43 protein-coding genes, 9 tRNA genes and 1 riboswitch are annotated in these 57671 nt (G+C 71.9%); of the genes, 25 read left to right on the top strand and 27 right to left on the bottom strand.

The features are described from left to right. Window positions 1-194: 194 nt before the first annotated feature. A complete protein-coding gene (locus ACF1GV_RS15210) occupies window positions 195-749 on the bottom strand; it encodes a MarR family winged helix-turn-helix transcriptional regulator (RefSeq protein ID WP_391680414.1) in 555 nt (184 codons plus the stop codon). 134 nt (window positions 750-883) lie between these two features. Here ACF1GV_RS15210 and ACF1GV_RS15205 point away from each other — a divergent pair, with 134 nt between their 5' ends. Further along, on the top strand, window positions 884-2143 hold the full coding sequence (locus tag ACF1GV_RS15205) for an MFS transporter (RefSeq protein ID WP_391680413.1): 1260 nt from the start codon (window positions 884-886) through the stop codon (window positions 2141-2143). Window positions 2144-2170: 27 nt separating this feature from the next. Here the strand turns inward: ACF1GV_RS15205 and ACF1GV_RS15200 are convergent, their stop codons facing one another. Next, window positions 2171-3826 (bottom strand): SpoIIE family protein phosphatase, encoded by a 1656-nt coding sequence (locus ACF1GV_RS15200; protein WP_391680411.1) that lies wholly within the window; start codon window positions 3824-3826, stop codon window positions 2171-2173. 241 nt (window positions 3827-4067) lie between these two features. Beyond that, on the bottom strand, window positions 4068-5447 hold the full coding sequence (locus ACF1GV_RS15195) for an NAD(P)/FAD-dependent oxidoreductase (protein WP_391680409.1): 1380 nt from the start codon (window positions 5445-5447) through the stop codon (window positions 4068-4070). A gap of 382 nt (window positions 5448-5829) precedes the next feature. Between ACF1GV_RS15195 and ACF1GV_RS15190 the strand changes: the two genes are divergently transcribed. Continuing rightward, a complete protein-coding gene (locus tag ACF1GV_RS15190; RefSeq protein ID WP_391680407.1) occupies window positions 5830-6597 on the top strand; it encodes a TetR family transcriptional regulator in 768 nt (255 codons plus the stop codon). Window positions 6598-6823: 226 nt separating this feature from the next. Beyond that, a complete protein-coding gene (locus tag ACF1GV_RS15185) occupies window positions 6824-8746 on the top strand; it encodes a sigma-70 family RNA polymerase sigma factor (RefSeq protein ID WP_391680406.1) in 1923 nt (640 codons plus the stop codon). Here ACF1GV_RS15185 and ACF1GV_RS15180 read toward each other — a convergent pair. Beyond that, on the bottom strand, window positions 8733-12038 hold the full coding sequence (locus ACF1GV_RS15180) for an ATP-binding protein (protein ID WP_391680404.1): 3306 nt from the start codon (window positions 12036-12038) through the stop codon (window positions 8733-8735). The two genes, ACF1GV_RS15185 and ACF1GV_RS15180, sit on opposite strands and share 14 nt — an antisense overlap. Before the next feature lie 587 nt (window positions 12039-12625). Beyond that, window positions 12626-14725, bottom strand: a complete 2100-nt coding sequence (locus tag ACF1GV_RS15175) for an asparagine synthase-related protein (RefSeq protein ID WP_391680403.1) — start codon at window positions 14723-14725, stop codon at window positions 12626-12628. 712 nt (window positions 14726-15437) lie between these two features. Here ACF1GV_RS15175 and ACF1GV_RS15170 point away from each other — a divergent pair. From ACF1GV_RS15170 to ACF1GV_RS15155, 4 genes are all read left to right on the top strand, one after another. Continuing rightward, a complete protein-coding gene (locus ACF1GV_RS15170; protein ID WP_391680402.1) occupies window positions 15438-16859 on the top strand; it encodes an MFS transporter in 1422 nt (473 codons plus the stop codon). Between the two features lie 75 nt (window positions 16860-16934). Then, window positions 16935-18155 (top strand): L-2-hydroxyglutarate oxidase, encoded by a 1221-nt coding sequence (gene lhgO / locus ACF1GV_RS15165; protein WP_391680401.1) that lies wholly within the window; start codon window positions 16935-16937, stop codon window positions 18153-18155. Window positions 18156-18295: 140 nt separating this feature from the next. Beyond that, the gene (gene trmB / locus ACF1GV_RS15160; RefSeq protein ID WP_391680400.1) at window positions 18296-19138 is read left to right on the top strand and encodes a tRNA (guanosine(46)-N7)-methyltransferase TrmB; all 843 of its coding nucleotides are present in this window, start codon (window positions 18296-18298) and stop codon (window positions 19136-19138) included. A gap of 50 nt (window positions 19139-19188) precedes the next feature. Then, complete coding sequence (locus ACF1GV_RS15155) at window positions 19189-20562, top strand: PrsW family intramembrane metalloprotease (RefSeq protein ID WP_391680398.1); 1374 nt, start codon at window positions 19189-19191, stop codon at window positions 20560-20562. Window positions 20563-20613: 51 nt separating this feature from the next. Here ACF1GV_RS15155 and ACF1GV_RS15150 read toward each other — a convergent pair whose 3' ends face one another. The 6 genes from ACF1GV_RS15150 to ACF1GV_RS15125 all read right to left on the bottom strand — a co-directional run bounded on the left by ACF1GV_RS15150 (window position 20614) and on the right by ACF1GV_RS15125 (window position 26085). Continuing rightward, the gene (locus ACF1GV_RS15150; RefSeq protein ID WP_391680396.1) at window positions 20614-21558 is read right to left on the bottom strand and encodes an aldo/keto reductase; all 945 of its coding nucleotides are present in this window, start codon (window positions 21556-21558) and stop codon (window positions 20614-20616) included. 144 nt (window positions 21559-21702) lie between these two features. Further along, on the bottom strand, window positions 21703-22734 hold the full coding sequence (locus ACF1GV_RS15145) for a M23 family metallopeptidase (protein WP_391680395.1): 1032 nt from the start codon (window positions 22732-22734) through the stop codon (window positions 21703-21705). Between the two features lie 11 nt (window positions 22735-22745). Next, a riboswitch (cyclic di-AMP (ydaO/yuaA leader) is annotated at window positions 22746-22902 on the bottom strand. 241 nt (window positions 22903-23143) lie between these two features. Further along, complete coding sequence (locus tag ACF1GV_RS15140) at window positions 23144-24265, bottom strand: PP2C family protein-serine/threonine phosphatase (protein WP_391680394.1); 1122 nt, start codon at window positions 24263-24265, stop codon at window positions 23144-23146. Between the two features lie 380 nt (window positions 24266-24645). Then, window positions 24646-24719, bottom strand: a tRNA-Met gene (locus ACF1GV_RS15135). A 93-nt stretch (window positions 24720-24812) separates the two neighbouring features. Beyond that, window positions 24813-25457, bottom strand: a complete 645-nt coding sequence (ribA, locus tag ACF1GV_RS15130; protein ID WP_391680393.1) for a GTP cyclohydrolase II — start codon at window positions 25455-25457, stop codon at window positions 24813-24815. A gap of 124 nt (window positions 25458-25581) precedes the next feature. Continuing rightward, window positions 25582-26085 carry a MarR family winged helix-turn-helix transcriptional regulator gene (locus tag ACF1GV_RS15125; protein WP_391680392.1) on the bottom strand — a complete coding sequence of 168 codons (504 nt, stop codon included), beginning with the start codon at window positions 26083-26085 and terminating at the stop codon, window positions 25582-25584. A gap of 69 nt (window positions 26086-26154) precedes the next feature. Between ACF1GV_RS15125 and ACF1GV_RS15120 the strand changes: the two genes are divergently transcribed. Further along, complete coding sequence (locus ACF1GV_RS15120; RefSeq protein ID WP_391680390.1) at window positions 26155-27285, top strand: dihydrofolate reductase family protein; 1131 nt, start codon at window positions 26155-26157, stop codon at window positions 27283-27285. Window positions 27286-27364: 79 nt separating this feature from the next. Here the strand turns inward: ACF1GV_RS15120 and ACF1GV_RS15115 are convergent. From ACF1GV_RS15115 to ACF1GV_RS15100, 4 genes are all read right to left on the bottom strand, one after another. Then, window positions 27365-27437 (bottom strand) — tRNA-Lys (locus ACF1GV_RS15115). 227 nt (window positions 27438-27664) lie between these two features. Further along, window positions 27665-29830, bottom strand: a complete 2166-nt coding sequence (locus ACF1GV_RS15110) for a DEAD/DEAH box helicase (RefSeq protein WP_391680388.1) — start codon at window positions 29828-29830, stop codon at window positions 27665-27667. Between the two features lie 254 nt (window positions 29831-30084). Continuing rightward, complete coding sequence (locus ACF1GV_RS15105) at window positions 30085-30621, bottom strand: hypothetical protein (protein WP_391680386.1); 537 nt, start codon at window positions 30619-30621, stop codon at window positions 30085-30087. A 108-nt stretch (window positions 30622-30729) separates the two neighbouring features. After that, complete coding sequence (locus ACF1GV_RS15100) at window positions 30730-31080, bottom strand: metallopeptidase family protein (protein ID WP_363268238.1); 351 nt, start codon at window positions 31078-31080, stop codon at window positions 30730-30732. 83 nt (window positions 31081-31163) lie between these two features. Here ACF1GV_RS15100 and ACF1GV_RS15095 point away from each other — a divergent pair, with 83 nt between their 5' ends. From ACF1GV_RS15095 to ACF1GV_RS15080, 4 genes are all read left to right on the top strand, one after another. Next, on the top strand, window positions 31164-32705 hold the full coding sequence (locus ACF1GV_RS15095) for a metallophosphoesterase (protein WP_391680384.1): 1542 nt from the start codon (window positions 31164-31166) through the stop codon (window positions 32703-32705). Between the two features lie 81 nt (window positions 32706-32786). Continuing rightward, window positions 32787-32859, top strand: a tRNA-Glu gene (locus ACF1GV_RS15090). Window positions 32860-32919: 60 nt separating this feature from the next. Further along, window positions 32920-32994: transfer RNA gene (locus ACF1GV_RS15085), tRNA-Asp, on the top strand. A gap of 24 nt (window positions 32995-33018) precedes the next feature. Next, a tRNA-Phe gene (locus ACF1GV_RS15080) sits at window positions 33019-33092 on the top strand. Window positions 33093-33153: 61 nt separating this feature from the next. Here ACF1GV_RS15080 and ACF1GV_RS15075 read toward each other — a convergent pair. Beyond that, complete coding sequence (locus tag ACF1GV_RS15075) at window positions 33154-33528, bottom strand: hypothetical protein (protein WP_391680383.1); 375 nt, start codon at window positions 33526-33528, stop codon at window positions 33154-33156. 311 nt (window positions 33529-33839) lie between these two features. Here ACF1GV_RS15075 and hrpA point away from each other — a divergent pair, with 311 nt between their 5' ends. The 3 genes from hrpA to ACF1GV_RS15060 all read left to right on the top strand — a co-directional run bounded on the left by hrpA (window position 33840) and on the right by ACF1GV_RS15060 (window position 38582). After that, window positions 33840-37784, top strand: a complete 3945-nt coding sequence (gene hrpA / locus ACF1GV_RS15070; protein ID WP_391680381.1) for an ATP-dependent RNA helicase HrpA — start codon at window positions 33840-33842, stop codon at window positions 37782-37784. A 91-nt stretch (window positions 37785-37875) separates the two neighbouring features. Next, window positions 37876-37950 (top strand) — tRNA-Asp (locus ACF1GV_RS15065). 431 nt (window positions 37951-38381) lie between these two features. Further along, window positions 38382-38582, top strand: coding sequence for a DUF6274 family protein (locus ACF1GV_RS15060; protein WP_391680379.1), 201 nt, complete (start codon window positions 38382-38384; stop codon window positions 38580-38582). 439 nt (window positions 38583-39021) lie between these two features. Here the strand turns inward: ACF1GV_RS15060 and bldC are convergent, their stop codons facing one another. Together bldC and ACF1GV_RS15050 are read right to left on the bottom strand one after the other, a co-directional pair. After that, a complete protein-coding gene (bldC, locus tag ACF1GV_RS15055; RefSeq protein WP_003949541.1) occupies window positions 39022-39228 on the bottom strand; it encodes a developmental transcriptional regulator BldC in 207 nt (68 codons plus the stop codon). Between the two features lie 589 nt (window positions 39229-39817). Next, window positions 39818-40660 carry a hypothetical protein gene (locus ACF1GV_RS15050; RefSeq protein WP_391680377.1) on the bottom strand — a complete coding sequence of 281 codons (843 nt, stop codon included), beginning with the start codon at window positions 40658-40660 and terminating at the stop codon, window positions 39818-39820. A 244-nt stretch (window positions 40661-40904) separates the two neighbouring features. Between ACF1GV_RS15050 and ACF1GV_RS15045 the strand changes: the two genes are divergently transcribed. Both ACF1GV_RS15045 and ACF1GV_RS15040 read left to right on the top strand, forming a co-directional pair. Next, window positions 40905-42011 carry a Leu/Phe/Val dehydrogenase gene (locus ACF1GV_RS15045; protein WP_391680376.1) on the top strand — a complete coding sequence of 369 codons (1107 nt, stop codon included), beginning with the start codon at window positions 40905-40907 and terminating at the stop codon, window positions 42009-42011. A gap of 314 nt (window positions 42012-42325) precedes the next feature. After that, complete coding sequence (locus ACF1GV_RS15040) at window positions 42326-42580, top strand: DUF3073 domain-containing protein (RefSeq protein ID WP_363268245.1); 255 nt, start codon at window positions 42326-42328, stop codon at window positions 42578-42580. A 134-nt stretch (window positions 42581-42714) separates the two neighbouring features. Here ACF1GV_RS15040 and purM read toward each other — a convergent pair whose 3' ends face one another. The 7 genes from purM to purS form a co-directional block, all read right to left on the bottom strand. Continuing rightward, window positions 42715-43779 (bottom strand): phosphoribosylformylglycinamidine cyclo-ligase, encoded by a 1065-nt coding sequence (gene purM / locus ACF1GV_RS15035; RefSeq protein ID WP_391680374.1) that lies wholly within the window; start codon window positions 43777-43779, stop codon window positions 42715-42717. A 43-nt stretch (window positions 43780-43822) separates the two neighbouring features. Continuing rightward, on the bottom strand, window positions 43823-45352 hold the full coding sequence (gene purF, locus ACF1GV_RS15030) for an amidophosphoribosyltransferase (RefSeq protein WP_363268247.1): 1530 nt from the start codon (window positions 45350-45352) through the stop codon (window positions 43823-43825). A gap of 61 nt (window positions 45353-45413) precedes the next feature. Then, the gene (locus ACF1GV_RS15025; RefSeq protein ID WP_391680373.1) at window positions 45414-45875 is read right to left on the bottom strand and encodes an META domain-containing protein; all 462 of its coding nucleotides are present in this window, start codon (window positions 45873-45875) and stop codon (window positions 45414-45416) included. A 47-nt stretch (window positions 45876-45922) separates the two neighbouring features. After that, on the bottom strand, window positions 45923-46720 hold the full coding sequence (locus ACF1GV_RS15020) for a sterol carrier family protein (protein ID WP_391680371.1): 798 nt from the start codon (window positions 46718-46720) through the stop codon (window positions 45923-45925). 135 nt (window positions 46721-46855) lie between these two features. Continuing rightward, complete coding sequence (gene purL / locus ACF1GV_RS15015; protein ID WP_391680370.1) at window positions 46856-49114, bottom strand: phosphoribosylformylglycinamidine synthase subunit PurL; 2259 nt, start codon at window positions 49112-49114, stop codon at window positions 46856-46858. Further along, window positions 49111-49791, bottom strand: a complete 681-nt coding sequence (gene purQ, locus ACF1GV_RS15010; protein ID WP_363268251.1) for a phosphoribosylformylglycinamidine synthase subunit PurQ — start codon at window positions 49789-49791, stop codon at window positions 49111-49113. The genes purL and purQ overlap by 4 nt, the downstream gene beginning before the upstream one ends. Beyond that, window positions 49788-50051 (bottom strand): phosphoribosylformylglycinamidine synthase subunit PurS, encoded by a 264-nt coding sequence (gene purS / locus ACF1GV_RS15005; RefSeq protein WP_361665493.1) that lies wholly within the window; start codon window positions 50049-50051, stop codon window positions 49788-49790. Before purS ends, purQ begins: the two co-directional genes overlap by 4 nt. Before the next feature lie 309 nt (window positions 50052-50360). Here purS and ACF1GV_RS15000 point away from each other — a divergent pair, with 309 nt between their 5' ends. From ACF1GV_RS15000 to ACF1GV_RS14965, 8 genes are all read left to right on the top strand, one after another. Then, the gene (locus ACF1GV_RS15000) at window positions 50361-50678 is read left to right on the top strand and encodes an Lsr2 family protein (protein WP_361636330.1); all 318 of its coding nucleotides are present in this window, start codon (window positions 50361-50363) and stop codon (window positions 50676-50678) included. Between the two features lie 217 nt (window positions 50679-50895). Beyond that, window positions 50896-50967 (top strand) — tRNA-Gly (locus ACF1GV_RS14995). An 80-nt stretch (window positions 50968-51047) separates the two neighbouring features. Then, window positions 51048-51120 (top strand) — tRNA-Gly (locus ACF1GV_RS14990). 134 nt (window positions 51121-51254) lie between these two features. After that, a complete protein-coding gene (locus tag ACF1GV_RS14985; RefSeq protein ID WP_391680369.1) occupies window positions 51255-52205 on the top strand; it encodes an ABC transporter ATP-binding protein in 951 nt (316 codons plus the stop codon). Then, the gene (locus ACF1GV_RS14980) at window positions 52202-52981 is read left to right on the top strand and encodes an ABC transporter permease (protein WP_391680368.1); all 780 of its coding nucleotides are present in this window, start codon (window positions 52202-52204) and stop codon (window positions 52979-52981) included. Before ACF1GV_RS14985 ends, ACF1GV_RS14980 begins: the two co-directional genes overlap by 4 nt. Before the next feature lie 31 nt (window positions 52982-53012). After that, window positions 53013-54287: a sensor histidine kinase gene (locus ACF1GV_RS14975; protein WP_391680367.1), complete on the top strand. Its 1275-nt coding sequence runs from the start codon at window positions 53013-53015 to the stop codon at window positions 54285-54287. A 2-nt stretch (window positions 54288-54289) separates the two neighbouring features. Continuing rightward, the gene (locus tag ACF1GV_RS14970) at window positions 54290-54892 is read left to right on the top strand and encodes a response regulator (protein WP_391680449.1); all 603 of its coding nucleotides are present in this window, start codon (window positions 54290-54292) and stop codon (window positions 54890-54892) included. A 23-nt stretch (window positions 54893-54915) separates the two neighbouring features. After that, window positions 54916-54988, top strand: a tRNA-Gly gene (locus tag ACF1GV_RS14965). Window positions 54989-55098: 110 nt separating this feature from the next. Here the strand turns inward: ACF1GV_RS14965 and ACF1GV_RS14960 are convergent. Next, a complete protein-coding gene (locus ACF1GV_RS14960) occupies window positions 55099-55998 on the bottom strand; it encodes a phosphoribosylaminoimidazolesuccinocarboxamide synthase (RefSeq protein ID WP_391680366.1) in 900 nt (299 codons plus the stop codon). A gap of 105 nt (window positions 55999-56103) precedes the next feature. Next, window positions 56104-57606 (bottom strand): N,N-dimethylformamidase beta subunit family domain-containing protein, encoded by a 1503-nt coding sequence (locus ACF1GV_RS14955; RefSeq protein ID WP_391680364.1) that lies wholly within the window; start codon window positions 57604-57606, stop codon window positions 56104-56106. Window positions 57607-57671: the final 65 nt, after the last annotated feature.

Genomic DNA, 57671 nt, shown 5'->3' with positions numbered 1-57671 from the left:
ATCGGGCCGCCGAGTCCCTATTCGAATTGAATTCGGGCACGCCGAAATCAATCCCGTTGGGAGATCGTGCTGGTGATTTGAGGTGCCGCTCGAGGCGGCGGGAGGTGCCGTCGCAGAACCGTTACGGCCCCGCGGCAACCCGAAGAACTCTACGGATCGGGGAGGGGGTTGTCAAGCGCGCCCTGTCAACCTCTTTAGTCGAGGTCGGTGAGCCGGCCGCCGGCGTCCGGCTGGGCGTGCTCGACGCGGCGCAGCAGGCGGGTCAGCACCTCGTCGAGGACGGTCCGCTCGGCCGGAGTGAGGTCCTGGAGGAGCTCCTCCTCGAACACCGACGCGAGGCGCATCGCCTCCAGCCACTTCTCCCGGCCCTCTGGGGTGAGCTCCACGATCACGCGGACGCGGTTGGACTCGTCGCGCTCCCGGGTGACCAGCCCCTCGGCGACCATGCGGTCGATCCGATGGGTCATGGCGGCCGGTGTGAGGCCGAGTCGCTTGGCGAGCTCTCCGGGCCCCATGCGATAGGGGGCGCCGGACAGGACGAGGGCCTTGAGGACCTCCCACTCGGCGTTGCTGATGCCGAGCTCGGCGGTCTGCCTGCCGTAGGCGACGTTCATGCGGCGGTTGAGCCGGGAGAGCGCCGAGACGATCTTCTCGACCTGGGGGTCGAGGTCCTGGAACTCGCGCTGGTAGGCCGCGATCTGCTCTTCGATGGTCGGCTCGGCGCCGAGCGTGCCGGAGGTGTCGCCCATGGCCGCAGTATGGCACGACCGTCCTTTGCCTTGAAGTCCTTCGACATGTACTCTTTAGCTTCGAACTTTAACTTCGAAGTCTTCACTCCTAACTAGTGAGAGAGGTGAACGTGACCAGGGAGAAGGGTGCAGCGATGCGCCGGATCCACGTGGGCAACGCACTCAGCGCGTTCGGGCTCGGCTTCACGGTCCCTTACCTGTACGTCTATGTGGCGCAGGTGCGGGGCCTTGGTGCCCTGACGGCGGGGATGGTTCTCGCTGTGTTTGCCGTGGCCGCGCTGATCGTGCTGCCGTTCGCCGGTCGGGCGATCGTGCGGCGCGGCCCGCTGCCGGTTCTGCTCGCCGCCCTGGTCACCGCCGCGCTCGGAGCGCTGAGCCTGGGTCTGGCGAGCACGTCGGCCGCCGTACTGCTGTCGGCGGCGGCGCTGGGGGCCGGGCAGGCCGTCATGCAGCCGGCGCTGGCGACGGTGATCGTGGACTGCTCGACCACGGAGACGCGGTCGCGGGCGTTCGCGATGCAGTTCTTCCTGCAGAACCTGGGGCTCGGCGTCGGCGGGCTCATCGGCGGGCATCTGGTGGACACCTCGCGCGTGTCGTCGTTCACTCTGCTGTTCGCGATCGAGGCGGCGGTGTTCCTGCTGCTGGTCGTGGTGATGGCGACGGTGCGGATACCGCACGCGCCGAAGGTCGAGGACGCTCCCGCCTCGGCGAAGGGCGGCTGGAAGCGGCTGCTGGGCAATCGGGCCATGGTGCAGCTGTGTGTGCTGGGCTTTGTGCTGTTCTTCGCCTGCTACGGACAGTTCGAGTCCGGTCTGAGCGCCTACGGCGTCGAGGCCGCCGGGATATCGACGTCCGCGCTGGGGACGGCGCTGGCGGCGAACACCGCGATGATCGTGGTGGCGCAGTTCGCCGTGCTGAAGTTCGTCGAGCGTCGCCGGCGCTCCCGTGTGATCGCGGCCGTGGGACTGGTCTGGGCCGTGGCGTGGCTCGCGGCCGGGTACGCGGGGCTGGGGCACGGCAGCCAGGAGATGGCGACGGCTGCTTTCGTCTCGACGTACGCGCTGTTCGGGCTGGGCGAGGCGATGCTGTCGCCGACGGTGGCGCCGCTGGTCGCCGATCTGGCGCCGAGCGGGCTGGCCGGGCAGTACAACTCCGCGTTCGCCCTGGTCAAGCAGCTCGCTCTGGCCGTCGGTCCGGCGGTGGGCGGTCCCATGGGGGCCGCGCTGCACGCGCCGTACATCGTGACCTTCCTGCTGTTCTCGCTGGCGATCAGCGTGCTGGCGATACGGCTGGGGAGCCGGCTCACCGAGGTGCAGGACCAGCCGTGGCGGACCCGTAGCCGGGTCGTCCAGCGCGGTGGCGCGCAGGCGGACGCGGTGACCGCGGACGCGTGAGCGCGCGCGTCTGCCGCCAGGGCCCCTCTACGTCTTCGGCAGGGCGAACTCGCACCACACCGCCTTGCCTCCGCCGGGGGTGCGTCTGCACCCCCAGTTGGAGGCGATGGTCGCGACGATGGCGATGCCCCGGCCGGACTCGTCGGCCGGTTCGGCGCGGCGGCGCCGGGGCAGGTGGTCGTCGCCGTCGGTGACCTCGACGATCAGCCGGCGGTCGGTGCGGCGCAGGCGCAGCTTCATCGGCGGTGTGCCGTGCTGGAGGGAATTGGCGACGAGTTCGCTGGCGGCCAGCACGCCGAGGTCGTGGAGCTCGGGCGGGAAGCGCCAGCTGGTGAGGACGCCGGAGGCGAAGGCACGCGCGCGGGGGGCCGCCTCGATGCCGCCGAGCAGTTCCAGGGCGGCGTTGCGGAACAGTTCGCTGTCGGGTCCGGTGCGTGCGGGGTGCTGGAGGACCAGGACGGCGACGTCGTCGGCGTGGTCGGCGGTGACGCCGGCGGAGCGCACCAGGCGGTCGCAGACGACCTGGGGCGTGCCGGTGGCGCCGGCCAGGGCGCGCTCCAGGGCGGCGATGCCCTCGTCGAGGTCCTCGTCCCGGCGTTCGACGAGGCCGTCGGTGTAGAGGACGGCGGTGGAGCCGGGGGTGAGCGGGATGGAGCCGGAGGTGTGCATCCAGCCGCCGGTGCCGAGCGGCGGGCCGGTGGGTTCGTCGGCGCGGTGCACGGTGCCGCTCTCGTCGCGCACCAGGATCGGCAGATGCCCGGCGGAGGCGTACATCAGCCGGCCCTCGTTGGGGTCGTGCACGGCGTAGACGCAGGTGGCGATCTGGTTGGCGTCGATCTCGGTGGCCAGGCCGTCGAGGAGCTGGAGCACTTCGTGCGGGGGCAGGTCGAGGCGGGCGTAGGCGCGCACGGCGGTGCGCAGCTGGCCCATGACGGCGGCGGCGCGCACACCGCGGCCCATGACGTCGCCGATGACGAGGGCGGTGCGGCCGCCGCCGAGGGTGATCACGTCGTACCAGTCGCCGCCGACGGCGGCCTCGGTGCCGCCCGGGTGGTAGGTGGCGGCGACGCGCAGGTCGTCGGGTGCCTCGAGCTCCTGCGGGAGCAGGGAGCGCTGGAGGGTGACGGCGGTTTCGCGCTGGCGGCGTTCGCTGGCGCGCAGACGTTCGGCGGCCTCGGCGTGGTCGGTGACGTCGGTGGCGAAGACGAGCACTCCGGGGCCGCCTCCGTCACCTTCGGTGACGGGGGTGCAGGTGAAGGTGTAGGAGCGGCCGTCGGGGGCCTTGCGGGACTTCAGGGTGCGGGGCCGGCCGCTGCGCAGGACCTGGTCGAGCAGCGGGAGCAGGCCGAGTTCCTTCAGCTCGGGCAGGGCAGCGGCGGCGGGGGCGCCGGCGGGGCGGGGACCGAAGGCGGCGCTGTAGGCGTCGTTGACGTGGGCGAGGCGGTGGTCGGGGCCGTGGACGAGGGCGACCAGGGCCGGGACGCGGTCGAGGACCGCGCGCACGGACAGGTCGTCGACGGCCGGGACGCCGGGGGCCGGCGTCGTCCCGTCGGCGGGCCGCTCGGCTCGGGCCGCGGGGACGGAGCCGTCGCCCCGCCGGTCCGCGGTGGTCGTGGCGTCGGTCCGCGCGGCGGCGCGGCGCTGCGTTCCGGGGAGCCGGGCGCTCCAGCGCGTGAAGTTCACGAATCCTTGCCTCGTGTAGTCGTCGTCGGCCGGCTCCGGGGCCCGGCCTGGGCTCTCGGGGCCGGGCGGCGGTGGCCGCACATTGTTGCAGCACCCGGGACATGCAGCACTTGGGACAGCCTCGCATTGACTTCGCGGACGGGTGGCGGCCCGCCCGGGCTCGGTGATCAGTCTTGCAGGGTGGCCCTCCGGGCCGACATCCGTCAGACGCCGCGGTGGCCGGTGGAGTTCCTGGGTCCGGCTAGTTGGACCCCTTCGGGTCGTTCTTCGGATGGTCGGAAGGCTTTCCACCGGCGGCCAGTTCGAACTCCGCGCGGGGATGTTCGAATGATCCGAGGGAGACGATCTCCCGTTTGAACAGTCCCGACAGAGTCCATTCCGCCAGCACGCGCGCCTTGCGGTTGAAGGTGGGCACGCGGCTGAGGTGGTAGGCGCGGTGCATGAACCAGGCGGGATAGCCCTTGACTTTGCGCCCGTAGACGTGTGCGACCCCTTTGTGGAAGCCGAGGGAGGCGACCGAGCCGACGTACTTGTGGGCGTAGGTCTGGAGGGGCTGCCCGCGCAGGGAGCGCACGAGGTTGTCGGCGAGGACCGCGGCCTGGCGCACGGCGTGCTGGGCGTTGGGCGCGGTCTCGGTGCCGGCTTCCTTCGCGGTGACGTCGGGGACGGCGGCGGCGTCGCCGGCGCTCCACGCGTGCGGGGCGCCGTCGACGGTCAGTTCGGCGGTGCACTTGAGCCGGCCGCGCCCGGTCAGCGGCAGGTCGGTGGCGGCGAGCACCGGGTGGGGTTTGACGCCGGCCGTCCACACGACCGTCCGGGTGGGGAAGCGGGCGCCGTCGCTGAGCACGGCGACGCGGTCCGCGCAGGACTCGAGACGGGTGTTCAGACGGACGTCGATGTTGCGGCGGCGCAGCTCGGTGACGGCATAGCGGCCCATCTCGGCGCCGACCTCGGGCAGGATCCGGTCGGAGGCCTCGACCAGGATCCACTTCATGTCCTCGGCGCGGACGTTGTGGTAGTAGCGCGCGGCGTAGCGGGCCATGTCCTCGAGTTCGCCGAGCGCCTCCACGCCGGCGAAGCCGCCGCCGACGAAGACGAAGGTGAGGGCGGCGTCGCGGATCGCGGGGTCGCGGGTGGAGGAGGCGATGTCCATCTGCTCGATGACGTGGTTGCGCAGGCCGATGGCCTCCTCGACGGTCTTGAAGCCGATGCCGTGCTCGGCGAGGCCCGGTACGGGCAGCGTGCGCGAGACGGAGCCGGGGGCGAGGACGAGTTCGTCGTACGGCAGACGCTCCGGGGGTGTGTCCTTCTCCTCGGTGGCGAGGGTGGCGACCGTGGCGGTGCGCGCGGCGTGGTCGACGGCGGTGACCTCGCCGATGACGATGCGGCAGTCGGGCAGGAAGCGGCGCAGCGGCACGACGACGTGACGCGGGGAGATCGCTCCGGCCGCGGCCTCGGGCAGGAACGGCTGATACGTCATGTACGGATTCGGCGTGACGATCGTGATCTCGACCGCGCCTTGCCGCAGCTCCCCTCTGAGCTGCTTCTGCAGGCGCAGGGCCGTGTACATCCCGACGTAGCCGCCGCCGACAACGAGAATGCGCGCACGTTCCTTCACCATCCCATGACGCACCCGGCGCTGCCGTTTGTCCACAGGCCCGGCGATTTGTGTGACCGGGAGCCGGGGATGCCCAGACATGGCCGAAACGTCGGAGTCTGGGGCAGCTGTGCAGGTCAGCCAGTGTGCGCCGGGGTACGCCGGGGGGTGTTTTCGGGACGTATGCGGCCCGTACTCCGATCGGGGGGCGCTCCGTGCGGAACCTGCCCCTTCTGAATTGACTCCCTCTCAACTATGTTCGTATACACGACGGGGTGTCTGGGGGAGACGCTCATCGGGCCCGAGAGATCGCACGGCCGGGCCCGGGCACGCGACGCTTGTCCGCGCGCCCCGGCGCGTTCTTAGGGGAGTCTCCGGGGGGAGACGTCATAACCGGGGGATCATCATGCACATTCAGGACTCTCACTGGTCGTCCGCATCCGCTCTGGCCGCCGGCGGGGCGGTGAGCGCGGCGGGGGGCCACGGGCGCGGGGACGCGGCGCGGACCACGCCGCTGCGGGTGGACGCCCAGCGCAATCTGGAGCACGTACTGCGAGCGGCGCGCGAGGTCTTCGGCGAGCTGGGGTACGGCGCGCCGATGGAGGACGTGGCGCGGCGGGCGCGGGTCGGTGTCGGCACGGTCTACCGGCGCTTTCCGAGCAAGGACGTGCTGGTGCGGCGGATCGCCGCGGAGGAGACGGCCCGGCTGACGGAGCAGGCGCGTACGGCGCTGGGTCAGGAGGACGAGCCGTGGTCGGCGCTGTCGCGTTTTCTGCGCACGTCGGTCGCCTCGGGCGCCGGGCGGCTGCTGCCGCCGCAGGTGCTGCGGGTCGGGGTGGCCGAGGAGCAGGCTCCCGCGGCGGGCGCCGGTGGCGTGCTCGACGAGGCGCGGGTGCCGCAGCAGCGGTCGCAGCCGGGCGCCGGTGAGCTGCGGTTGGTGCCGGACCACGGCGTGATGGACGACGCCGGTGCCTCGGCGCTGCTGGAGGTCGTGGGCCGGCTCGTGGAGCGGGCGCGCGCGGCGGGTGAGCTGCGGCCGGACGTGTCCGTGTCGGACGTCCTGCTGGTGATCGCCACGGCGGCGCCCTCGCTGCCGGACGCGGCGCAGCAGGCGGCGGCCTCGGCGCGGCTGCTGGACATCCTGCTGGAGGGGCTGCGCTCGCGTCCTGTGTGAGCCGTGCGGGTGGGCGCGCCGGGCCACCTGGCGCGCCCGCCCCGCACAACGCCGCTGTCAACGCGATCCGTTGAGTCTTCCCCGAAGGAGTGACGTTCAGTACGCCCGTGCGTCATGTCCGCCCGGACGAGTGGTTGCCGCGCACTGCGGGCCATGGTCGAAAGCCGGTATGGCACGCTGACCCGGTGTTCGGGACTGGTGGGGCAGGCGGCGGGGGCTTTCCGCGATGAGCGTTGACGGGCGGGACGAGTCACTCGACGACGAGGACGCACAAGCCGGCGGCCCGGCCTCACCCCAGGTACCGCCCCAGAGCAAGCGGAACCCGGTGCAGAACAGCGGTCCCGCGGGCCCGGCGGACGGTATTCCGGCCCAGCGGGAGTGGCGCGAGGACAGCGTGCTGCCGCCGCCTCGCCCGCTCCCCGCGTCCGACGCCGGCCTCATCGAGCGCATGCGCTCCGGCGACGACTCCGCCTACGAGGAGCTGTACCGCCGGCACGCCGGTGCCGTCCGCCGTTACGCCCGCACCTGCTGCCGCGACGCCCACACCGCCGACGACCTGACCGCCGAGGTCTTCGCCCGCATGCTGCAGGCCGTGCGCGGCGGCTCGGGCCCCGACCACGCCGTCCGCGCCTATCTGCTCACCTCCGTGCGCCGCGTCGCCGCGCGCTGGATCCAGTCGGCCAAGCGGGAACACCTCGTCGACGATTTCGCCGTCTTCGCCCAGCAGGCCGCCCGCTCCTCGGAGGTGGCCGACGACGACACGTTGGACCTCGGCGCCGATGTGCGCGCCATGCACGAGGCCGAACAGTCCATGGCCATGCAGGCGTTCCGCTCGCTCCCCGAGCGCTGGCAGGCCGTGCTGTGGCACACGGAGATCGAGGACGAGTCGCCGAGCGAGGTCGCCGTCCTGTTCGGCCTGGACGCCAACGGCACGCGTGTGCTGGCCAGCCGCGCCCGGGAGGGCCTGAAGCAGGCCTACCTCCAGGCCCATGTCTCCACCGCGCTGGCCGGCGACGAGGAGTGCGCCCGCTACGCCGACCAGCTCGGCAGTTACGCCCGGCGCAAGCTGCGCACCCGCGCCGAACGGGGGCTGCGCAAGCACCTCGAGGAGTGCGCCAAGTGCCGGCTGGCCGCCAGTCAGATCGAGGAGGTCGCCGGCAGCATTCCCGCCGTGGTGCCTCTCGCCGTCGTCGGCTGGTTCGGCGTCGCCGGGTACGCCAAGGCGCTCGGACTCGTCGCCGGAGGTGCCGGAGCGGGTGCGGCGGGCGCCGCGGGCGCGGCCGCGGCGGCGAGCGGCGGCTCCTCCGGCTCGGCGGGCGGCGCGGCGGCCTCGGAGGGGCTGGGCGCGCCGGTGAAGGCCGGTATCGCGGCGGGTGTGGTGGCCGTGGCCGCCGCGGCGGTGGCGCTCGCCCTCGTAGCCGACGACAGCCCCGCCAGGAAGCCCGCGGCGGCGCCGCCCCTGTCAGCGCCGGTCGTGCGGCCGCAGCCGCCCACCCCGGCACCGCCTCCCCCGCCCAGGCCCGCCCCGAAGCCGATGGTCGCAGAACCGGCCCCCACCCCGTCCCCGACGCCCACACCGACCCCCGCCCCGAGCCCGTCACCGAAGCCGAAACCCGAGCCCCGGCCCAGGCCGACACCGCCGCCCACACCCACCCCGGCACCGACACCCACCCCGGCACCGACACCTCCCCCGACACCGCCCCCGCCGCCGGCCCCGGCCGTCTACCAGTGGAGCGAACTGTCGTACGACATCGCCGGTGACGGCACCAAGCCGGAGATGCGGCTCGCCGGAAGCAGTTGGGTGTGGCAGCGCTACGGCCTGTCGATCGGCGGCAAGCAGTACGACCGCGGGGTGAGCGTGCACGGTGACTCCTCCGTCACCATCGACCTCAACCGCTCCTGCACCGCCTACGACGCCCTCGTCGGCGTCGACGACATGACCCTGAAGCTCGGCAAGGTCTCCTTCTCCGTCTACGCCGACGGTGTGCGGCTGTGGCGGTCCGGCCGGATCAAGGGCGGCGACAGTGCCGTACCCGTCCATGTGGACCTGACCGGCCGCAGGACCGTCACGCTCGTCGTCACACCACACAGCCACTTCGACACCCTGGCGGTCGCGGACTGGGCGGAGTCGAAGTTCACCTGCGGCTAGACCCGGAGCCCACCGGATGGTCGCCCACGGCGGCCTCCAACTCCCCCAGGGCGTCACCGACGGCGAGCGCCGCGCCACGCGCCCGCTCGGCGGCATACGCGGCGGCGGACAGCTCCGCGCGGGCCGCGGAGTCGACCCGGTCGGCCGTCGAGCGTTCCGGTTGCGGGCGCGGCCGGCCGTCGCGCCAGCCGTCGGAGGCCGCCAGCAGCCGCAGCGCACGCGGCAGATCGCCCAGGCGCGCCAGCAGATCGGCGGCCATGTCGGCCAGCGAGGAGGTGACCACCTCCGAACAGCGCGTCGCCACGGCCTCCCGCAGCGCCTCGGTGAGCAGCGGCAGCCCGTGCTCGGGGCCGGACTCGGCGGCCGTGACCAGGGCGCCGACCGCCTGCAGCAGGGCCAGGAACTGCGGGGGCGGAGTGCCGTTGCCGATCTCCGTGCCCGCCGCCTGCCACAGCTCGCGCGCGGCGCGGAGGTCCCCGTCGTCCAGGGCGAGTTGTGCTCGCAGCAGCAGGATGAACGACCGGGAGTCCACCACCGCGTACCGGTCCGCCGCCTCGCTCGCCTCGTCCAGTGCGCGCCGGGTCGCGGCCCGGTCGCCGGAGCGGTAGGCGATCTCGGCGAGCCGCGCCAGCAGGAACGGCGATTCGGCGAGGGCCCCGACCTCGCGGGCCAGCCGCAGCGCCTCCTCGTACTCCGCCCTGGCCTCGGCGAACCGGCCACGCGCCATGGCCGCCTCACCGACCGCACTGCACACCTGGGCCCGCATCCAGCGGTCGCCTGCGCGCCGGCTGAGCGTCCGCAACTCGGCGAGGTCCTCGTCCAGACCGGCCAGGCCACCGGACGAGTCGACGACGGTGTGGGCGCGGAACATCAGGGCCACGCCGAGCTCCCAGTCACCGCCGTGCGACCGGCAGTTGGCGACCGCCGCGTCCAGGGCGGGCCGCACGTCGTCGCGGCTGTGCAGATGGAACAGGGTGATCGGCCAGACCAGGCCCGGCAGCCGGGCGGCGCAGGGGCCACCGTCCTCGAACACGGCCCGCACGCGCGTGAGGTAGCGCTCGAACCGCTCGTCCCGCAGCAGCTGCTGCCCCGCCTCGGACTCCACGGTGAGGAACAGGTGCAGCATCCGCAGCTCCATCCGCAGCGAGTGCAGCGGATGGCGCACCTCGCCGTCCGGCGCCTCGAGAAAGGCACCCACCGGATCCACCCGAGCCGTCTCCACCCGCAGGTCGCCCCCGCTGCCCCGGACCCGCACGGAGAGGGAGTCGCGGGCGGCACCCAGGCGCAGGACACGCTCCGCCCAGCCGGTGGCCTCCTGACGGTAGTTGCGCAGCCACCAGAACCACCCCATGGCGAGGACGAGCGCCGCCGCCTCCGCTTCCTCCCCCTCGGCGAGGGCGCGGTCCAGCGCCGCCCGAATGTTGTCCAGCTCGCCCTCCAGGCGGGCGATCCACCGCAGCTGGTCCGCCGACCGCAGCCGCGGGTCGGCCTCCTCCACCAGCGCGCGCACCCAGGCGCGGTGCCGCCGCTCGGCCTCGGCGCACAGCCCGGGTACCTCGGCGGCGCGCTCCGCGGCGTACTCGTGGATGGTCTCGAGCATGCGGTAGCGCATACCGCCGGAGTTCTCCCGCTCGTCCGGGGTCGCGACGACGAGGGACTTGTCGACGAGCGCCCCGATCAGCTCCGTGGCCGGGCCGGAGCACACGGCCTCGGCCGCCGCGAGGTCCCAGCCGCCCGCGAACACGGACACCTCGCGCAGCACCGTCCGCTCCTGCTCGTCGAGCAGGTCCCAGGACCAGTCGACGACCGCGCGCAGGGTCTGCTGGCGGGGCAGGACCGTGCGGCTGCCGGAGGTCAGCAGGCGAAAGCGGTCGTCGAGCCGGTCGGCGATCTGCCGGGGGGTCAGCAGGCGCAGCCGGGCGGCCGCCAGCTCGATGGCGAGCGGCAGCCCGTCCAGGCGCCGGCAGATCTCCGCGACGGCCTCCGTGTCCGCCAGGGCGGCACCGGCGTCGGGACGGACGGCGGTGGCGCGCTCGGTGAACAGGTGGCGCGCCTGGTCGGGCAGCAGGGGCTCCACGGGGCGCACGGACTCGCCGGGGACACCCAGGGGTTCACGGCTGGTGGCGAGGATCGTGAGCCCCGGGCAGCGGGTCAGGAGCGTCTCGGCGAGGTCGGCGGCCGCGCCGATGACGTGTTCGCAGTTGTCAAGGATCAGCAGCTCGCTGCGCGGGGCACAGTGCTCGACGAGCAGGGCGACGGGGTCGTCCTGCCAGGGCGCCGACTCGTTGGTCATCAGCACGGTCTCGCGCAGACCGAGCGCACTGACCACCGCGTCCGGCACCGCCTCCCAACGGTCGAGCGGCGCCAGCTCGACCAGCCACGCCTGGGGGAGGCCGGCGGCGGTCTCCTCGGCGAGACGGGTCTTCCCGGAACCGCCGGGTCCGGTGAGCGTGACCAGACGGGCCCTGTGCAATTCGGAACGGATGGCGGCGAGCTCGGGTTCCCGTCCGACGAAACTCGTCAGCCGGGGCCGCAGATTGCCGGTACGGCGGGGCGACGGGACTGGGGGCACCGCAGCCGGAGCGAGCAATTCCCCATACAGGGCGCGCAGTTCCGCACCAGGGTCGGTGCCAAGGCCGTCGGCGAGGGTCCGACGGGCGGTTTCGTACGCGGCGAGGGCGTCGGCGGTGCGGCCCGTGTCGCGCAGGGCGCGGATGAGCAGGGCGTGCAGCGGCTCGTCGTACGGATGCGCGGTGGTGAGTTCCCTCAACTCGGGCACGGCGTCGGCGGCGCGGCCGATCAGCAACAAGGCCTCGGCCCTGGCCCGGATCGCCTCCCGGCGAAGGGCCTCGGGGCGGGCGGCGGCGGTGCGGTCGGGAAGGTCGGCGAGCGCGGGCCCGCGCCACAGCGCGAGGGCGTCGTCGAGCGTGCGGGCGGCGGTGCCGGCGTCACCGTCCGCCAGGGCTCGGGTGCCGTGGCCCACGAGCCGCTCGAAGACGTACAGATCGACGTCGTACTCCGCGGCGACGAGACGGTAGCCGCCGGGGCTCGATGCGACGGCGTCCTTGCCGAGGGCGCGGCGCAGGCGCCCGACGAGGGCCTGCAGGGCGGCGAGCGCATCCTGCGGCGGAGCGTCCGCCCAGACCTCGTCGATGAGGGCGCCGGGTGCGGTGACGCGGTCGGGCCGCAGGGCGAGCGCGGTGAGCAGCGCACGCAGACGGCTGCCGCCGGGGGTGACCGGCCGGCCGTCTTCGTCCACCACTTGGGCAACGCCAAGGATTCTGTACCGCACGGGGTCATTGTGTCGGGCCGGACGTCAACGGCACCGGGCACCGCGGTGGGCTGCGCGCCCGGCGTTTCTTTGTGCCCGGCGTTGGGCTACGCGCCCGGCGTTTCGTGGTGCCCGGTGCTGTGGCTGGCCGGGGTGGGTCGCGCAGCCCGGCGCTGTCGGGGCACCGCCCGCGCCCACCCGTGCCGCCCTGGGGGTCCCCCTGCTCGAAGAGCTTGGGGGGGCACGACTGCCCGCGGCTTGGCAGGACCGGACTGCCCGCCCGCAGCTGAGCGGGTCGAGGCGCGCCACGGCGTTGGTGCAGTCGCCGACGGCGGGAAGGGGACGGGGTGGGGGGCGCCCGCAGCGGCCGGCACCGGGCAGGGTGCCCTTCTGAGATGCGGGCGGCCGGACCGAGGACGGACACCCCCCATCCCGGCCCTGCCCCACAACGCACCGCAGGCGCTATCGCAACCGGCCACCGGACAGCAACGGGCCCCGCAGGCACAAAGGGGCGCGGGGCTGTATTCGACATGCGGCTCCGCCGCGTGGGCGCGACCAGCCACAACGCAACCCGCACCCGAAACACGACCAGCCGCCGGCAGGCCCCGTCAACCCCGCCCGCTCTCAATCCCCCGCACCGACTCCACCGCCCCCCGCGGCCTCACGATCCCCCCCGGCACCGCCCGCGCCCGCGCCGGCGTCCCCGTCCAGCAGGTGCCGCGTCGCGACAGCAGGCGCCGGAGCCACAGTTCGAGGGAGATCAGATCGGCCAGCCCGTCGAGCGGCAGAGGCTCACCCGCCACCGCGCCCCGCAGGGCCTGACGCACGACCCGCGCCTCGATCAGCCCCGCCTCCGCGAGCAGCGGAGAGTCGAACAGCTCCAGCAACGGCTCGGAGGCCACCCGCAGCCCCGTCCGCGCCGCCGCAGCGGTCGGCGCGTGGGACGGCGCCCCCCAGCCGGGCGGCAGATCGGTCACGCCCGCCCCCTTGAGCACCGTCCGCAGGATGTCCGCCCGTGCCCCCGGCCGCACCCGCAGCGTCTCCGGCAGTGCCCGGCACGCCCGGACGACCTGGTTGTCGAGGAACGGCGCGTGCAGCCGCTGGCTGCGGATCTCCGCCGCCTGCTCCAGCACCCGCAGATCCGCCGCGTGCCGGGCCAGCGCCGCACGCGCGCGATAGTCACCGGGCCGCTGACCGGGCCCCACCCCGGACCGGTGGGTCGCCCCTTGCAGGCGAACCGATACTTCAGCCAGCGCCTCCCCGGTCAGCCAGCGCGCGGCAGGCCCCGGCCTGGCCCAGGTGAGCGCCGCCAGGGACGCCCCCACGGCCCCCTGGGGTTCGTCGAGCCGCCGGTCCATCAGGCGCGCGGCGAGCACCTCGAGGCCCGTGCGGTAGGGCGTGCGGGCGAGCCGCCGCGCCGCGCCGTACACGCGCGCGGGAACCAGCACCGACCCGTCCGCCTTCGCCAGCGCGGCCACCGGCCGCACCAGATGGCGCCGCTTGCGGTCCATCAGCAGGTCGGCCAGCCGCGCGGGATGGGCGTCGAGCACCTGCCGGGCGCCGTATCCGATGAAGTGGTCCGCGCTGCCCGAGGCGAGCCGGGCGCGATGCCGGGCGGCCGCCACCAGGGAGGGCCCGGGCTCGTCCGTCAGCGGCCCGTCCAGAGCGGCGTACGGCAGGACCTCCTCCCCGCCCGTCACGACGACGTGGTGCAGGCGCGGGTTGGCCGCGAGTGCGCCGGCCCGTTCCAGTTCGGCCTCACGGCCGGGGACGGCGAGGTCGTTGAAGGTGACCGCCAGCAACCGCTCCCCGGCGCCGGTCCCGTGTCCGAGGAGCGTGCCCGGCATCCCGGGCAGCCCGGCGGCGAGCAGCGCGAGCGTGCTGGAGGCGGGGCCGCCGGAGAGGTCGGCGCCGATGCCGGGCACCGGCATCCCGCGGGCGGCGCGGCGTTCGGCGGGCCCCATCCCGGGCACCGGGCCCGGGTCGAGGTCGGGCACGTGCCGTGGCGCGGCCATACGCGCGCGTACCGCTTCGATCAGCGCCTCGCGCACACCGTCGACCGCGCAGTCAGGGTCGGCCGGGGGCGCGGCGACCGCGAGGGAGGCGACGGGCTCGTACCCGGCGATCTCGCGGGCCCCGGTGCGCAGGATCAGCGCGTGCCCGGGAGGGATGCGGTGCACGCCCGCGTACGGCGTCGAGTCGTGCAGCGCGGCGGGGACGTCGGGGGCGGCCAGCAGCGCGGCGAGGTGGCCGAAGTCGAGGTTGGCCTCGATGAGGTCGGCGAGCGGCAGCGCGGCGGTGGCGTAGGCGGTGCCGCCGGCCCAGGGAGTGTGGAACACCGGTCGTGCGCCCGCGAGGTCGCCGCAGACGGTGACGCGGCGGCCGACCTTGACGACGGCCGTGTAGCTGCCGGGCCAGGCGGTCAGGTGGCGCAGGGCGCCGCCGCGCGCGGCGAGCAGCCCGACGCGCAGCTGTTCGTCGCTCGCGCCGCACAGGCCGAGGACCGCCATCCGGGTCTGGTCGTCGGCCTTGACGAGGCGTACCTCGTCGGGGCGCCAGTCGCCGACGGCCCACAGGGGGTCGGGGTCGCCCCACAGGAGCTGGGATCCCACCGGGTGCACGGTCTCACCGTCGTACCCGGTGGCGCCGGCGGAGCCGGTCGCCGCGGCTCCCGCGGCGGTGCTGCTCCATCCCACCAACCACCGCATCGACGCCTCCACAGGCTGTGGACAACCAGTGCACCGTACGAACGGTTCACCATGCTGCCACGAAGGACACGCCGCAGAGGTGCGACAGATGCGCTCATGCTCCCCCGAGTGCGCCCCCGCCGACCCTGATCGCGCCCCGGTCACCCTGGCGCCGGCACCGTCGACTCCCGCGCACGGTACGGCATCTGCGGCGCGAATGCGCCCCCTGTGCGCTCCTCCGCAATACCCCGTGCGCCCTCAACTGCCGTGGTGGGAGCGGAAATCAAACGAGAGGCACGGGGGCGAGTTTCGGCCAATTCGGCGTCTCGGCACGGCCGTTGGATCACCGTTGTGCACGCTCCGTGCAGGTTCTGCGCACGACCGGCACGCGTGCGGTCCGGGAGGCTTGTGGCGCCTCCCGGACCGTTCCGCCGCCCGCGGGGATGAAGGCGGCGGCATCCCCCAGCCCACTGGATCCAGTACAGCGGGCCGACCCACGCAACGCCCATGGAACCGCTCCCGAGATGGCTGGAGAAGAGCGCACGTGCGGGCGCACGACCACACGTCGGGAGCGCGCCACGACACAGCGTGCACGGCCCGTACTCCCGTGCGGACCACAATCCCGCCAACCGGAACAAAGCCCCTTAACGCTTGGAAGCCAAGGAACTACGCTGGGTTTACGAATGCCGCGTGGTTATGCCAGAGCGGCAGCCGGCTTTGTCGAGGGGTGGCCATGTCCAGGGAGCAACGCGGGCCGAACGAAAAGCTCGGCGCCGTTCTCGCCCTCGCGGGAATCAGCAACGCAGGACTCGCCCGGCGCGTCAACGACCTTGGTGCGCAGCGCGGGTTGACTCTTCGCTACGACAAGACGTCGGTGGCGCGCTGGGTGTCGAAGGGCATGGTGCCGCAGGGTGCCGCGCCGCACCTCATCGCGGCCGCCATCGGCCAGAAGCTGGGCCGTCCGGTCCCGCTGCACGAGATCGGCCTCGCGGACGCCGACCCCGCGCCGGAGGTGGGTCTCGCCTTCCCGCGGGACGTCGGACAGGCGGTGCGCTCGGCGACGGAGCTGTACCGGCTGGACCTCGCCGGGCGCCGGGCCGGCTCCGGCGGCATCTGGCAGTCGCTGGCCGGATCCTTCGCGGTGAGCGCGTACGCGACGCCCGCCTCGCGGTGGCTGATAACCCCGGCCGACAGCTCGGTGGCGCGCGAGGCGGCCCCCGCGGAGGGGGTGGGCGCACCGATCAAAGTCGGCCACAGCGACGTGCAGAAGCTGCGGGAGGCCGCCGAGGACGCCCGGCGGTGGGACTCCAAGTACGGCGGGGGGGACTGGCGTTCGTCAATGGTGCCGGAGTGCTTAAGGGTCGAGGCGGCACCGCTGCTGCTCGGCTCCTACTCCGACGAGGTCGGCCGCGCCCTGTTCGGCGCGACCGCCGAGCTCACCCGGCTCGCCGGGTGGATGGCTTTCGACACGGGCCAGCAGGAGGCCGCGCAGCGGTATTACATCCAGGCGCTGCGCCTGGCGCGCGCGGCGGCGGACGTGCCGCTGGGGGGATACGTCCTGGCGTCGATGTCGCTGCAGGCGACGTACCGCGGCTTCGGCGACGAGGGCGTCGACCTCGCGCAGGCCGCTCTGGAACGCAACCGGGGGCTGGCCACGGCCCGCACCATGAGCTTCTTCCGCCTGGTCGAGGCACGCGCGCACGCACGCGCCGGTGACGCGCAGGCCGCCGGCACGGCGCTGAAGGCCGCGGAGAGCTGGCTGGAGCGCGCCCGGCCCGGCGACCACGACCCCTCCTGGCTGGGCTTCTACTCCTACGACCGGTTCGCCGCCGACGCCGCCGAGTGCTACCGCGACCTGAAGGCGCCGCGCCAGGTGCGCCGCTTCACCGAGCAGGCGCTGTCGCAGCCGACCGAGGAGTTCGTCCGCTCGCACGGACTGCGGCTCGTGGTCGCCGCGGTCGCCGAGCTGGAGTCGGGCAACCTCGACGCGGCCTGCGAGCAGGGCGTGCGGGCGGTGGAGGTCGCCGGACGGATCTCGTCGGCGCGCACCACGGAGTACGTGAAGGATCTGCTGCACCGGTTGGAGCCGTACGGCGACGAGCCGCGCGTGGTCGAGCTGCGCGAGCGGGCCAGGCCCCTGCTGACCACGGCCTGACCCGAGCCGGAGACCGGCGGCGCCGCACGCGTTTGAAGGCGTTGTCAGTGGCGCAGTGCACTATCGAAGCGGGAGGTGGTGCAGGTGCGGCAGAAGGTCGCGTACGACTGTGACGTGCTGGTGGTCGGCGGTGGCATCGTCGGGCTGTCCACCGCGTACGCGATCACGCGTGCCGCGCCGGGGACGCGGGTGACGGTGCTGGAGAAGGAGCCGGGCCCGGCCCGGCACCAGACGGGGCGCAACAGCGGCGTCATCCACAGCGGCATCTACTACAAGCCGGGTTCGCTCAAGGCGCGCTTCGCGGTGCGCGGCGCGGCGGAGATGGTCAAGTTCTGCGCGGAGTACGGCATCGCGCACGCCGTCACTGGCAAGCTGATCGTCGCCACGGACCGGGACGAGCTGCCCCGGCTGCACGCGCTGGTGCAGCGCGGCCGGGAGAACGGCATTGCGGTGCGCGAGCTGGGCGCGTCCCAGATCGCCGAGTACGAACCGGAGGTGCGCGGCCTCGCCGCGATCCATGTCGGCACGACCGGGATCTGCGACTTCGTCGCCGTCGCCCGGCAGCTCGCAGAGGCCTCCGGCGCGAAGATCCACTACGGCGCACAGGTCGTCCAGGTCGACCGGCGGCCCTCGCTCGGCGTCGCCGTGCGCACGGCGGACGGCGATGTCGTCCGCGCCCGCGTCCTGGTGAACTGCGCCGGGCTGTACTGCGACGAGGTGGCCCGGCTCACCGGCGACGACCCCGAGGTGCGGATCGTCCCGTTCCGTGGGGAGTACTACGAGCTGGCGCGCCCGGAGCTGGTGAAGGGCCTGGTCTACCCGGTACCGGACCCGGCGTTCCCCTTCCTCGGGGTCCATCTGACCCGGGGCATCGACGGCGGCGTCCACGTGGGCCCCAACGCGGTGCCGGCCCTGGCCCGCGAGGGGTACGGCTGGGGGGTCGTCCGGCCGCGGGAGCTGGCGGGGACCTTGGCCTGGCCCGGCTCGTGGCGGATAGCCCGCCGCCACTGGCGGTACGGCGCGGGTGAGCTCAGGCGGTCGGTGTCCAAGGGAGCGTTCGTGGACGCGGTACGACGGCTGCTGCCTGCGGTGGAGGAACGGGACCTGGTGCGCACGGATCCGGGGGTACGGGCGCAGGCGGTCCTACGGGACGGAACGCTGGTGGACGACTTCCTGATCCGTGAGGGAGCACGCACCGTGCACGTCCTGAACGCCCCGTCCCCGGCGGCCACGGCATCCCTGCCGATCGGAAGAGAGGTGGCGCGCAGAGCACTGAAGGCTCTCGCGGAGGCGTGACCGACGTGACTGCAGCCGACCCAGGCGCGGGGAACCGCGCGACCGGCCCTCACCCACCCGCACACGCCCGACGACCCGCACCCAACCCCACAAGCCGCGCCCCGCACACCGCCGCGCGCCTCCGTACAATCGATCCCACTGTGTCTGACTCCCTCAACGCTCCCGAAACCCACCGGCCCACCCCCGCAGCGGATCCCGGCGTCTCCGTGCGGCACACCCGGGCCACGGGTGAGCCGCGGTTCCCGGACGGGCCGAAGGCCGACCCCGCCGGGTCGCACTTCGAGCGTCGCATCCGCAGCTTCCAGCCGCGCCGCAGCCGGGTCACCGCCGGGCAGGCGGACGCCCTGCAGCGGCTGTGGCCCAAGTGGGGGCTGGACATCGACGGGCAGCGCACCCTCGACCTGACCGAGCTGTTCGGCAACGACAGCCCCGTCGTGCTGGAGATCGGCTTCGGCATGGGCGAGGCCACCGCGCAGATGGCCGCAGCCGACCCCGGCACCAACATCCTCGCCGTGGACGTGCACACCCCCGGCCAGGGCAATCTGCTGAACCTCGCCGACCACCACGGCCTGTCCAACATCCGCGTCGGCAACGGCGACGCGATCATCCTGCTGCGCGAGATGCTCACCCCCGACGCGCTGGACGGCCTGCGCGTCTTCTTCCCGGACCCGTGGCCCAAGAAGCGGCACCACAAGCGCCGGCTGATCCAGCCGGAGTTCCTCACCCTCGCCGCGACCCGGCTGAAGCCGGGGGCGATCCTGCACTGCGCCACGGACTGGGAGCCCTACGCCGAGCAGATGCTCGAGGTACTCACCGCGCACCCCGACTTCGAGAACACCCAGCCGGACGGCGGCTTCGCGCCGCGCCCCGCCTTCCGGCCGCTGACCCGTTTCGAGGGCCAGGGCCTGGACAAGGGCCACGTCGTGAACGACCTGCTCTTCCGCCGCGTACCGCATCCGCGGGACGACCAAGATCCGGACTGACGCCACCGTCAACGTCGCGAGCGACGCTCTCCCTCGTTAGGGTCAATGCCGTGGCCACGAGTCCCCCGTATCCGACATACCCCAGCGGCCCCGGCGACGGTGCGCTCCATCACCCGCACTGGTGGCAGCGCAGAGGGGTGCGGTACGGCGCGCTCATCACGCTGCTCGCCCTGTCCGGTCTGGTCATCCTCGCGCTGGTGCGCGAGCAGACCGGCACCGAGGGCTTCCTGGTCGGGCTGGGGCTCGCCGTCTTCCCCGTACCGCTGCTGCTGACCGCCTTCCGCTGGCTGGACCGGGTGGAGCCCGGCCCCTGGCGGAACCTGCTGTTCTCGTTCGCCTGGGGCGCCTGCGCGGCGGCCCTGATAGCGATCGTCGCCAACAGCTTCGCGACGAAGTGGATAGCGACGGCGACCGCGGACCCCTCGGGCGCGGACACCCTCGGCGCGACGGTGATAGCGCCGATCGTGGAGGAGTCGGCGAAGGCCGCCGCCGTCCTGCTCGTCTTCCTCTTCCGCAGACGCGACTTCACCGGGATCGTCGACGGCGTGGTGATAGCCGGCGTCACCGCGACCGGCTTCGCGTTCACCGAGAACATCCTCTACCTCGGCACCGCCTTCGGCACCGACCAGCTCACCGGCGGCCGGGGCATAGCCTCGGTCACCGCGGCGACCTTCTTCGTCCGCGTGATCATGTCGCCGTTCGCGCACCCGCTGTTCACCACCATGACCGGCATCGGCTTCGGCATCGCCGCGCTGTCCGGCGGCGGCCGGCGCCTGCGCCGCGTCCTGCTCCCGCTGGGCGGACTACTGCTCGCCATGGGCATGCACGCCCTGTGGAACGGCTCGGCGTCCTTCGGCCCGTTCGGCTTCTTCGCCGTGTACGGCGGTTTCATGATGCCCGCGTTCGGGCTGCTGACCTGGCTGGTGATCTGGACCCGGCAGCGTGAGCTGCGCACCGTGCGCGAGGAGCTGCCCGCCTACGTCGCCGCGGGCTGGCTCGCGCCCGCCGAGCCGTTCGCGCTGGGCTCGATGCGGGCGCGCCGCATGGCCCGCGAGTACGCCGCCCACCACCTGGGCAAGCCGGCCGCCAAGGAGGTCGCACGCTACGAGGCCTACGCGACGTCTCTGGCGTTCCTGCGGCACCGGGGCCGCCGCGGCCGCGCCGGCGCCGACTTCGTCGTACGGGAAAGGGAGCTGCTGAACGAGGTGTGGCGGCTGCGGGCGCTCGCCCGGCCGGCGCTGGAGTACGCGGCCCGGGCGGCCGCGCCCCCGGTACCTGTGATGCTGCCCTGGCCCGCGCAGCCGTGGCCCGGTCCCGGGGCGGCGCGGCCGTACCTGCCGTACGCCGGGCAGGCGGGGTACGCGGGGTACGCCGGGTACGGAGCCCATCCGGCGTACCCGGCGTACAACCCCTACCGGTCGTAGCAGCCGCAACGGCAACCGTCACCGAGCGCCGCGGACGCCGGAGAGCGTCGGTCAGGCCGACGCCCGCGTCAGCCGTGCCAGCTCCGCTTCCGTCAGGGTCAGCTCCGCCACGCTCAGCAGCGCCGGGAGCTGGTCCGTGGTGCGGGCCGAGGCGATGGGGGCGGCGACCGTCGGCTGCGCGGCGAGCCAGGCGAGGGCGACCGTGGCCACGGGGGCGTCATGGGCCTGGGCGACCTCGTCCAGGGCGGTGAGGACCGCGCGGCCGCGCTCGGAGTTCAGGTGCTGCGCGGCGCCGCCCGCCCGCGGGCTGTCCACGCTCGCCCCGGGCCGGTACTTGCCGGTGAGGAAGCCGGAGGCCAGCGCGTAGTACGGGACGGCGGCGAGGCCGGCGCCGGCGGCGACGTCCTGGAGGTCGCCCTCGTAGGTGTCGCGCGAGACGAGGTTGTAGTGCGGCTGGAGCGCCACGTACCGGGCGAGGCCCTCGCGGTCGGAGAACTCCAGGGAGGCCCGCAGGCGCTCGGCGGAGATGTTGGAGGCGGCGATATGGCGGACCTTGCCGGCCTTCACCAGCTCGTCCAGGGCGCCGATGATCTCCTCGACCGGCACCTCGGGCTGGTCGTAGTGGGTGTAGTAGAGGTCGATGTGGTCGGTGCCGAGGCGGCGCAGAGAGGCGTCGGCGGCGGCCTTGATGTTCGCCGCGCTCAGTCCCCGGTACTCGGGGTGCTGGCTGACCTTGGTGGCGATGACGACGTCGTCGCGGTTGCCCCGGGCCTTGATCCAGCTGCCGATGATCGTCTCGGACTCTCCGCCCTGGTTGCCCTCGGCCCAGGCGGAGTAGGCGTCGGCGGTGTCGATGAAGTTGCCGCCGGCGGCGCTGTAGGCGTCGAGGACGGCGAAGGAGGTCGTCTCGTCGGCGGTCCAGCCGAAGACGTTGCCGCCGAGGGCGAGCGGGAAGACCTCGAGGTCGGACGCACCGAGCTTGCGAAGAGCAGTCATGCCCCGTTTCAACGCCCCGGCGTCATCGGCCCATTCCGCACGGAAACCAACAGCGGGCAAACACTTGGGCGCACACGAACCGGCAGCCCTGACGTCGGGGGGTGTGCCGTCAGGACCGCCGGGGATCGGGAGCCGGACGAGGTGTCAGGGGTTGAGGCCCTTGTCCTGCAGCCACGCCATGGGGTCGATGCCGGAGGCCTGCCCGTCGGGGTGCACCTCCAGGTGCAGGTGCGGGCCGGTGACGTTGCCGGTGGCGCCCACGCGGCCGATGACGTCCCCGGTGGCGACCTTCTGCCCGACGCTGACGCTGATCGACGACTGGTGGCAGAACCACAGCTCGGTGCCGTCGTCGAGGGTGAGGATCGTGCGGTAGCCGTAGGAGCCGGCCCAGCCCGCCTCGGTGATGGTGCCGCTGTGAACGGCCTTGATCAGCGTGCCGGTGGGGGCGGCGAAGTCCAGGCCGGTGTGGTAGCCGGAGGCCCACATGGAGCCGGCCTGCCCGAAGCGGGAGGTGAGGGTGTACGAGGAGGTCGGCAGCACGTACTGCTTGGCGAGCTCGGCGAGGCGCTCGGCCTCGGCCTTCTTCTTCGCCTCCTCCTCCGCCTTCTCCTTCGCGGCGGCGGCCTTGGCGGCGGCCTCCTTCTCGGCCTGCGCGGCGGCCTCGGCGGCCTGCTTGACGACAGCGGCCTCGGCGGCGGTCTGCGCCTTGACGTCGACCTGGACCTGCTGCGACTCGGCCTGCGCCATGATCCGGTTGCGCAGCGTCTCACCGGCGCCGGCGGCCTGCTGCCCGTCGTCGGTGATGACGCCCATGTCGGTGAGCGGGGTGGCGGAGCCCTGGGGCCGGTCGTCCTCGTGGTCGGAGATCAGCGAGGCGACCGAGGGCAGGTCGGGCATGGAGATGGAGACCGGCGGCTTGCCGGTCTGCGCGCTGGCCATACCGCCCGCGCCGACGGCGGCGATAACGCCGACGCCGAGGACGGTGGAGCTGCGGGCGAGTCCGCCGCGCTGCTTGGCGACGCGGTGCCGGCCGCGGACGGGACGGACGGACTCCTCGGTGGGATTCCACTCCTCCCAAGGGCCCTCGTCGGTGCGGTGGCCGCCGTAGACCAAGGTCTCGGGGCCCTGCTGGTTCGGCACGGACGGGGCTGTCGGGGCAGGCCGGTTGGACGCCACGCGGGCGTACTCCTTTCCTTCCGTCTCGCCTACCGGGTTAGCTGACGGGTTCGGAGCAGGAAGGTCTCCTACGCGCGTATACCGGCCGTCGATCGACGGCGGCTGACGCGAGATTCACCCCAAAGTGGTGGTTCCCCGGTTCCCTACGGGATTCGGCGCGTGAGCGCGGAGCCGTCTCTTGTGACGGCTGGGACGACCGCGCTGCGTTATCGAACGTTAATAGACCGGGTAGCCGGATTCCAAGCCGTTCGTCTTGATCATTAACATTCTTGGCCTGGACTTTCACGCCACGACCGGCCCAAAAGGGGCGACTTGACCGCCCCTCAGGCGTCACGTCCAAAACCTTGTTTCGGTGATGGTGCATCAATTGTTATGCACAGGGCGCTCGTCCGCTCACACATGGTGACCTTCACGGTCGGCGTACGGCGAGCAGCGCCATGTCGTCCGCCATGCCGCCGCCGGAGTGCCGCCGGACATCCTTCGCGACGGCGGCGAGCAGGGCGCCGGGCTCGGTGACGACACGTCCGGTGAGTCGCGCCTCGACGTCGTAGAAGCGGCCGTGGCGGTCGCGGCTCTCGGAGAGGCCGTCGGTGTACAGCAACAGCGTGGCGCCGCCGGGAAGCGCGGCCTCCTCCGAGCGGTCGGGCCAGGGGGCCAGCTCGCCCATGCCGAGCGGCAGCGCGGGTTCGGCGGGCAGCAGCGTGCGCAGGGTGCCGTCGGCGTACAGCAGCACCGGCGGCGGATGGCCGCGGTTGAGGACGCGGACCACCCAGTCGCCGTGCGGGAGTTCGGCGAGGACGGCGGTGGTGAACCCCTCGAACGCGTCCAGCCCGTCGCGCCGGGCGCCCTCCCGGGCCAGCGCCTGCTCCAGCCGCTGGGCGACCGCCTCCAAGGTGGCCTCCTGCTCGGCGGCCTCCCGGAACGCCCCGATGACCACGGCCACGGCGGCGACCGCGCCCATCCCCTTGCCGCGCACGTCCCCGACGATCAGCCGGACACCGTACGGGCTGTCCTGAACGGCGTACAGATCGCCGCCGATGAAGGCGTCGGCGCGGGCGGCCTCGTAGCGGGCGGCGATCTGGAACACGCCGATCTGCTCGGCGGGTTCGGGCAGTACGGCGCGCTGGGCGGCCTCGGCGACCTCGCGCGCGGAGGCGAGCTGCTCGCTGCTGCGGCGCGCGAGGGCGTTGATCAGGACAGCCAGGACGGCGACCGTGGCGACCGTCACCAGCTCGGTGACGGCGTCCGTGTGCCAGACGATGCCGATCGTCAGGTGCAGGCCGAGCACGACGGCGACGGCGGCGAGCCCGGTGAGCACGGTGCCGCGGCGGCTGTAGAGCGGGGCCGCGACCAGGGGCGCGGCGGTGAAGAAGGGGGCCGCGGTGAAGTCGGACGGGGTGCAGTAGTCGTAGACCGCGCCGGCGGCGATCAGCAGCGCCGGCAGGATCCGGACGAAGGCCCGCGCGACGGAGATCCTCCGGCCCTCCTCGGGCCGCGGCTCCCCACCGCCCCAAGGGCCTGCGTCCGGCACAGGGTCACCTGGCAGCCGCACGGCGGCACCGGGGGCGCGTGCGCCGGGGCTGAGATCGAGGGCGGGGGCGCAGCCGCGGGCCCCGGGGTCGGTCCCGGCGTCGGGAACCCACCCGTCGGCCAGGGAGTCCCTCCCGGCCTCGGGAACGCGCCCAGCGGTTCGGGGGTACGGCCCGTCGTCCGTCGCGTCACCAGGCCGCACCGCTCGTCTCCCACCGTCCCTGTCGGTCGTCGTCCCGCCCGTCCAGGTTTGCCGGTGCGGGCGCGGACGGCGAGTGGTGAGGGCCGACCGGATGACGCCGGGCGGCAGGCCCGGAGGAGCCGGCCGACAGAAAAAACCGAGGGCCGGAAACCTTTCGGCTTCCGGCCCTCGGCCTTCAGTAGCGGGGACAGGATTTGAACCTGCGACCTCTGGGTTATGAGCCCAGCGAGCTACCGAGCTGCTCCACCCCGCGTCGTTGTGACTCCAGTGTACGCCATCCGCGGGGCACCCGACGACCACGTTCCTCCAGGGGGTCAACCCGGCGTCCCGCCGGAGTCCTCCGCGCTCAGCTCACGCCGCGGTCCGCCAGCTCGGCGAGGGGCAGCGTGTGCTGGGTCTGCAGGACCTTGGCGCGCAGGTAGCGCACGTTGTGCGGAGTGGAGAAGACACCGGTCGGCACCCGGTCGCGCACGTCGAGGCCGAGGGTGCGCAGCTGGCCGGCCTTGTCGGGGTTGTTGGACAGCAGATCCAGCGACCCGATCCCGAGGGCGGTGAGCATCTGTGCGGCGGCGGTGTAGTCGCGGGCGTCCTCGGGCAGGCCGAGGGCGGCGTTGGCGGCGTAGGTGTCCAGGCCCTGGTCCTGCAGGGCGTAGGCGTCGAGCTTGTTGTAGAGGCCGATGCCGCGTCCCTCCTGGCGCAGGTAGAGCAGGACGCCGCCGCGGTCGGCGACGCGTTCGACGGCCTCGCGCAGCTGGGGGCCGCAGTCGCATCGGGCGGAGCCGAAGACGTCGCCGGTCAGGCACTCGGAGTGCAGCCGGACGAGCGGGACCGCGCCCGGTTCGCCGAGGACGACGGCCACGTGTTCCCGGCCGTCGACGAGGCCGTGGAAGGTGACCAGTTCGGCGTCGGCGCGGTAGCCGTCGGCGAAGTGCAGCGGGACCCGGACGCGGGCGCGCGGGGTGGCGGCGGGGACAGCGGGGGCGTCGGCCATGCGGGTGCTCCGGGTTCCGTCCAGCTGCTTCAGATTTGAAGCAGAAGCTCAGAAAGGGGACCCTACCTCTGCTTGAAACTTGAAGCAATACGCGGCGCCGCAGAGCTGCCGGGTATGACGTGACTCACCCGCACGGCGGCGCGGACCGCCGACGCCAGGGGACGTCCTCCGCGTCCGCCCCCTGCAGCGCCCGTGTGATCCCCGCGCAGATCTCCTCCAACTGCCCGACCTGCTCCGCGCCGAGATGGTCGAACAGCGCGGCCCGGACCGTCTCCACATGGCCGGAGGCCGCGCGCTCGACGTGGGCCAGCCCCTCACCGGTCAGGACGGCGATGCTGCCCCGCTTGTCCGACGGGCAGCTCTCGCGCGCCACCAGCCCGTCCTTCTCCAGCCGGGTCACCGCGTACGTCAGCCGGCTGCGGGTGATCTTCAGCGCCTCGGCGAGGTCGGTCATCCGCAGCCGCCGCTCGGGCGCCTCGGACAGGGTGGCCAGGATGGAGTAGTACAGATGCGGCATGCCGGCGTCCTGCTGGAGCTGCCGGTCCAGCGCGTCCTCCAGAAGGTGCGTGGCCGCGAGGTAGGCGCGCCAGGCACGCTGCTCGTCGGGGGTGAGCCAGCGGGTCGTCATGCCGCCAGTGTAGTTTTGTTTCAAACTTGAACCAAGCCGTGTCCGTCACCTCACCCGCCGGGGAGCGCGATGCCCCACCCGTACGTCCTGCTGTCCGCGGCCGTCTCACTCGACGGCTACCTGGACGACACCGGCCCCGATCGTCTGCTGCTGTCCGGCCCGGCCGACTTCGACCGTGTCGACGAGGTCCGCGCGTCCGTCGACGCGATCCTCATCGGCGCCGGCACCCTGCGCGCCGACAACCCGCGGCTGCTGGTCAACTCGCCCGAGCGGCGGGCGGCCCGCGTGGCGGCCGGCCTCCCCGAGTACCCCCTGAAAGTCACCGTCTCCGCCTCCGGCGACCTGGACCCGGCGGCGAACTTCTGGCACACGGGAGGCGAGAAGGTCCTCTACACGACGCTGGAAGGCGCCGAGCGGGCGAGCCGGGCCGGCATCCGCGCGGACATCGTCCCCCTTGGCCACGACCTGGACTGGCCCCGCCTCCTCGACCATCTGCACGGCGCCCGGGGCGTGCGGCGCCTGATGGTCGAGGGCGGCGGCACGATCCACACCCAACTGCTCCAGCAGCAGCTGGCCGACGAACTCCAGCTGGTGCTGTCCCCCCTCCTCGTCGGCGACCCCGGCGCCCCCCGCCTCTTCGGCCCCGGCGCCTACCAGAGGGGCCGACTGCGCCTGCTGCAGACGCGGCAGATCGAGGACGTCGTCCTCATGCGTTACGCGCCCACCGCCCCCGGCACGGGCACCGGCGCCGCCCCCGCCGACCGCCACTGGCTGCGTCTGGCCTGCGAGCTGGCGGACCGGTGCCCGCCCTCGGACACGGCGTTCAGCGTCGGCGCGGTGATCGTCGCGGCCGACGGCACCGAAGTGGCCCGCGGCCACTCTCGCGAGGCCGGCGACCCCACGGTCCACGCCGAGGAAGCGGCCCTCGCCAAGATCCCGGCGGACGACCCCCGCCTGCCCACCGCCACGGTGTACACCAGCCTGGAACCCTGCACCCGCCGCGCCTCCCGCCCCCACCCCTGCGCCGAGCTGATCCTCCGGGCGGGCGTACGCCGGGTGGTGACGGCCTGGCGCGAGCCGGACACCTTCGTCCCCGGCGCCGACGGCAGCGGCGCGCTGACGGCCGCGGGCGTGGACGTGGTGGTACTGCCGGAGTTCGAAGCGGCGGCGCGCGAGCCGAACCGTCATCTGCTCGGCTGACGCGACAGCGCCCGGGCCGGTCGGACCGGTCCGGGCGCTGGGGGCGGGCGGGAGGGGATGAACCCCTCCCCCGCATGCGTAGGCCCTGTGGGACTCGAACCCACAACCAATGGATTAAAAGTCCACTGCTCTGCCAATTGAGCTAAGGGCCCGGGCGATGTTGCCTCCCCGAGCATAGCGGGACGAGCCCGCGTCGCCGATCGGGTATCGCTGACGCGGCCGCGTCGGACGGCCGGCCGGGGCCGGAAGTGTCGGCTGTGGACCGGTTCGCGACCCTCGGGCGGGATGCGGAAAGGCCCGCACGACCGAAGTCGTACGGGCCTTCACCTCAGTGCTGCGACACCGTCAGCCGGTGCGCCGGCGTCAGCCGTTGCATGCGTCAGCCGTTGCGCTTCCAGCGCGGCTTGTCGTCGCGGCGGCCGAAGGAGGAAGAGGGGGAGGAGGAGGAGGAGCCGCCACGGTGCTCGTCACGGCGGCCGTAGGGACGCTCGTGGCCGCCGGTGCGGAAGCCCGGGCGGTCGTCGCGGCGGTCGCGGTTGAACGGGCGGTCGTTGCCACGGTGGCCGCCACGCTCGTCGCGACGGAAGCCACCGCGGTCGTCACGGCGCTCGAAGGTACGGCCGCCACGGTCGCGGTCGAACGGACGACGCTCGTCACGGCGGAAGCCGCCACGCTCGTCGTCACGGCGGAAGCCGCCACGGTCACCGCGGTCACCACGGTCGCCACGGTCGTTGCGCTCACCGTCGCGGCGCTCGAAGGTACGGCCACCACGGTCGCGGTCGAACGGACGACGCTCGTCACGGCGGAAGCCGCCGCGGTCACCGCCACGGTCACCGCGCTCGCCGTCCCGGCGGTCGAAACCGCGCTCACGGTCCCGGCGGTCGAAGGAACGACGGTCGTCGCGGTCCTGCGGACGACGGTCGTCACGGTCGTACGAACGGCGGTCGTCGCGGCGGTCGTCCCGGCGGAAGCCACCGCGGTCACCGCCACGGTCGCCGTCCCGGCGCTCACGGCGCTCGTACGGCGCCGCCGCCGGACGCTCGGCGCGCTCGGCGCGGTCCACGTCCTCGGCACCCGGCTGCTCCGGCACCGACACCTCGGCCACGACCTGCGCCGCGGCGGCCTCGACGGCCGCGGCCGGGTCCTCGCCCCGCTCGCGCGCCACCCGGGCGACCAGCCGGTCGGCCTCCTCGCGCAGCTCCGTCGCACGCCGCTGGGCGCGCTCGAGCTCCTTGGTGAGCTGGGCGACCTCGCGCTCGGCCTGGGTCGCGGCGTTGCCCGCGGACTCGGCCTGGACCTCGGTCATCGAACGGGCGCCGGTGATCTCGGCGACCTCCGGGTCGAAGGCGCCGGCGCTCTGGATGATGTGGCGCGCGGCGTCCACGCCGGCGTCCTCCATCAGGCGGAAGATCTGGCGGCGCTGGTGCGGCAGGGAGAGGGAGACGACCGTGCCGGTACGGCCCGCACGCGCGGTACGGCCCGCACGGTGCAGGTAGTCCTTGTGGTCGCCGGCCGGGTCGACGTTGAGCACCAGGTCGATGCCGTCGACGTGGATGCCGCGCGCGGCGACGTCGGTGGCGACGAGGCAGTTGACGTACCCGTCCTTGAAGTCGGCCAGGGTCCGGGTACGGGCGCCCTGGGTCATGCCGCCGTGCAGCGCGTCGGCCTTCACTCCGGCGTCGCGCAGCTGCTCGGCGACGCGGTCGGCGCCCAGCTGGGTACGCACGAAGATGATGGTGCGGCCCTTGCGGGAGGCGATCGCGGCGGTCACCGGCGCCTTGTCCTTGGGCTTCACGATAAGGATGTGGTGCGACATGGTCGTCACCGCGCCCTGGGCCGCGTCCACCTCGTGCAGGACGGGCTCGCTCAGGTAGCGGTCGACGAGGGTCTTGATCTCGTTCTCCATGGTGGCGGAGAAGAGCATGCGCTGACCGCCGGACGGCACCTGGTCGAGCAGCTCGGTGACCTCGGGCAGGAAGCCCAGGTCGGACATCTGGTCGGCCTCGTCGAGGACGGTGATCTCCACGTCCTCCAGCGAGCAGGCGCCGCGGTTGATGATGTCGCGCAGACGGCCCGGGGTGGCGACCAGGATGTCGACGCCGCGCTCCAGGGCGTAGATCTGGTTGCCCATGGAGGTGCCGCCGCAGACGACCTTCATCTTCAGGCCGAGAACGTCGCCGTAGGGCTGGAGGGCGTCCGCGACCTGCATGGCCAGCTCACGGGTCGGGGTGAGGATGACCGCGCGGGGGCGCTTCTTCTCGGTGCGGCCGCCGGCCAGGCGGGCCAGGGTCGGCAGACCGAAGGAGAGGGTCTTGCCGGAGCCGGTGCGGCCCCGGCCGAGGATGTCCTTGCCGACCAGCGCGTCCGGGATGGTCGCGGCCTGGATCGGGAAGGGGGTGGTCACGCCGTTCTGCGCGAGCTTGCGCACGACGCCCTCGGGGAGACCGAGGTCGGCGAAGGTGAGCTCGGGGGTGGTGTCCTGAGGGGTGTCCTGGGAACCGTTGTCCTCGGACACGACGGCGTGATCAGTACTGGCGATGGACATGCGAATGCGAAACCTTCCGGAGTCTCGTCGGCACGCGCCCGTCAACTCCGTGATTCGCACACGACCGCCTCGATGCGGTCCGCCACGGCAAGGGAGAGTACGCGCCACACGGCGCGCTTCTGCGTTGGCGCCGGGCAAATGGGATCAAACGATCTACCACCATACGCACCTCGGGCCCCCCAAGGCAAACCGCGTGGATGAGCCGCTGCTCACACCGACGGCACGGGCGCCGGGCGCGGACCTCCGGCCCCGGCTCACACCGGAACCCCGACCCGCGGTGCCGGCTCGCGCTGCATCAGCTGCGGCCCGGTCCCCTCGTGCGCGGACGAGGAGGGCTGCGGGGCCGGCGGCTCGGAGGTGGCCGGCGGCTGGGACGGCTCCGGCGTGGGCTCCGGCGCGGGCGTGGTGTGCGTGGGGGTCGGCTGCGCCTCGGTCGGCGACGGCTCGGGCGGGCGCGGGAGCTGCGGCGCCGGCGAGGGCCGGCCGCCGACCGCCTGCGACGGCGTGCCCGTGGGTGCGGCCGACGCCGTGGCGGGGTCGCCGGACGCGCCCCCGCCGTCCTTGGCGTCACCGTGCCCGTGCCCGTGGGCGTCACGACCGGACCCGGCGCCACCGGCACCGCCCCCGGACACCGCCACGCCACCGTCGGGACCTTCACCGCCCCGCGACCCCGCCGAGTGCGACGGCCTGGCCTGGCTTCCGTCCTGGTCCCCCACGCTCATGCAGCCGGCGGCCGCGGCCACGGCGATGACCGTGGCGGCCAGGCGGACGGGTACGTACAAGGGGCGCACGGGCAGCCACCTCCGGGATGAGGGAGAGTCGACGTGCCCAACTCCCGCCGCCCGCAAGAGGACACGCCCGGGGCCCCGCCGTCCGGGCGCACGCGGGCGCCGTAAGACCTACCCGTAGCCCAGGCTGTGCAGCCGCGCGTCGTCGATCCCGAAGTGGTGCGCGATCTCGTGCACCACGGTGATCTCGACCTCCTTCACGACCTCCGCGCGGCTCTCGCAGAACCGCAGGGTCGGCCCCCGGTAGACGGTGATGCGGTCCGGCAGCACCCCGGCATACCACTCCCCGCGATCGGTCAGCGGGGTGCCCTCGTACAGCCCGAGCAGCTCGGGATCATCCGCCGGCGGTTCGTCCTCGACGAACACCGCCACGTTGTCCATCAGCCGCGTCAGCTCCGGCGGAATCCGGTCGAGCGCCTCGGCGACCAGTTCCTCGAACTCCTCGCGCGTCATCTCCAGCACACCGCCATTGTCCGGTACGACGCCCCCACCCGGCCGTCGTACGGCGCCGCATACCCGCACCCGGACTTGGGCATACGGCACCAATGGTCCGCGTCCTGCCCGCAGCCCGTCACCGCACGAAACGACCCCGCCCGGCCCCACTCACCCTCGACGACCAGCCCTCCCCCTGGCTCCGCGCCTGCGGCCTGATCGCGGTCGTACTGCTCGGCGCCTGGCTGGGCCTGCTGGTCGTCGGCGACGTCCGGGCGCCCGTCGGCCCCATGGACACGACCATGACGCTGCGTCCCTCCCTGACCGGCGGCACGAAGATCAACGTCTCGCCGCTCGGTGCGCTGCACCTGGACAGCCACATCGCCCCGGTACGGCTGGACGTGAACGTCGACCAGCTCGACCCCGACCGCGCCCAGGCCCTGGTCGACCACCCCGAACGCATCTCCGGGCTCCAGGACGAGGTCGCCCGGGACGTCGAGCACGGCACCCTCGACCTGGCCCTGCGCTCCTGCGTGGCCGTCGTCATCGGCGCGACGGCCCTGGGCCTGGCCGTCTACCGCCGCCCCCGCCGCGCCCTGGCCGCCGGCGGCCTCGCGCTCGCCCTCCTGACCGCCTGCGGAGTGACGGCGTACGCGACCTGGAACCCCAAGTCCGTCCTGGAACCGAAGTTCTCGGGCCTGCTCTCCTCGGCGCCCTCGCTGGTGGGCAACGCGCGCAACATCGTCACGGAATTCGACGTCTACCAGAAGGAACTGGCCCGCCTGGTGACCAACGTGACCAAGCTGTACGACGTCACCTCCACGCTCCCCGCCTATCAGCCCGACCCGACGACGATCCGCGTCCTGCACGTCTCCGACATCCACCTCAACCCGGCCAGCTGGAAGATCATCAGCTCGCTGGTGCAGCAGTACAAGGTCGATGTGATCGTCGACTCCGGCGACACCATGGACCACGGCACGGCGGCGGAGAACGGCTTCCTCGACCCGATCCGGGACCTCGGGGCGCCCTACGTCTGGGTCCGGGGCAACCACGACTCGACGACGACGCAGGACTACCTGGAGCACATGAAGAACGTCCACGTCCTGGACGACGGCCGGGCCGTGTCCGTCGCCGGCCTGCGCTTCGCCGGCACCGGCGATCCGCAGTACACCCCCGACCGCGCTGTCGAGCCGGGCGGCGACGCGGCGGAGGAGCTGGCCGGCGCCCGCCTCGCCACCGCCCTGCGCGACCAGAAGGCCAAGGGCACGCCGGTGGACATCGCGATCGCCCATGAACCGGTCGCGGCCCGCCAGACGGACGGCGAGGTGCCGCTGGTCCTGGCCGGCCACATCCACCACGAGGCGACCGAACTGCTGCCCTACGGCACGCGTCTGCGCGTCGAGGGCTCCACGGGCGGCAGTGGTCTGCGCGCGGTGGAGGGCAAGCATCCGGACCCGATCGAGGCGTCGATCCTCTACTTGGACCGTGGCACCCACCGCCTGCAGGCCTGGGACGAGATCGAACTGGGCGGGCTGGGCCTGACGACGGCCGAGGTCAGCCGCCACCTGCCGAAGGAGAACCAGCCCGGCGGCTCACCGTCCCCGTCGTCGCCGTCGGCCCCCGCCCCGTCATCACCGTCGCCCAGCCGCCCCTGAAACCGTTTTGGCGATACCCCCCGCCATCCCATATGCTTCTCACGTCCCCGACGCGCTGAGAAGCGCCCAGGCGGGCCGATAGCCCTCATCGTCTAGCGGCCTAGGACGCCGCCCTTTCAAGGCGGTAGCACGGGTTCGAATCCCGTTGGGGGCACGCAGTATCGTGTGCGACACTGTCCTAGGCGTCAGCCGAAGGCAAGCGCAGACACCACTTGGTCCTGTGGAGCAGTTTGGAGTGCTCGCCACCCTGTCAAGGTGGAGGCCGCGGGTTCAAATCCCGTCAGGACCGCTGAGGTTTCACGTGAAACCTCGTGGCTGGGTAGCTCAGTTGGTACGAGCGATCGCCTGAAAAGCGATAGGTCGCCGGTTCGACCCCGGCCCCAGCCACAAGAGCCCTATCGGGGCAAACACCCCCTCCGGGATTCCGGAGGGGGTGTTCTCGTGTGCGTTACCTGGTCTCGGTGTAGCCCGCGACCAGCGTGGAGCGCAGGGGGCAGGTGACCGAGGACTTCTCGCCCAGGGCGACCCACGGGCCGTGGACGGTGACCAGGCGGGAGTGGATGAAGGGGCCGGTGCCGTGGTCCTGGTCGCAGACCGCCTTGGCGCGGTGCTGGCTGGCCTTCTTCGTGCCGACGCTCGTGATGACGTAGCAGTGCGACGTCACCTTCTTGCGCGGGATGGACGTCGCCGTCTTGTCGCACTTGTAGAAGTGGGCGGTGGCGGCCTGGGCCTGGCCCGCGCTGACGCCCGTGAACGCGAGCGCGCCGACGGCCGGCAGCACGGCCAGGGCGGCAGCGCGCTTCCACTGGGTGAACGTGGTCATGGAAACTCCCCGATTCAGCCGCTCAGCCGACCTGCGCGGTGTCCGGGCAGGTGAGAGCGGTCCCCGTTGGGTGATGGATGGTCGAAGCCCCTGGGGGTGAGCGTGCGAGGGAGCCCTGCGCGGCCTGTGGCTTGCGTCGATGGCGGATCCCGCATCCCCCGTGGAGCGGTCGCGATCAACATAAAGGTCCGGTCACCGAATGATCAACTTCCGGCCACGTGACCCTGTCCACACCCGTCGGCGTCCCCCGCTCGGGGTCCGGAGCAAATCGTTCGCCAGTCTTTTGGGCGAGATGAGATCCTGGATCGCGTATGTCTACGCACCCTGCCCCCGCCCTCGGCGCTCTCGCGCCCCGACTGACCGAGCTGTCCCTGCGTGACGCGCACCGGCTCGGCCGCAGGCTCGAAGGCGCGCGCAAGATCCGCAAGCCGGAGGCCCGCGCCGCCGTCCTCGCCGAGATCGAGGCCGAGGTCGGCAAGGCCGAGGAGCGGATGAGCGCCCGCCGCGAGCGCCTGCCCGCGATCACCTATCCCGAGCAACTGCCCGTCAGCCAGAAGAAGGACGACATCGCGGCCGCCATCCGCGACCACCAGGTCGTCATCGTCGCCGGTGAGACGGGCTCCGGCAAGACCACGCAGATCCCGAAGATCTGCCTGGAGCTGGGCCGGGGCGTGCGCGGCATGATCGGGCACACCCAGCCGCGCCGGATCGCCGCCCGCACCGTCGCCGAGCGCGTCGCGGACGAGCTGAAGACCCCCCTCGGTGAGGCCGTCGGCTGGAAGGTCCGCTTCACCGACCAGGTGAACCCGGACGCCACCTTCATCAAGCTGATGACGGACGGCATCCTGCTCGCCGAGATCCAGACCGACCGCGAGCTGCGCGCCTACGACACAATCATCATCGACGAGGCCCACGAGCGGTCCCTGAACATCGACTTCCTGCTCGGCTACCTCGCCCAGCTCCTGCCGCAGCGTCCCGACCTCAAGGTCGTCATCACCTCGGCCACCATCGACCCCGAGCGTTTCTCGCGGCACTTCGGTGACGCCCCGATCATCGAGGTCAGCGGGCGGACGTACCCGGTGGAGGTGCGCTATCGGCCGCTGCTGGAGGAGGACGGGGACGACGCCGACCGCGACCAGATCACCGCGATCACGGACGCCGTCGAGGAGCTGATGGCGGAGGGCAAGGGGGACATCCTGGTCTTCCTCTCCGGTGAGCGCGAGATCCGGGACACGGCGGACGCGCTGACGAAGAAGCAGTACAGGTTCACGGAGATCCTCCCGCTGTACGCACGGCTCTCGCACGCCGAGCAGCACCGCGTCTTCCAGCCGCACACCGGGCGCAGGATCGTTCTGGCGACCAACGTCGCCGAGACCTCGCTGACCGTCCCCGGCATCAAGTACGTCATCGACCCCGGCTTCGCCCGGATCAGCCGTTACAGCCACCGCACCAAGGTGCAGCGGCTGCCGATCGAGCCGATCTCCCAGGCCAGCGCCAACCAGCGCAAGGGCCGTTGCGGCCGTACCTCCGACGGCATCTGCATCCGCCTGTACAGCGAGGAGGACTTCGAGGCCCGCCCGGAGTTCACGGACGCCGAGATCCTCCGTACGAACCTGGCCTCCGTCATCCTGCAGATGACCGCCGCCGGCCTCGGCGACATCGAGAAGTTCCCCTTCATCGACCCGCCGGACCACCGCAACATCCGCGACGGCGTCCAGCTGCTCCAGGAGCTGCACGCCCTGGACCCGGCGCAGAAGGACCCGCGCAAGCGCCTGACCGACACCGGCCGCAAGCTCGCCCAGCTGCCCGTCGACCCGCGTCTGGCCCGGATGGTCCTGGAGGCCGACAAGAACGGCTGCGTCCGCGAGGTCATGGTCATAGCGGCGGCCCTGTCCATCCAGGACCCGCGTGAGCGCCCTGCCGACAAGCAGGCCCAGGCCGACCAGCAGCACGCCCGCTTCAAGGACGAGACCAGCGACTTCCTCGCCTACCTCAACCTGTGGCGGTACATCCGCGAGCAGCAGAAGGAGCGCGGCTCCAGCTCCTTCCGCCGGATGTGCAAGCAGGAGTACCTCAACTTCCTGCGCATTCGCGAGTGGCAGGACATCTACACGCAGCTGCGCACGGTCGCCAAGCAGATGGGCATCCACGTCAACGAGGACGATGCCCCCGCCGACCGCGTCCACGTCTCGCTGCTGGCCGGTCTGCTGTCCCACGTCGGGATGAAGGACGTCAAGGACGGCAACAAGAACGAGTACCTGGGCGCCCGCAACGCCAAGTTCGCGATCTTCCCGGGCTCGGCCCTGTTCAAGAAGCAGCCGCGTTTCCTGATGTCCGCGGAGCTCGTCGAGACGTCCCGCCTGTGGGCGCGGGTCAACGCGAAGATCGAACCGGAGTGGGTGGAGCCGCTCGCCGGCCATCTGATCAAGCGGACGTACAGCGAACCGCACTGGGAGAAGGACCAGGCCGCGGTGATGGCGTACGAGAAGGTCACGCTGTACGGCGTGCCGATCGTCGCCCAGCGCAAGGTGAACTACGGCCGGATCGACCCCGAGGTCAGCCGCGAGCTGTTCATCCGCAACGCCCTGGTGGAGGGCGACTGGCGCACGCACCACAAGTTCTTCTCGGACAACCGCAGGCTCCTGAGCGAGGTCGAGGAGCTGGAGCACCGGGCCCGCCGCCGTGACATCGTCGTGGACGACGAGACGCTGTTCGACTTCTACGACCAGCGGGTGCCCGAACACGTCGTCTCCGGTGCGCACTTCGACTCCTGGTGGAAGCGCAAGCGGCAGGAACAGCCGGACTTCCTGGACTTCGAGCGGGAGATGCTCATCCGGGAGTCGGCGGAGGCGGTCACCAAGGCCGACTACCCCGACTCCTGGCGGCAGGGCGAGCTGAAGTTCCGGGTGACGTACCAGTTCGAGCCGGGCGCGGACGCGGACGGTGTGACGGTCCATATCCCGCTCCAGGTCCTCAACCAGGTCACCGACGAGGGCTTCGACTGGCAGATCCCGGGCCTCAGGGAGGAGCTGGTCACCGAGCTGATCCGCTCCCTGCCCAAGCCGATCCGCCGTCACTACGTGCCCGCGCCGAACTATGCGAAGGCGTTCCTCGAGAGGGCGACGCCGCTGCAGGAGTCGCTGACCACGACGATGGCCCGTGAGCTAAAGCGCATGGTCGGCGTTCCCTTCGAGGCGGAGGACTTCGACTGGGCGAGGGTCCCCGACCATTTGCAGATCACCTTCCGGATCGTCGACGAACGGCGCCGCAAGCTGGCCGAGGACAAGGACCTTCAGGCGCTGAAGCTCCAGCTGAAGCCGAAGGCCCGCAAGGCCCTCTCCCAGGCCGCGGCCGCGACCGCCTCCCGGCAGGGCGGGGAGTCGCTGGAGCGCAAGGGGCTGACGGACTGGACGATCGGCTCGCTCACCCGCGTCTTCGAGACCCGCCGAGCCGGTCAGCCGGTGAAGGCCTACCCGGCTCTGGTGGACGACGGTGACACGGTCTCCGTGCACCTCTTCGACACGGAGGCGGAGCAGGCGGAGGCGATGTGGAAGGGCATGCGCCGGCTGATCCTGCGCAACATTCCGGTCAACCCGGCGAAATTCGCGAGCGATCGTCTGACGAACGCCCAGAAGCTCGCGCTGTCGGCGAATCCGCACGGTTCGATCCAGGCGCTGTTCGACGACTGCGCGATGGCGGCGGCGGACAAGCTGATCGCGGACTTCGGCGGGCCGGTGTGGGACGAGGAGTCCTACCGCAAGCTGTACGACAAGGTGCGCGCGGAGATCGTGGACACGACCGTGCGCACGGTCGGCCAAGTCCAGCAGGTGCTGGCCGCCTGGCAGGCCTGCGAGCGCCGCCTGAAGGGCCTGCGCAGCCCGGCGCTGCTGGCGAACCTGCAGGACGTGCGCAAGCAGCTGGACGCCCTGGTGAAGCCGGGCTTCGTGACGGCGACCGGGCTGCGGCGGCTGCCGGACCTGATGCGGTATCTGATCGCGGCGGACCGGCGGCTGCAGCAGATGCCGACGAACGTGCAGCGGGACACCACGCGCATGGAGAAGGTCCACGAGATGCAGGACGAGTACGCGTGGCTGCTGGAGCAGATGCCGCAGGGGCGGCCGGTGCCGCAGGCGGTGCTGGACATCCGCTGGATGATCGAGGAGCTCCGGGTCAGCTACTTCGCCCACGCGCTGGGCACCGCCTACCCGGTCTCCGACAAGCGGATCGTGAAGGCGATCGACGCGGCCGTACCGTAGCCGGGTGCGTGCGGAGGGTGAGTTCGACCAGGGGCTCACCCTCCTGTAGAGTCCTTCTCGCAGCGCAGGAGCGACAAGCGCCGCAACACCTGGTCCTGTGGAGCAGTTTGGAGTGCTCGCCACCCTGTCAAGGTGGAGGCCGCGGGTTCAAATCCCGTCAGGACCGCAGTATGAGGGCCCGTCCATAGCGGACGGGCCCTCAGTCGTTCCGCCCCACAAGGGGAAGGCACCGCCCCGCCGCCCACCCGCTCGCCACCCTGTCGAGGTGGAGGCCGCGCCCGCGGCGCAGCCGCAATCCGGCAGAGCAGATACCGTCAGGACCGCAATACGAGGCCCGCCATTGGACCGGCCCTCAGTCGTTCCGCCGACACGGCGATGCCCGCCCCGCAAGGGGCGGGCCTTTTGCCTGCCTCCACACACCGCACCCGCCGATACAAACGACCGAGACCCACCCGGCCCCGGGTCGCGGTCGTGGAGCTTGTGGCTCCTCTCGTGTCCGGCGCGGCCCGGCAGGAACCCGTGGCCTTGACGGCGTCACATTCCGCCGGTACCCCAGAAGCACGGGCCCGTTCCCCGCGGGGCTGACGGAGGTGGCGTATGGCGACATCGGTGAAGCACGAGACGCGAGCGCTGCTCCGGGCGCATCTGTCGGCCGCGTCGTCGTACGGGCATCTGACCCGCCGCTGTCCGGTCTGCCATCGCCTGCAGCGGCTGGCGCTGGCCACGGCTCCGGCGAACCCGCAGCCGGCCGGCGAGACCCTGGAGACCGGAGAGGACGAATCTCCCGGCGAGGCGTGAGCGCACCCGGGCCCAACACCCGTGTCCGCATGGGACGCTGGAACCCGCGCCTCCACTAGCGCACGGCGGCGTCGGGCAACAAGGACAGTGGCATGTGACGGGAGTCACCGCACGAGTTTCCGGAGTGCCCGTTCTTACCCCGCTCCTACAACCCGTCAATTTAATATGTGCAATTGCACCCTCGTCAGGGCATCCCCGCAGAGTCCCACCAGAGTCCGACAAGGGCGCTCACAGACCCCCGCCGGGACGCGCACCGTGCGCACCACGCGCACAAAAAAGATCGCGCTGGACCCGGCGGAGTCCAGCGCGATCGACGACGCACCCGTTCGTTCCGTGTGGGCGTGGGGCCTGTTGGGGCAGTCCCCGCGTCGCTTGGAGCTGTGGTTCCGGGCGGTCCGGCAGGTTGGGGGACCTGGCGTTTCGCCCGTTATTCAGTTGTTCAGGCCTCGCTGCGCTGCTGCGGGATGCCCGCGAGCAGAGCGCGGACCTCGGCCTCGCGGTAGCGGCGGTGCCCGCCGAGCGTGCGGATCGACGTGAGCTTGCCGGCCTTCGCCCAGCGCGTGACCGTCTTCGGGTCGACGCGGAACATGGTGGCGACCTCAGCCGGGGTCAGCAGCGGCTCGGCATCAGGGGTGCGAGCGGTCATGAGCGGCCTCCTCGGGAGAACCGAACCTTCTCGGTTCTTTCCTCTAAATTCTGCACCTTGACCCGCGTTGCCCGAAATGGCGGACGCGAGTCGAGTCGGTTATAGGACGAACGGCTTGTCCTCGGCACTACAACTACACCATCTGTCCAGCCGCGTCGGCCAAACCGATGGAATTGCCCTCCCAGGTGTTCATCAGCGACGGAAGCCGATGGACCATGCCATAGCGGACAGTCACGCCACTGTGACGATCAGTCACAGTGGCGTCAGGAGATACCAGACCCCCCAAAGCGTGCAATGCTGAGATTCCGCCCACAGTGGAGCATAGTTGGGCGGCAGGAGTCCTCCCCGGACTCCTTGTCCTATTTTGGCACGAGGGCGGGTAACGGGCGCAAGGGGCGTGTACGTGCCGTCTGTCACGCTTGACGCAAACGCCCGGATCGGGGCCTACGTCCCGTCAACTCGCGTAGTGCGGAGTCCGTCCGGTGCGTAGACCGTACGCGGTGAGGTGCGTCACGGCCGTGACGCACCTCACTTCACTCGAACCTCTGTCGGATCCTCTGGATCCTCCGGCGCGCGGCCTGGCGGTACGTCAGTTCGCCGAGCGCAGGTCGCGCACCGCCCGCCAGCGCTCCACCAGCCGCCCGTAGGCCGCGCCGGCCGCCACCCCGTCCCCGCGCCGCAGCGCCGCGATCCCCTCGGCCACATCGGCGGCCGAGTGGTCGTCCTCCAGCGCCCCCGCGGGCAGCGCGTGGACCAGGCCGCCGTAGTCCAGCTCCACCAGGGAGCGCGGGTGGAACTCCTCCAGCCAGCGCCCCACGTCCATGACGCCCTCCACCAGCGGCCCCTCGTCCATGGTGTCCTTCAGCGTGCGCAGCGCCCGGGCGACCCGGCGCCGGGCCTGCACCATCGGAGTGCGGTAGCGCAGCACCGGGGCCAGGGCCGCGGAGCCCTTGTCGTACTCCCGCTCCTCATCGGAGACCAGTACGAACCAGTTCAGCGGCACCTGCCAGGTGGCGGTGCGGATCCACGGCCTCGCGTCGGGGTTGCGCTCCCGCCACCGCTCGTAGTCCTGGGCCGCCTGGCGGCGCACCACCTCGGGCAGGACGGCCTCCAGCACCGGCTTCGGCAGCTCCTCGCCCAGGCCGGCCAGCGCCTGCCAGCCGCGCAGCCGGGTCCGCCACGGGCACACGCACACCACGCCGTCCACCTCCAGCACGAAGGCGTCGTCGCTCTCGTGCACCGGCACCGCGACGGGCGGGATGGGCAGCAGGTCGGCCAGCGAGCGGCGGAGTTCCTCCTGGTAGGAGGGGCGCTCGGGGCGGCGGGCGTAGCGCGCCCAGTGGCCGCGCTCCGGCTCCGGGAAGGCGGCCAGCGGCTCGTACACCCGCAGATACGCCGCATACGGGACGATCACCGAGGACACCTTGGGCACGCCTGCTCCCTCCCCCGCGGGCCGCTGCGGAAACCTTCCGGGCCCGCAGCCACACCCTGCGGGAAATCCATGCAAATCGTCGCACGGTCGCGCACGCGCGTACGTGGCCGTACTCCCTGAGAAGGTGATCTGCGGCACTGCGCGGCGCATGGTCGGTGACAGGCTCTACCCTCATGCCACGGGGCCCCGTCCACCCCCACGGAGCTCCGCGTCACTCGCCGCAATTTACTCAGGAGTCACCACCGTGACCGATGTAACCGGCGCACCTGTTGGTGTACTGCGCACCCTGTTCCACTCGGACCAGGGCGGCCATGAGCAGGTCGTGCTCTGCCAGGACCGCGCGAGCGGCCTGAAAGCCGTCATCGCCCTTCACTCCACCGCGCTGGGCCCCGCACTCGGCGGCACGCGCTTCTACCCGTACGCCACCGAGGAGGAGGCCGTCGCCGACGCCCTCAACCTCGCGCGCGGCATGTCGTACAAGAACGCCATGGCCGGTCTCGACCACGGCGGTGGCAAGGCCGTGATCATCGGCGATCCGGAGCGGGACAAGACCGAGGAGCTGCTGCTCGCCTACGGTCGCATGGTCGCCTCGCTCGGCGGCCGGTACGTCACCGCGTGCGACGTCGGCACCTATGTCGCCGACATGGACGTCGTGGCCCGCGAGTGCCGCTGGACCACAGGCCGCTCCCCGGAGAACGGCGGCGCCGGCGACTCCTCCGTGCTCACCGCCTTCGGCGTCTACCAGGGCATGCGCGCCTCCGCGCAGCACCTGTGGGGCGACCCGTCGCTGCGCGGCCGCACGGTCGGCATCGCCGGTGTCGGCAAGGTCGGCCACCACCTGGTCGAGCACCTGCGTGCGGAGGGCGCCGAGGTCGTCGTCACCGATGTGCGCGAGGACGCCGTACGCCGCATCCTCGACCGGCACCCCGAGGGTGTCCGCGCCGTCGCCGACACCGAGGCGCTGATCCGGACCGAGGGCCTGGACATCTACGCCCCCTGCGCGCTCGGCGGCGCACTGAACGACGACACCGTGCCGGTGCTGACCGCGAAGGTCGTCTGCGGCGCGGCGAACAACCAGCTCGCCCACCCGGGGGTGGAGAAGGACGTCGCCGACCGCGGGATCCTCTACGCGCCGGACTACGTGGTGAACGCGGGCGGGGTCATCCAGGTCGCCGACGAGCTGCACGGCTTCGACTTCGACCGGTGCAAGGCGAAGGCCGCGAAGATCTTCGACACCACGCTGGCCATATTCGCACGTGCGAAGGAAGACGGCATTCCGCCGGCCGCGGCAGCCGACCGGATCGCCGAGCAGCGGATGGCCGAGGCCGCCGCCGCCAAGCGCGGACGCTGACGTTCCGTACCGCTCACCGTACGGCGAGCGCACGGGTTCGTGCGGTACCTGCCGGTGGGGACTTCGAGAGAACTCTCACTTCCACCGGCGGGTCGTCCTCGGATTAGTGGTTAAAATCGCCATTGACCAGCGAGGACGGGGCGCCTCGGTGGTCCTGTGCACACGCGCGTGCTGCGGGCGACGTACCGTATGGGCGCGGGCTCAGGTACCGTGGAAGCCCTACGGACCGGCCTCTCTGCGGAGAGTCCGTGCCGGAACATGAACGCGTGTCAGACTCTGGGGCCGTCGAGCCCCGTCGTTGAGGGGGTCGAGCCATGGGGCGCGGCCGGGCCAAGGCCAAGCAGACGAAGGTCGCCCGCCAGCTGAAGTACAACAGCGGTGGGACGGACCTCACACGCCTGGCCGAGGAGCTGGGCGCATCGACGTCGAACCAGTCGCCGAACGGCGACCGGTTCGAGGACGATGAGCACGACGACGACGACCTGTACTCCCGGTACGCCGACCTCTATGGGGACGACGACGAGGAGGACGAGGACGACCAGTCCTCGCAACACCGTCGCGGCGCGTAAGACTGCACGGCATCCGCCGTTTGACCCGGTCCGGGGTTCAGCTCCGGACCGGGTTTCGTGCTGCCGTGCCGCGGGCTCCGCCCCTGAGGGACCCCACGCTCTGCGCGAGCAGCGGGGCCCCGGGGGCCGGTACGTCACGCGTAGTCGCCGACCAGTTCCGCGCCGGTGGTGTGCTCGCCCCGGTCGGTGATCTCACCGGCGACCCAGGCCTCCACGTCGCGGTCGGCCAGCGTGGCCAGGGCCACGTCCACCGACTCCTGCGGGACGATCGCCATCATGCCGACGCCCATGTTCAGCGTCTTCTCCAGCTCCAGCCGCTCGACCTTGCCGGTGCGGCCGACGAGGTCGAAGATCGGGTCCGGTGTCCAGGTGGAGCGGTCGACCACGGCGTGCAGCGTGTCCGGGATCACCCGGGCGAGGTTCGCGGCGAGGCCGCCGCCGGTGATGTGGCTGTAGGCGTGCACCTCGGCCGTCCGGGTGAGCGCCAGGCAGTCCAGCGAGTAGATCTTGGTGGGCTCCAGCAGCTCCTCGCCGAGGGTGCGGCCGAGCTCCTCGATCCGGGCGTCCAGGGACAGCCCGGCCTGGTTCAGCAGGACGTGCCGCACCAGCGAGTACCCGTTCGAGTGAAGCCCGGAGGACGCCATGGCGATGACGGCGTCACCCGTGCGGATGCGATCCGGGCCGAGCAGCCGGTCGGCCTCCACGACGCCCGTACCGGCGCCCGCGACGTCGAAGTCGTCCGCGCCCAGCAGGCCCGGGTGTTCGGCCGTCTCGCCGCCCACCAGGGCGCAGCCGGCCAGCACGCAGCCCTCCGCGATGCCCTTGACGATCGCGGCGACCCGCTCGGGGTGGACCTTGCCGACGCAGATGTAGTCGGTCATGAACAGCGGCTCGGCGCCGCACACCACGATGTCGTCCATGACCATCGCGACCAGGTCGTGACCGATGGTGTCGTAGACACCCATCTGGCGGGCGATGTCGACCTTCGTGCCCACGCCGTCGGTGGCGGAAGCGAGCAGCGGCCGCTCGTAGCGCTTGAGGGCGGAGGCGTCGAAGAGGCCGGCAAAGCCGCCGAGGCCGCCGAGGACCTCGGGGCGCTGCGTCTTCTTCACCCACTCCTTCATCAGCTCGACGGCGCGGTCGCCCGCTTCGATGTCGACGCCGGCAGCCGCGTAGGAGGCACCAGTTGTCTCAGACATGGTGAGGAGAACTTTCGTGTCGTACGGCAGGTGATGCGGCGCCCTACGGGCGGCGAATGGCGTCGGCGGCGGCCGTGGCGGCGGGACCCGCGGCCAGCTCGGTCTCCAGCAGCTGCTTGCCGAGCAGCTCGGGGTCGGGCAGCTCCATCGGGTACTCGCCGTCGAAGCAGGCGCGGCACAGGTTCGGCTTGGCGATGGTGGTCGCCTCGATCATGCCGTCGATGGAGATGTACGCCAGCGAGTCGGCGCCCAGGCTGGTGCCGATCTCGTCGATGGTCATGCCGTTGGCGATGAGCTCCGCGCGCGTGGCGAAGTCGATGCCGAAGAAGCAGGGCCACTTCACGGGCGGCGAGGAGATCCGGATGTGGACCTCGGCGGCGCCCGCTTCGCGCAGCATGCGCACCAGGGCGCGCTGGGTGTTGCCGCGGACGATCGAGTCGTCGACGACGACCAGGCGCTTGCCCTTGATGACTTCCTTGAGCGGGTTCAGCTTCAGGCGGATGCCGAGCTGGCGGATGGTCTGCGAGGGCTGGATGAAGGTCCGGCCCACGTAGGCGTTCTTCACCAGGCCGGCGCCGAACGGGATGCCGGAGGCCTCCGCGTAGCCGATGGCGGCCGGGGTGCCGGACTCCGGCGTCGCTATCACCAGGTCGGCCTCGACGGGCGCCTCCTTGGCGAGGCGGCGGCCCATCTCCACGCGGGAGAGGTACACGTTCCGGCCGGCGATGTCGGTGTCCGGGCGGGCCAGGTACACGTACTCGAAGACACAGCCCTTGGGCTTTGCTTCCGCGAATCGGGAGGTGCGCAGGCCGTTTTCGTCGATGGCGACGAACTCGCCCGGCTCGATCTCGCGGACGTAGCTGGCGCCGCAGATGTCCAGGGCGGCGGACTCGGAGGCCACCACCCAGCCGCGCTCGAGGCGGCCCAGGACCAGCGGGCGGATGCCCTGCGGGTCACGGCCGGCGTAGAGGGTGTGCTCGTCCATGAAGACGAGCGAGAAGGCTCCACGCACCTTCGGGAGGACGACGTGCGCCGCCTCCTCGATGGTCAGCGGCTTGCCGTCCTCGTCGACCTGGGCGGCCAGCAGGGCCGTCAGCAGGTCGGTGTCGTTGGTGGCCGCCACCCGGGTGGAGCGGCTGTTGGTGTCGCTCGGCAGGTCGGCGACCATCTCCGCGAGCTGCGCGGTGTTGACCAGGTTGCCGTTGTGGCCGAGCGCGATCGAGCCGTGCGCGGTGGCACGGAACGTCGGCTGGGCGTTCTCCCACACGGAGGCGCCGGTGGTCGAGTAGCGGGCGTGTCCGACCGCGATGTGACCCTGGAGCGAACCGAGCGAGGTTTCGTCGAAGACCTGGGAAACCAGGCCCATGTCCTTGAAGACGAGGATCTGGGAGCCGTTGCTGACCGCGATTCCCGCGGATTCCTGACCCCGGTGCTGGAGGGCGTAGAGCCCGAAGTACGTGAGCTTTGCGACCTCTTCACCCGGAGCCCAGACACCGAAGACGCCGCAAGCGTCCTGGGGGCCTTTTTCGCCGGGAAGCAGATCGTGATTGAGTCGACCGTCACCACGTGGCACGTTCTCGAGTGTAGGCGAGATCGACCACTGGTCCGAATTGGGGATGTGCGGACCCTACGGATCACTTCCGTGCCACGGCTTGGATGATCGTTCCGTTTGCGCAGGTCAGCGTGAGGGTGCGGTGCTCGATGCGGTACCTGAGCGTGCTGTTGAAGACGCCGAGCAGGGTCCGCTCGGTGTGCATGAGTGAGGCGTCGCACATCATTCGGGTCGTGGTCGGGGACCCCAGGGTGATATGCCCGTCGCGCACGGTGGCGGTGGCGCTGAAATGGTTGCAGCCGAGGCGGCCGCCGGCCTTGCCGGTCTTCGCGTCGAGGCTGAGGTGCGCCGTGCTCTTGGGGTGATCGGTGCCCTCGTGCGTGGTGATGCTTTGGATCCGCCAGTCGGTGCCGGTCACGGACGGTTCGGGTCCGACGGTGCCACTGCCGGCCTGCCCCGCGTGTTCGCTGCCGCAGGCCGCCGTGGCCAGGGGGACGAGCAGGGCGGCGGCCATCAGGGTCATGCGCTGCGTGTGCCTGTCCATGCCGGTTGGACGGGGCCGTCGAGGGGCTGGTTCCGCACAGCGTGTCGTCAGGCCAGCAACGGCAGCAGCCCGCTCAGGTCAGCCCGCTCCCCGCTCGCGTCGACCTTGGCCGCATCGACGGCGTCCTTCCACTCCAGCCGCCCGGTGGCGAGCCGGATCCAGGTGAGCGGGTCGGTCTCGACCACGTTGGGCGGGGTGCCACGGGTGTGCCGGGGCCCCTCGACGCACTGCACGACGGCGTACGGCGGGATCCGCACCTCGGTGGCGCCGCCGGGCGCCTTGACGGCGAGGGCGTCGGCGAGCAGCCGGGTGCACGCGGCGAGCGCCTGCCGGTCGAAGGGCACGTCGAGGCCCGGTACGGCCGCGTTCAGGTCGTCGGTGTGGACGATCAGCTCGACGGTGCGGGTGACCAGGTAGTCGTCCACCGTCAGCGCGCCCCCGCTCGCGGCCAGCAGCCGGGTGCCGGGGTGGGCGGCGAGGTCGGCGGTGAAGCGCTCCTCGGCGGCGGCGAGGTAGGCGTCGAGGTCGGGATGCTCGTCGGCGAGTCTGCGGGCGTGCCCGGCGATGTCGGGCGCATCGGCGGCGATCGCGGAGGGCCAGTCGAGCAGTGCCCCGCCCGGCCGGGCGGGCTCGGGCAGGCTCACCAGCCGGGAGAACGCGCGCAGGGTCATGCCGAGGTGGGCGACCAGATCCCGCACGGTCCACTCGCCGAGCCGGGTGGGCAGCGCGAGTTGCTCGGGGGTGAGGGTGCGCACCGCCTCGCGCACGTGCCCGAACTGGGCGTGGACGGCGGTGCGGATCTTGGCCAGGTCGTAGGTCCGGGTGCGTTTCTTCGCCGGGGGCATGGCGGCGAGCCTATGCCTTGACGCCGTGTCGGCTCAGGCCGATTTGGCTCGGCTCGTCGCCGGTGGGCGGGAGAGCGAAGGCCCCGCCCGTGCGGAAACGGGCGAGGCCTTCGGTGTCGTACGACCGGCCGGTGGTTACGCCAGCAGCGCCGGGATCGTCTCCTCGTGGGCCGTGCGCAGGTCCTCCAGGGACAGCTCGAACTCGCCCTGGAGCTCGATGGTGTCGCCGTCCACGACGCCGACGCGGGTGGCGGGCAGGCCGCGGGCACCGCACATGTCGTTGAAGCGGACCTCCTCCGAACGCGGCACCGCGACGATCGCGCGGCCCGCCGACTCGGAGAAGAGGAAGGTGAACGCGTCCAGACCGTCCGGGACGATCAGTCGGGCGCCCTTCTCCCCGAGCAGCGCCGACTCGACCACGGCCTGGATCAGGCCGCCGTCGGACAGGTCGTGCGCGGAGTCGATCATGCCGTCGCGGGAGGCGGAGATCAGGATCTCGGCGAGCAGGCGCTCGCGCTCCAGGTCCAGCTTGGGGGGCAGGCCGCCCAGGTGGTCGTGGATCACCTGCGACCAGGCCGAACCGCCGAACTCCTCACGCGTGTCGCCGAGGAGGTACAGCAGCTGGCCCTCCTCCTGGAAGGCGACGGGCGTACGGCGGGCGACGTCGTCGATCACGCCGAGGACCGCCACGACCGGGGTCGGGTGGATGGCGGCCTCGCCGGTCTGGTTGTACAGCGAGACGTTGCCGCCGGTCACCGGGGTGCCGAGCTGCTGGCAGCCGTCCGCCAGACCGCGCACGGCCTCCGCGAACTGCCACATCACCGCCGGGTCCTCGGGCGAGCCGAAGTTCAGGCAGTCCGACACGGCGAGCGGCTTCGCGCCGGTCGTGGCGACGTTGCGGTAGGCCTCGGCGAGGGCCAGCTGCGCGCCCGTGTACGGGTCGAGCTTGGCGTACCGGCCGTTGCCGTCGGTGGCGATGGCCACGCCGAGGCCGGTCTCCTCGTCGATGCGGATCATGCCGGAGTCCTCGGGCTGGGCGAGGACGGTGTTGCCCTGCACGAAGTGGTCGTACTGGGACGTGATCCACTTCTTGGAGGCCTGGTTCGGGGAGGCGACCAGCTTCAGGACCTGCTCGCGCAGTTCCTGCGAAGTCGCCGGACGCGGCAGCTTGTTCGCGTCGTCGGCCTGCAGCTCGTCCTGCCAGGACGGGCGGGCGTACGGGCGCTCGTAGGTCGGGCCCTCGTGGGCGACCGTGCGCGGGTCGACGTCGACGATCTTCTCGCCGTGCCAGAAGATCTCCAGGCGGTCGCCGTCGGTCACCTCACCGATGACCGTGGCGATGACGTCCCACTTCTCGCAGATCTCGAGGAAGCGGTCGACCTTCTCCGGCTCGACGACCGCGCACATGCGCTCCTGCGACTCGCTCATGAGGATTTCCTCGGGCGAGAGCGTCGAGTCGCGCAGGGGTACGTCGTCGAGGGTGACGCGCATGCCGCCGGAGCCGTTGGACGCCAGCTCGGACGTGGCGCAGGACAGGCCTGCCGCGCCGAGGTCCTGGATGCCGACGACCAGCTTCTCCTTGAACGCCTCCAGGGTGCACTCGATGAGGAGCTTCTCCTGGAAGGGGTCGCCGACCTGCACCGCGGGACGCTTCGACGGCTTGGCGTCGTCGAAGGTCTCCGAGGCGAGGATCGACGCGCCGCCGATGCCGTCGCCGCCGGTGCGGGCGCCGTACAGGATGACCATGTTGCCCGCGCCGGACGCCTTCGCGAGGTGGATGTCCTCGTGCCGCATCACGCCGATGGCACCGGCGTTGACCAGCGGGTTGCCCTGGTAGCAGGCGTCGAAGACGACCTCGCCGCCGATATTGGGCAGGCCGAGGCAGTTGCCGTAGCCGCCGATGCCGGCGACCACACCGGGCAGGACGCGCTTGGTGTCGGGGTGGTCGGCCGCGCCGAAGCGCAGCGGGTCCACGACCGCGACCGGGCGGGCGCCCATCGCGATGATGTCGCGGACGATGCCGCCGACGCCGGTCGCGGCGCCCTGGTACGGCTCCACGTACGACGGGTGGTTGTGCGACTCGACCTTGAAGGTGACCGCGTAGCCCTGGCCGACGTCGACGACACCGGCGTTCTCACCGATGCCGACCAGCAGGGCGTCGTTCTCGGGGGCCTTCTCGCCGAACTGGCGGAGGTGGACCTTGGAGGACTTGTACGAGCAGTGCTCGGACCACATGACCGAGTACATGGCGAGCTCGGCTCCGGTGGGCCGGCGGCCGAGAATCTCGACCACGCGCTCGTACTCGTCCTTCTTCAGGCCGAGTTCGGCCCAGGGCAGCTCGACGTCGGGGGTCGCGGCCGCGTGCTCGACCGTGTCCAGAGGCGTCCGGCTCATGCGTTGACCAGCTTCTTGAGGATCGAGGTGAAGAACGGGAGACCGTCGGTGCGGCCGGTGCCGATCAGCGGCTCGACGGCGTGCTCCGGGTGCGGCATCAGACCGACGACGTTGCCGGCCTCGTTGGTGATGCCGGCGATGTCCCGCAGGGAGCCGTTGGGGTTGAAGTCCACGTAACGGAAGGCGACGCGGCCCTCCGCCTCCAGCTTGTCGAGCGTGTACTCGTCGGCGACGTACCGGCCGTCCATGTTCTTCAGCGGAATGTGGATCTCCTGACCGGCGCTGTAGTCGCTGGTCCAGGAGGTCTCCGCGTTCTCCACCCGCAGCTTCTGGTCGCGGCAGATGAAGTGGAGGTGGTCGTTGCCGAGCATCGCCCCCGGGAGGAGGTGGGCCTCGGTGAGGATCTGGAAGCCGTTGCAGATGCCGAGGACCGGCAGGCCGGCCTTCGCCTGCTCGATGACGGTGTCCATCACCGGCGAGAAGCGGGCGATGGCACCGGCGCGCAGGTAATCACCGTAGGAGAAACCACCGCACAGCACCACGGCGTCGACTTGGTGGAGGTCCTTGTCCTTGTGCCACAGGGCGACGGGTTCGGCGCCCGCGAGGCGGATCGCGCGCTGCGTGTCCCGGTCGTCGAGAGATCCCGGGAAAGTGACGACGCCGATACGAGCGGTCACTTCGCCGCCTCCGCGACTTCCTCGACCTTGACGGTGAAGTCCTCGATCACGGTGTTGGCGAGGAAGGACTCCGCAAGATCGTGAATGCGGGCGAGGGCGGCGTCGTCGACCGGGCCCTCAACTTCCAGTTCGAATCGCTTTCCCTGACGGACGTCCGAGATCCCTTCGAATCCCAGGCGCGGCAGCGCACGCTGGACCGCCTGGCCCTGGGGGTCGAGGATCTCCGGCTTGAGCATGACGTCGACTACGACGCGTGCCACTGGCACTCCCGGTGTGTGGTGCTGAGCAGGTTCCTTCAGACTACCCGCACAAAATTTCTACGCGAGTAGAGTTGTAGGAAACTACGTGACCGTCATCACGATCCGGCATCGGGCGGGTACGCTCGCGAAAAGTTCTGGGAAAGATCCCCGATGGACTCGCGATACCTATTGCACCGGGACACGCGGGGCGATTTAGTCGGGCTTCACTTTCCAATGGCACGCCCTGTACAAATGAAATGCCGATAACCGATACTCGGCACGTCATCGCAGATGAGCTGTAACAAGGTGCCGCAGAAGGGACCGATATTCGTGGCGCAGAAGGTCGTGGTCACGCTCTTTGACGACATGGACGGCTCGGAAGCGGCGGAAACGGTCGCCTTCGGACTCGACGGCAAGTCGTACGAGATCGACCTGAACGAAACCAACGCCAAGAAACTGCGCAAGGCGCTCGCGCCCTACGTGGAGGCCGGCCGCAAGCGCTCGCGGTCCGGCAAGGCGTACCAGCAGACCGAGGTCGCCCCCGACCCGGCGGCCGTGCGGGCCTGGGCCCAGGCCAACAAGATGGACGTCCCGGCCCGCGGCCGGATCCCCAAGAAGGTCTACGAGGCGTTCGCCGCGGCCCGCTGAGAGACCACCCGGCACCGGGCGGTGGGGCTTTCACCCCGCCCGGCGCCGAGCCGGTGGCGCGGGCCCGGCGAGGCGCGTGCCGCACCGCACCGCACCGGGTCCGACGCCCGGTCAGCCGCCCTCGCGGGAAGCCGACTTGCGCTGCACCCCTCCCGGTCGGCTAAAGTCTGAGCACGCCGCGGGGCGAAAGCCGAAAGGCCCAGCTCATACCGGTTGTGCGGGTGTAGTTCAGTAGTAGAACATCCCTCTTCCAGGGGGAAGACGCAGTGTGCGATTCCTGTCACCCGCTCTGTACCGCCGTCACGACCACACATGTGGATCGGGTAGGCTGGTGCACGCACCGATCGGTGGGAGCCGGTCGGCCGCAATGCGGACGTAGCTCAGTTGGTAGAGCGCAACCTTGCCAAGGTTGAGGTCGCGAGTTCGAGCCTCGTCGTCCGCTCGGGAATGAGACCCCGGTCCTCTTGGGACCGGGGTCTTCTTCGTGTTTCCCGCCCTTTCCGATCTGACATTTGTCATGAGCAGTGATGACAGCGCGCACTGCCGGGCGCTTCGGTGTGCCGGGACGCTGAAGTCATGGACACGAACGAACACGTGATTGAGGTCACCGACCTCCGGCGTGTGTACGGGGGCGGCTTCGAGGCGGTGCGCGGCATCACGTTTCACGTGAAACGCGGGGAGGTCTTCGCGCTGCTCGGCACCAACGGCGCCGGTAAGACGTCCACCGTCGAACTGCTGGAGGGGCTCGCCCGGCCCTCCGGCGGCCGGGTGCGCATCCTCGGCCACGATCCGTACAGCGAGCGCGCCGCCGTACGGCCGCGCACCGGCGTGATGCTTCAGGAGGGCGGCTTCCCCTCCGAGCTGACCGTCGCCGAGACGGCACGGATGTGGGCGGGATGTGTGAGCGGGGCCCGGGCCGTGGACGAGGCGCTGACCCTGGTCGGGCTGACCGGCCGGGCCGGGGTGCGGGTGAAGCAGCTCTCCGGTGGCGAGCGGCGCCGGCTCGATCTGGCGCTCGCGCTTCTCGGCAGTCCCGAGGTGCTGTTCCTCGACGAGCCGACGACCGGTCTGGACGCCGAGGGCCGGCGGGAGACCTGGGACCTGGTCCGGGCGCTGCGCGACACCGGTACGACGGTTCTGCTGACCACGCATTACCTGGAGGAGGCCGAAGATCTGGCCGACCGGCTGGCGATCCTGCACGAGGGGCGCATCGCGGCCGCCGGCACCCCGGCCGAGGTGACCGCGGCCGAGCCGTCGCGGATCACCTTCGAACTGCCCGAGGGACACGTCCTCGGCGATCTGCCGGCGCTGCCCGATCTCGGGGTGTGCGGGCACGAGGTGGACGGCCGGATCGTCCGGCTGCGCACGCGCGAACTGCAGCGCACGGCCACCGAACTGCTGGTGTGGGCCCAGCGGGTGGGGATGGAACTGCGCCGGCTGGATGTGCGGTCGGCGTCGCTGGAAGAGGCGTTCCTGGGGATCGCACGGGAGGCAGCCGGATCGAGGACCGAGGAGTACGCGGCATGAGCAGCACGACGACGACTTCCGCCGCGGGCCGGATGGCGGCACTGGCGCGGGCCGAGCTGACACTCCTCGGCCGGAGCAAGGGCGTGATCGTCACGGCCGTGTTCGTGCCGCTGGTGATGCCGGTCACCGTCCGGTCGACGGTCAAGGACATGGACCTCGCCGGCGCCGGCCTGAACGTCGGACTCGCGGTGCTGCCCGCCGCGATCGGCTTCTCGTTGCTGTTCGCCGTCTACGCCGGGCTGGTCGGCGTCTTCGCCTCCCGGCGCGAGGAACTGGTGCTCAAGCGGCTGCGCACCGGTGAGCTGCGGGACGCGGAGATCCTCGCCGGGGCCTCGCTGCCGGCCGTGCTGACGGGGCTGGTGCAGTCGCTGGTGCTGGTGGTGGCCTGCACGGCCGTACTCCACGTGGACGCTCCCAAGGCGCCGCTTCTGGCTGTCCTGGGGCTGCTGGCGGGGCTGGTGCTGTGCGCCGCGCTGGCCGCGCTCACCGCGAGCTTCTCGCGGTCGGTGGAGAGTGCACAGGTCACCTCGCTGCCGCTGATCCTCGCGTCGATGGCCGGCTCCGGGATGATGGTGCCGCTGGAGCTGTTCCCGGACCGGGTGGCCTCGGTATGCGAACTGCTGCCGCTGAGCCCGGTGATGACCCTGATCCGCGGCGGCTGGACCGGCACACTCTCGGCTCACGAGACGCTGGGCGCCGTCGCGACCGCACTGGTCTGGATCGTTGTCGCGGTGTTTGCTGTACGCCGGTGGTTCCGGTGGGAGCCGCGGCGCTGACCACGCCGGGCGAGGAACAGGGGAGGAAGCGGTGCTGGGCCGGATACGGGGGTGGCAGCGGCGCCACTGGCGGGAGCGGAGCAAGGCGGAACGAGTCGAGCTGCAGTCCCTGGTGAGCTGGTACATCAGCATCTGGGCGTTCACCGGGACCTGGATGCTGCTGCCCCTGACCGGAGACCTGCGCCACGACACCGTGTCGTTGGGTTTGGGCGGGCTGCTGAGCCTGGTCGGCGTGGCGCAGTGCCTGTGGGGCAACCTGCTCACCCGCCCCGCTCTCGACCACTACCTGGGGCGTCGTGCCCTGCCCGGGCGACGGCTGGCCGGCCCGGCCGTGCTGCTGGCGCTGGGCGTGGTGCTCATCGGGATCCTTCGCGGCACCGGCTCCGTCCCGTCGTTCGCCGGCCGGCTGCTGCTGGGCGCCGTCCTGACGGCGTTCGGGGTCGTGTACGCCCTCTGGGTGCCACCGCGGACGTTTCTGCTGCACGGCGCCGCACTCGGCGCGGTCTGCCTGATCGCGTTCGCCCTCACCGGAGGCACCGGTGCCGACATCCTGATGGACGGATGTCTGGTCGCCTTCAGTCTCCTGTTCTCCCTGGCCGCCTGCCGCTGCGGTGCCTGGACCCTGTCCGTGCTGTGGGAGGCCGAGCGGTCCCGGGACATCGAGGCACGGCTCGCCGTCGCCGAGGAACGGCTGCGGTTCGGGCGGGATCTGCACGACGTGATGGGGCGCAACCTCGCGGTGATCGCGCTGAAGAGCGAGTTGGCGGTGCAGCTGGCGCGGCGGGGCCGGCCGGAGGCCGTGGAGCAGATGATCGAGGTCCAGCGGATCGCGCAGGAGTCGCAGCGGGAGGTGCGGGAGGTTGTGCGGGGTTACCGGGAGGCCGATCTGGGGGTGGAACTGGCCGGGGCGCAGGGTGTGCTGACGGCCGCCGGGATCGCGTGCCAGGTGTCCGGCGAGGTCCGCGGGCTGCCGGCCGGCGTGCAGTCGGCGCTCGCCTGGGTGGTGCGCGAGGCGACGACGAACGTGCTGCGGCACGGGGACGCCGCCCGGTGCTCGGTGGCCGTGGAGGTGGCGGAGGGGCGTGTGGTGCTGACGGTGGAGAACGACGGCGCGGGCGCCGTGCGCGGCGGTGCGGGCGGTTCGGGGCTCGCCGGGCTGCGGGAACGGCTCGCGCAGGTCGACGGGACGCTGGCGGCGGGACCGGCCGAGGAAGGCCTGTTCCGGGTGGTGGCCGAGGTGCCGCTGGCGTCCGCGCCGCCGCCCCGGTCCTCGGCGCCGGCCCCGGTCGAGGGGGGCGTGGCGTGAGCGTGCGGGTGCTGCTCGCGGACGACGAGCACCTCATCCGGGGTGCGCTGGCCGCGCTGCTCGCGCTGGAGGACGACCTGGTGGTGGTCGCGGAGGCGGCGAGCGGGCCGGAGGCGCTGGCGATGGCGCGGGCCCACGAGCCCGATGTGGCGGTGCTGGATCTGCAGATGCCGGGGGCCGACGGTGTGAAGGTCGCCACATCCCTGCGTACCGAACTGCCGGGCTGCCGGGTACTGATCGTCACCAGTCACGGCCGGCCCGGGCATCTCAAGCGGGCCCTGGCGGCCGGGGTGCGCGGCTTCGTGCCGAAGACGGTGAGCGCGCAGCGGCTCGCCGAGATCATCCGCACCGTGCACGCCGGAAACCGCTATGTGGACCCGGAATTGGCGGCCGACGCGATCTCCTCCGGGGACTCGCCGCTGACCGCGCGGGAGGCCGAGGTGCTCGAACTCGCCGCCGACGGGGCACCCGTCACGGAGATCGCCGAGCGGGCCGCGCTGTCGCCCGGAACGGTACGGAACTACCTCTCCTCCGCCGTGACGAAGCTCGGTGCGGAGAACCGGCATGCGGCAGTGCGTCTCGCACGCGAGCGAGGTTGGGTATAGTTGCTCTCGCGCCACGGCGCAATGCGGACGTAGCTCAGTTGGTAGAGCGCAACCTTGCCAAGGTTGAGGTCGCGAGTTCGAGCCTCGTCGTCCGCTCTGTGGAAGAAGCCCCCGGTTCCGGCCGGGGGCTTCTTGCGTTTCCGCGGCGTGCGCCGCTGCGGCCGCCCCAGGGAGGTGCCCCCGGCTCTCACCGGGGGCGGGGCGCGTCAGCTCCAGCGCACGCCGGTCAGACGCTCGTACGCCTCGACGTACTTGGCGCGGGTGGCCTCGACCACCTGCTCGGGCAGCTCCGGCGGAGGCTGCTCGCTCGTGCGGTCCCAGCCGGACTCGGCCGAGGTGAGCCAGTTGCGCACGAACTGCTTGTCGTACGACGGCTGGGTGCGGCCGGGCTGCCACTGGTCGGCCGGCCAGAAGCGGGAGGAGTCCGGGGTGAGCACCTCGTCGGCGATGACCAGCTGCTCGCCCTCGAAGCCGAACTCGAACTTGGTGTCGGCGAGGATGATCCCGCGTTCACGGGCGATGTCCCGGGCCCGGGCGTACACGGCGAGGGTGGCCTGGCGCAGCTGGGCGGCGGTCTCGGCGCCGACCTGGCGGGCGACCTCCTCGTAGGAGACGTTCTCGTCGTGCTCGCCGACCTCGGCCTTGGTGGCCGGCGTGAAGATCGGGCCGGGCAGCTCCGAGCCGTCGACCAGGCCCTCGGGCAGGGCGAGCCCGCACACCGTGCGCGAGGCGTTGTACTCGACGAGGCCCGAGCCGGTGAGGTAACCCCGGGCCACGCACTCCACCGGGACCATCTTCAGCGACTTGCACACCAGGGTGCGGCCGCGCCAGTCGTCGGGGGCGCCCTCGGGCAGCTCGGTGCTCAGCACATGGTTGGGGACCAGGTCGACGAGCTGGTCGAACCACCACAGGGAGAGCTGGGTGAGGATGCGGCCCTTGTCGGGGATCTCCGTGGGCAGCACCCAGTCGTAGGCGGACATGCGGTCGCTGGCGACCATCACGAGGTCGCCCGCCTCGTTCTGGTACAGCTCGCGCACCTTTCCGGTGTGCAGATGCACCAGGCCCGGCACCTGAAGGGGCTCGGGCTTTTCTACGAATCCGGACACGGTTCCTCCCCGTGGGTCTGTCCAATGGCTTGATTGTCCCGTATGGGGGACGTGCCCTGGACGCCGGGTCGGCGGGAGCGGCCCCGGCAAACCCCCGCGGGCCGTTCAGTCCCGTTTGCAGATGCGGTCGAGGAGGTTGGCCGTGGCGCGCTGGATGCGCGGGTCCACATGGCCGGGGCGGTCCAGGGCCGGGGACCAGGCGAAGGTGCCGGCGGCGAACACCCAGGCGCCGGAGGGGGCCCGGTAGAGGGACGTCTCCTGGTGGCGCAGGACGCCCTCGCTGTCGGCGTACGGGGAGTGGGCCAGCAGGATGCGCTCCTCGTGCGCGGGCAGCGCGGTGCGCGGGAAGTAGCGGTCGGCCTCGCCGGCGACCAGTCCGTCCAGCGCCTCGCCCTCGTGCGCCCCGGTCGCCTCCCACAGCCAGTGGTCGGCGTTGCGGACGATCAGCGGGTGGGGCTCCGGGACCCGGCCGGCGTACTGGATGCCGATCAGCTGCTGCTCGGGGCGGTCGATCTCCCGCCACAGCACGGGCTTGCCCGGGCCCTTGCGCTTGCGGCAGGTCAGCAGGCGGTCGGGGACGCCGGACGGGGACGGGCCGAGCTCGACCTGCCAGTACATGGTGTTGGCGGACAGGAACACCAGTGACGTGCCGTGGTCACGGGCCTGCTCGACGGCCCGGCGCATCGGGGCGGACCAGTACTCGTCGTGCCCGGCGAAGACCAGGCCGCGGTAGCGCGCCGGGTCGATGCGGCCGGCGTGCAGGTCGCGGGCGTCGGCGTAGGCGAGGTCGTAGCCGTAGCGCTCGGCCCAGCGGATGAAGTCGTAGGCGTGCCCGACGTGCAGCGGCAGGCCCGCGCCGGCGTAGGGGCGGTCGAAGGAGACGGTCGTGGCCGCGTCCGCCTCGCCGAGCAGCCGGCCCTCCTCGTCCCACGCGTGGTACAGGCTGGCGCCGGTGCGGCCGTCCTCCGGGTAGAGGTTGTATGCCTGCCATGTCACGTCCGGCAGGAGCAGCAGCAGGTCGGCGGACCGGTCGCCGCGCACGGTGAAAGGGATGTGCGAGCGGTAGCGGCCGTCGCCGGTGGTGAGGACCGCCACATACGCGCCGACGCTCCAGAACGAGGGGATCTGCAGCCGCCAGGACAGCCACCAGTGGTGGCAGGAGACCGTGCGGTCCGCGGCGAGCGGGGGCGGCTGGACGATGCCGGACAGCCGGGGGCTGGTGGTGATCTTGGCGGCGCCGTCACCGCCGTAGTGGCCGATGCGGTAGACGTCGACGAAGAACTCCTGGGGCGGGTCGACCGTCACATGGAAGTCGACCGCCTCGCCCGGGGCGACGGCGCCGGTGGAGACGAAGCCCTTGATCTGGCGGTGCACGTCGTCGGCGGAGCGCAGGTCGTGCCGCTCGGTGCGGGGGGCGGGGACGCGGGCGGTCCTCTGACGGGCGCTCTGCGGGGGGACCGGGTCGACGTACCAGGGGACGACGTGTCCGGTGTCGTCGAAGTACGTCTCGCTGCCGCGCAGCCAGGGAACGGGGCCCTGGCCGAAGGGGTCCGTCACGGCGTGCGCCAGTGCTCCCGACTCCCAGCGGCGGATCTGCTCCGACCCCATGGTCGCTCCCCTCCCTCACGCCCCCGTACGCGCCTGACGTCGTGTTCGTCCGCCTGTCTTATGTC

The sequence above is a fragment of the Streptomyces sp. NPDC014006 genome (assembly GCF_043088925.1).
In the GTDB taxonomy this organism is placed as follows: domain Bacteria; phylum Actinomycetota; class Actinomycetes; order Streptomycetales; family Streptomycetaceae; genus Streptomyces.
Note: the sequence above shows the minus strand (reverse complement) of the source record. Positions and strands in the feature narration are given on the sequence as shown.

Bases quoted from the DNA above. Each gene is read 5' to 3' on its own strand.
- ACF1GV_RS15040 (WP_363268245.1), top strand. From the start codon at position 42,326: ATGGGGCGCGGCCGGGCCAAGGCCAAGCAGACGAAGGTCGCCCGCCAG.
- ACF1GV_RS15170 (WP_391680402.1), top strand. From the start codon at position 15,438: ATGTCCAGGGAGCAACGCGGGCCGAACGAAAAGCTCGGCGCCGTTCTC.
- ACF1GV_RS15025 (WP_391680373.1), bottom strand. From the start codon at position 45,875: ATGGACAGGCACACGCAGCGCATGACCCTGATGGCCGCCGCCCTGCTC.
- purM (WP_391680374.1), bottom strand. From the start codon at position 43,779: ATGTCTGAGACAACTGGTGCCTCCTACGCGGCTGCCGGCGTCGACATC.
- ACF1GV_RS15110 (WP_391680388.1), bottom strand. From the start codon at position 29,830: ATGTCCATCGCCAGTACTGATCACGCCGTCGTGTCCGAGGACAACGGT.
- ACF1GV_RS15075 (WP_391680383.1), bottom strand. From the start codon at position 33,528: ATGACCACGTTCACCCAGTGGAAGCGCGCTGCCGCCCTGGCCGTGCTG.
- ACF1GV_RS15020 (WP_391680371.1), bottom strand. From the start codon at position 46,720: ATGCCCCCGGCGAAGAAACGCACCCGGACCTACGACCTGGCCAAGATC.
- ACF1GV_RS14985 (WP_391680369.1), top strand. From the start codon at position 51,255: ATGGACACGAACGAACACGTGATTGAGGTCACCGACCTCCGGCGTGTG.
- ACF1GV_RS15190 (WP_391680407.1), top strand. From the start codon at position 5,830: ATGCACATTCAGGACTCTCACTGGTCGTCCGCATCCGCTCTGGCCGCC.
- ACF1GV_RS15195 (WP_391680409.1), bottom strand. From the start codon at position 5,447: ATGGTGAAGGAACGTGCGCGCATTCTCGTTGTCGGCGGCGGCTACGTC.
- ACF1GV_RS15125 (WP_391680392.1), bottom strand. From the start codon at position 26,085: ATGACGACCCGCTGGCTCACCCCCGACGAGCAGCGTGCCTGGCGCGCC.
- ACF1GV_RS15095 (WP_391680384.1), top strand. From the start codon at position 31,164: ATGGTCCGCGTCCTGCCCGCAGCCCGTCACCGCACGAAACGACCCCGC.
- ACF1GV_RS15175 (WP_391680403.1), bottom strand. From the start codon at position 14,725: ATGCGGTGGTTGGTGGGATGGAGCAGCACCGCCGCGGGAGCCGCGGCG.
- ACF1GV_RS14955 (WP_391680364.1), bottom strand. From the start codon at position 57,606: ATGGGGTCGGAGCAGATCCGCCGCTGGGAGTCGGGAGCACTGGCGCAC.
- purL (WP_391680370.1), bottom strand. From the start codon at position 49,114: ATGAGCCGGACGCCTCTGGACACGGTCGAGCACGCGGCCGCGACCCCC.
- ACF1GV_RS15120 (WP_391680390.1), top strand. From the start codon at position 26,155: ATGCCCCACCCGTACGTCCTGCTGTCCGCGGCCGTCTCACTCGACGGC.
- bldC (WP_003949541.1), bottom strand. From the start codon at position 39,228: ATGACCGCTCGCACCCCTGATGCCGAGCCGCTGCTGACCCCGGCTGAG.
- ACF1GV_RS15060 (WP_391680379.1), top strand. From the start codon at position 38,382: ATGGCGACATCGGTGAAGCACGAGACGCGAGCGCTGCTCCGGGCGCAT.
- ACF1GV_RS15205 (WP_391680413.1), top strand. From the start codon at position 884: ATGCGCCGGATCCACGTGGGCAACGCACTCAGCGCGTTCGGGCTCGGC.
- ACF1GV_RS15210 (WP_391680414.1), bottom strand. From the start codon at position 749: ATGGGCGACACCTCCGGCACGCTCGGCGCCGAGCCGACCATCGAAGAG.
- hrpA (WP_391680381.1), top strand. From the start codon at position 33,840: ATGTCTACGCACCCTGCCCCCGCCCTCGGCGCTCTCGCGCCCCGACTG.
- ACF1GV_RS14980 (WP_391680368.1), top strand. From the start codon at position 52,202: ATGAGCAGCACGACGACGACTTCCGCCGCGGGCCGGATGGCGGCACTG.
- ACF1GV_RS15185 (WP_391680406.1), top strand. From the start codon at position 6,824: ATGAGCGTTGACGGGCGGGACGAGTCACTCGACGACGAGGACGCACAA.
- ribA (WP_391680393.1), bottom strand. From the start codon at position 25,457: ATGGCCGACGCCCCCGCTGTCCCCGCCGCCACCCCGCGCGCCCGCGTC.
- ACF1GV_RS15150 (WP_391680396.1), bottom strand. From the start codon at position 21,558: ATGACTGCTCTTCGCAAGCTCGGTGCGTCCGACCTCGAGGTCTTCCCG.